Annotated in this window: 55 protein-coding genes (2 of these 55 only partly in view); 31 read left to right on the forward strand and 24 right to left on the reverse strand. The window is 71.5% G+C overall.

Features of this window, described 5'->3' with window-relative positions:
* The 6 genes from ACFYV1_RS17715 to ACFYV1_RS17740 all read right to left on the reverse strand — a co-directional run.
* Positions 1-377, reverse strand: partial view of a DUF3180 domain-containing protein gene (locus ACFYV1_RS17715; RefSeq protein ID WP_389396376.1) — the 5' portion only. The gene continues 112 nt to the left of window position 1, outside the view; only the first 377 of its 489 coding nucleotides appear in the window; its start codon is at positions 375-377; its stop codon lies beyond the left edge, outside the window.
* A gap of 90 nt (positions 378-467) precedes the next feature.
* Positions 468-1067, reverse strand: a complete 600-nt coding sequence (gene folK / locus ACFYV1_RS17720) for a 2-amino-4-hydroxy-6-hydroxymethyldihydropteridine diphosphokinase (protein WP_389396377.1) — start codon at positions 1065-1067, stop codon at positions 468-470.
* Positions 1064-1423 (reverse strand): dihydroneopterin aldolase, encoded by a 360-nt coding sequence (folB, locus tag ACFYV1_RS17725; RefSeq protein WP_389396378.1) that lies wholly within the window; start codon positions 1421-1423, stop codon positions 1064-1066. Before folB ends, folK begins: the two co-directional genes overlap by 4 nt.
* Positions 1424-1614: 191 nt before the next feature.
* Positions 1615-2061, reverse strand: coding sequence for a nuclear transport factor 2 family protein (locus ACFYV1_RS17730; protein ID WP_389396379.1), 447 nt, complete (start codon positions 2059-2061; stop codon positions 1615-1617).
* The gene (gene folP, locus ACFYV1_RS17735) at positions 2058-2915 is read right to left on the reverse strand and encodes a dihydropteroate synthase (protein ID WP_389396380.1); all 858 of its coding nucleotides are present in this window, start codon (positions 2913-2915) and stop codon (positions 2058-2060) included. The genes ACFYV1_RS17730 and folP overlap by 4 nt, the downstream gene beginning before the upstream one ends.
* A gap of 106 nt (positions 2916-3021) precedes the next feature.
* Positions 3022-4860 (reverse strand): phosphatidylglycerol lysyltransferase domain-containing protein, encoded by a 1839-nt coding sequence (locus tag ACFYV1_RS17740; protein ID WP_389396381.1) that lies wholly within the window; start codon positions 4858-4860, stop codon positions 3022-3024.
* A gap of 149 nt (positions 4861-5009) precedes the next feature.
* Here ACFYV1_RS17740 and ACFYV1_RS17745 point away from each other — a divergent pair, with 149 nt between their 5' ends.
* On the forward strand, positions 5010-6119 hold the full coding sequence (locus ACFYV1_RS17745) for an alpha/beta hydrolase (RefSeq protein WP_389396382.1): 1110 nt from the start codon (positions 5010-5012) through the stop codon (positions 6117-6119).
* Positions 6120-6129: 10 nt separating this feature from the next.
* Here the strand turns inward: ACFYV1_RS17745 and ACFYV1_RS17750 are convergent, their stop codons facing one another.
* Positions 6130-7302, reverse strand: coding sequence for an ABC transporter ATP-binding protein (locus ACFYV1_RS17750; RefSeq protein WP_389396383.1), 1173 nt, complete (start codon positions 7300-7302; stop codon positions 6130-6132).
* A 138-nt stretch (positions 7303-7440) separates the two neighbouring features.
* Between ACFYV1_RS17750 and ACFYV1_RS17755 the strand changes: the two genes are divergently transcribed.
* The 4 genes from ACFYV1_RS17755 (at position 7441) to ACFYV1_RS17770 (ending at position 11060) form a co-directional block, all read left to right on the forward strand.
* Positions 7441-8154 carry an ABC transporter permease gene (locus ACFYV1_RS17755; RefSeq protein WP_389396384.1) on the forward strand — a complete coding sequence of 238 codons (714 nt, stop codon included), beginning with the start codon at positions 7441-7443 and terminating at the stop codon, positions 8152-8154.
* The gene (locus tag ACFYV1_RS17760; RefSeq protein ID WP_389396385.1) at positions 8154-8834 is read left to right on the forward strand and encodes an ABC transporter permease; all 681 of its coding nucleotides are present in this window, start codon (positions 8154-8156) and stop codon (positions 8832-8834) included. The genes ACFYV1_RS17755 and ACFYV1_RS17760 overlap by 1 nt, the downstream gene beginning before the upstream one ends.
* Positions 8835-8888: 54 nt before the next feature.
* A complete protein-coding gene (locus ACFYV1_RS17765) occupies positions 8889-9866 on the forward strand; it encodes an ABC transporter substrate-binding protein (protein ID WP_389396386.1) in 978 nt (325 codons plus the stop codon).
* An 84-nt stretch (positions 9867-9950) separates the two neighbouring features.
* A complete protein-coding gene (locus ACFYV1_RS17770) occupies positions 9951-11060 on the forward strand; it encodes a hypothetical protein (protein WP_389396387.1) in 1110 nt (369 codons plus the stop codon).
* A gap of 172 nt (positions 11061-11232) precedes the next feature.
* Here ACFYV1_RS17770 and ACFYV1_RS17775 read toward each other — a convergent pair whose 3' ends face one another.
* Together ACFYV1_RS17775 and ACFYV1_RS17780 are read right to left on the reverse strand one after the other, a co-directional pair.
* Positions 11233-12375, reverse strand: coding sequence for an NADH-quinone oxidoreductase subunit D (locus ACFYV1_RS17775; RefSeq protein ID WP_389396388.1), 1143 nt, complete (start codon positions 12373-12375; stop codon positions 11233-11235).
* On the reverse strand, positions 12372-13352 hold the full coding sequence (locus ACFYV1_RS17780) for an SAM-dependent methyltransferase (RefSeq protein ID WP_389396455.1): 981 nt from the start codon (positions 13350-13352) through the stop codon (positions 12372-12374). The genes ACFYV1_RS17775 and ACFYV1_RS17780 overlap by 4 nt, the downstream gene beginning before the upstream one ends.
* Positions 13353-13448: 96 nt before the next feature.
* Between ACFYV1_RS17780 and ACFYV1_RS17785 the strand changes: the two genes are divergently transcribed.
* Together ACFYV1_RS17785 and ACFYV1_RS17790 are read left to right on the forward strand one after the other, a co-directional pair.
* Positions 13449-14645, forward strand: a complete 1197-nt coding sequence (locus ACFYV1_RS17785) for a sensor histidine kinase (RefSeq protein WP_389396389.1) — start codon at positions 13449-13451, stop codon at positions 14643-14645.
* A gap of 30 nt (positions 14646-14675) precedes the next feature.
* Complete coding sequence (locus tag ACFYV1_RS17790) at positions 14676-15350, forward strand: response regulator (RefSeq protein ID WP_389396390.1); 675 nt, start codon at positions 14676-14678, stop codon at positions 15348-15350.
* Positions 15351-15381: 31 nt separating this feature from the next.
* On the opposite strand, the gene ACFYV1_RS17795 is transcribed toward ACFYV1_RS17790, so the two are convergent.
* Positions 15382-16494, reverse strand: coding sequence for a DUF5937 family protein (locus ACFYV1_RS17795; protein ID WP_389396456.1), 1113 nt, complete (start codon positions 16492-16494; stop codon positions 15382-15384).
* A 104-nt stretch (positions 16495-16598) separates the two neighbouring features.
* Between ACFYV1_RS17795 and ACFYV1_RS17800 the strand changes: the two genes are divergently transcribed.
* Positions 16599-16802 (forward strand): hypothetical protein, encoded by a 204-nt coding sequence (locus ACFYV1_RS17800; protein WP_389396391.1) that lies wholly within the window; start codon positions 16599-16601, stop codon positions 16800-16802.
* Between the two features lie 14 nt (positions 16803-16816).
* Here the strand turns inward: ACFYV1_RS17800 and ACFYV1_RS17805 are convergent, their stop codons facing one another.
* Entirely contained in the window at positions 16817-17983 is a 1167-nt protein-coding gene (locus tag ACFYV1_RS17805; RefSeq protein ID WP_389396457.1) for a threonine aldolase family protein, read from the reverse strand.
* Between the two features lie 300 nt (positions 17984-18283).
* On the opposite strand from ACFYV1_RS17805, the gene ACFYV1_RS17810 reads away from it, so the two are divergent.
* The 10 genes from ACFYV1_RS17810 to ACFYV1_RS17855 all read left to right on the forward strand — a co-directional run bounded on the left by ACFYV1_RS17810 (position 18284) and on the right by ACFYV1_RS17855 (position 26490).
* On the forward strand, positions 18284-19204 hold the full coding sequence (locus tag ACFYV1_RS17810; RefSeq protein ID WP_389396392.1) for a Rossmann-like and DUF2520 domain-containing protein: 921 nt from the start codon (positions 18284-18286) through the stop codon (positions 19202-19204).
* Positions 19201-20274: a pantoate--beta-alanine ligase gene (panC, locus tag ACFYV1_RS17815; RefSeq protein ID WP_389396393.1), complete on the forward strand. Its 1074-nt coding sequence runs from the start codon at positions 19201-19203 to the stop codon at positions 20272-20274. Before ACFYV1_RS17810 ends, panC begins: the two co-directional genes overlap by 4 nt.
* Complete coding sequence (locus ACFYV1_RS17820; RefSeq protein WP_389396394.1) at positions 20271-21983, forward strand: L-aspartate oxidase; 1713 nt, start codon at positions 20271-20273, stop codon at positions 21981-21983. Before panC ends, ACFYV1_RS17820 begins: the two co-directional genes overlap by 4 nt.
* 2 nt (positions 21984-21985) lie before the next feature.
* Entirely contained in the window at positions 21986-22990 is a 1005-nt protein-coding gene (nadC, locus tag ACFYV1_RS17825; RefSeq protein ID WP_389396395.1) for a carboxylating nicotinate-nucleotide diphosphorylase, read from the forward strand.
* Positions 22990-23787 (forward strand): type III pantothenate kinase, encoded by a 798-nt coding sequence (locus tag ACFYV1_RS17830; RefSeq protein WP_389396396.1) that lies wholly within the window; start codon positions 22990-22992, stop codon positions 23785-23787. Before nadC ends, ACFYV1_RS17830 begins: the two co-directional genes overlap by 1 nt.
* A 231-nt stretch (positions 23788-24018) precedes the next feature.
* Positions 24019-24618 carry a hypothetical protein gene (locus ACFYV1_RS17835; RefSeq protein ID WP_389396458.1) on the forward strand — a complete coding sequence of 200 codons (600 nt, stop codon included), beginning with the start codon at positions 24019-24021 and terminating at the stop codon, positions 24616-24618.
* A gap of 178 nt (positions 24619-24796) precedes the next feature.
* Positions 24797-24970, forward strand: coding sequence for a hypothetical protein (locus ACFYV1_RS17840; protein ID WP_389396397.1), 174 nt, complete (start codon positions 24797-24799; stop codon positions 24968-24970).
* A gap of 106 nt (positions 24971-25076) precedes the next feature.
* Entirely contained in the window at positions 25077-25472 is a 396-nt protein-coding gene (locus ACFYV1_RS17845; protein WP_389396398.1) for a BlaI/MecI/CopY family transcriptional regulator, read from the forward strand.
* Positions 25473-25481: 9 nt separating this feature from the next.
* Positions 25482-26009 carry an amino-acid N-acetyltransferase gene (locus ACFYV1_RS17850; protein ID WP_389396399.1) on the forward strand — a complete coding sequence of 176 codons (528 nt, stop codon included), beginning with the start codon at positions 25482-25484 and terminating at the stop codon, positions 26007-26009.
* Positions 26010-26154: 145 nt separating this feature from the next.
* Positions 26155-26490, forward strand: coding sequence for an Lsr2 family protein (locus ACFYV1_RS17855; protein ID WP_389396400.1), 336 nt, complete (start codon positions 26155-26157; stop codon positions 26488-26490).
* Here ACFYV1_RS17855 and ACFYV1_RS17860 read toward each other — a convergent pair.
* On the reverse strand, positions 26469-27035 hold the full coding sequence (locus ACFYV1_RS17860; RefSeq protein ID WP_389396401.1) for an SCO3374 family protein: 567 nt from the start codon (positions 27033-27035) through the stop codon (positions 26469-26471). The genes ACFYV1_RS17855 and ACFYV1_RS17860 overlap by 22 nt on opposite strands.
* Positions 27036-27466: 431 nt before the next feature.
* Here ACFYV1_RS17860 and ACFYV1_RS17865 point away from each other — a divergent pair, with 431 nt between their 5' ends.
* Positions 27467-29992 carry an ATP-dependent Clp protease ATP-binding subunit gene (locus ACFYV1_RS17865; protein WP_389396402.1) on the forward strand — a complete coding sequence of 842 codons (2526 nt, stop codon included), beginning with the start codon at positions 27467-27469 and terminating at the stop codon, positions 29990-29992.
* 106 nt (positions 29993-30098) lie between these two features.
* Here ACFYV1_RS17865 and dacB read toward each other — a convergent pair whose 3' ends face one another.
* Positions 30099-31700, reverse strand: a complete 1602-nt coding sequence (gene dacB, locus ACFYV1_RS17870; protein ID WP_389396403.1) for a D-alanyl-D-alanine carboxypeptidase/D-alanyl-D-alanine-endopeptidase — start codon at positions 31698-31700, stop codon at positions 30099-30101.
* Positions 31701-32263: 563 nt separating this feature from the next.
* On the opposite strand from dacB, the gene ACFYV1_RS17875 reads away from it, so the two are divergent.
* Entirely contained in the window at positions 32264-32944 is a 681-nt protein-coding gene (locus ACFYV1_RS17875) for a M23 family metallopeptidase (RefSeq protein ID WP_389396404.1), read from the forward strand.
* Between the two features lie 56 nt (positions 32945-33000).
* On the opposite strand, the gene cseC is transcribed toward ACFYV1_RS17875, so the two are convergent.
* The 6 genes from cseC to ACFYV1_RS17905 all read right to left on the reverse strand — a co-directional run bounded on the left by cseC (position 33001) and on the right by ACFYV1_RS17905 (position 38548).
* Positions 33001-34365: a two-component system sensor histidine kinase CseC gene (gene cseC / locus ACFYV1_RS17880; RefSeq protein ID WP_389396405.1), complete on the reverse strand. Its 1365-nt coding sequence runs from the start codon at positions 34363-34365 to the stop codon at positions 33001-33003.
* 10 nt (positions 34366-34375) lie between these two features.
* On the reverse strand, positions 34376-35080 hold the full coding sequence (gene cseB, locus ACFYV1_RS17885; RefSeq protein ID WP_389396406.1) for a two-component system response regulator CseB: 705 nt from the start codon (positions 35078-35080) through the stop codon (positions 34376-34378).
* A 21-nt stretch (positions 35081-35101) separates the two neighbouring features.
* Complete coding sequence (locus ACFYV1_RS17890; RefSeq protein ID WP_389396407.1) at positions 35102-35770, reverse strand: hypothetical protein; 669 nt, start codon at positions 35768-35770, stop codon at positions 35102-35104.
* Positions 35758-36330 (reverse strand): SigE family RNA polymerase sigma factor, encoded by a 573-nt coding sequence (locus ACFYV1_RS17895; RefSeq protein ID WP_389396408.1) that lies wholly within the window; start codon positions 36328-36330, stop codon positions 35758-35760. The genes ACFYV1_RS17890 and ACFYV1_RS17895 overlap by 13 nt, the downstream gene beginning before the upstream one ends.
* 177 nt (positions 36331-36507) lie before the next feature.
* The gene (locus tag ACFYV1_RS17900) at positions 36508-37422 is read right to left on the reverse strand and encodes an A/G-specific adenine glycosylase (RefSeq protein WP_389396409.1); all 915 of its coding nucleotides are present in this window, start codon (positions 37420-37422) and stop codon (positions 36508-36510) included.
* A gap of 472 nt (positions 37423-37894) precedes the next feature.
* Positions 37895-38548: a phosphatase PAP2 family protein gene (locus ACFYV1_RS17905; RefSeq protein ID WP_389396410.1), complete on the reverse strand. Its 654-nt coding sequence runs from the start codon at positions 38546-38548 to the stop codon at positions 37895-37897.
* Between the two features lie 175 nt (positions 38549-38723).
* On the opposite strand from ACFYV1_RS17905, the gene ACFYV1_RS17910 reads away from it, so the two are divergent.
* Positions 38724-39557 (forward strand): hypothetical protein, encoded by an 834-nt coding sequence (locus ACFYV1_RS17910; RefSeq protein WP_389396411.1) that lies wholly within the window; start codon positions 38724-38726, stop codon positions 39555-39557.
* Between the two features lie 18 nt (positions 39558-39575).
* On the opposite strand, the gene disA is transcribed toward ACFYV1_RS17910, so the two are convergent.
* Complete coding sequence (gene disA / locus ACFYV1_RS17915) at positions 39576-40727, reverse strand: DNA integrity scanning diadenylate cyclase DisA (protein ID WP_389396412.1); 1152 nt, start codon at positions 40725-40727, stop codon at positions 39576-39578.
* A gap of 44 nt (positions 40728-40771) precedes the next feature.
* Complete coding sequence (gene radA / locus ACFYV1_RS17920; protein WP_389396413.1) at positions 40772-42214, reverse strand: DNA repair protein RadA; 1443 nt, start codon at positions 42212-42214, stop codon at positions 40772-40774.
* A 172-nt stretch (positions 42215-42386) separates the two neighbouring features.
* On the opposite strand from radA, the gene ACFYV1_RS17925 reads away from it, so the two are divergent.
* On the forward strand, positions 42387-44057 hold the full coding sequence (locus ACFYV1_RS17925) for a hypothetical protein (protein ID WP_389396414.1): 1671 nt from the start codon (positions 42387-42389) through the stop codon (positions 44055-44057).
* A 361-nt stretch (positions 44058-44418) separates the two neighbouring features.
* Here the strand turns inward: ACFYV1_RS17925 and ACFYV1_RS17930 are convergent, their stop codons facing one another.
* The gene (locus ACFYV1_RS17930) at positions 44419-45237 is read right to left on the reverse strand and encodes a hypothetical protein (RefSeq protein ID WP_389396415.1); all 819 of its coding nucleotides are present in this window, start codon (positions 45235-45237) and stop codon (positions 44419-44421) included.
* A gap of 40 nt (positions 45238-45277) precedes the next feature.
* Between ACFYV1_RS17930 and ACFYV1_RS17935 the strand changes: the two genes are divergently transcribed.
* From ACFYV1_RS17935 to ilvD, 4 genes are all read left to right on the forward strand, one after another.
* A complete protein-coding gene (locus ACFYV1_RS17935) occupies positions 45278-46210 on the forward strand; it encodes a Ppx/GppA family phosphatase (protein WP_389396416.1) in 933 nt (310 codons plus the stop codon).
* Between the two features lie 22 nt (positions 46211-46232).
* Positions 46233-47051 carry a sugar phosphate isomerase/epimerase family protein gene (locus tag ACFYV1_RS17940; RefSeq protein WP_389396417.1) on the forward strand — a complete coding sequence of 273 codons (819 nt, stop codon included), beginning with the start codon at positions 46233-46235 and terminating at the stop codon, positions 47049-47051.
* On the forward strand, positions 47048-47701 hold the full coding sequence (locus ACFYV1_RS17945; RefSeq protein WP_389396418.1) for a TetR family transcriptional regulator: 654 nt from the start codon (positions 47048-47050) through the stop codon (positions 47699-47701). The genes ACFYV1_RS17940 and ACFYV1_RS17945 overlap by 4 nt, the downstream gene beginning before the upstream one ends.
* Before the next feature lie 104 nt (positions 47702-47805).
* On the forward strand, positions 47806-49656 hold the full coding sequence (ilvD, locus tag ACFYV1_RS17950; RefSeq protein ID WP_389396419.1) for a dihydroxy-acid dehydratase: 1851 nt from the start codon (positions 47806-47808) through the stop codon (positions 49654-49656).
* Between the two features lie 30 nt (positions 49657-49686).
* Here the strand turns inward: ilvD and ACFYV1_RS17955 are convergent, their stop codons facing one another.
* Positions 49687-51855, reverse strand: coding sequence for a PQQ-binding-like beta-propeller repeat protein (locus ACFYV1_RS17955; RefSeq protein WP_389396459.1), 2169 nt, complete (start codon positions 51853-51855; stop codon positions 49687-49689).
* A 130-nt stretch (positions 51856-51985) separates the two neighbouring features.
* Between ACFYV1_RS17955 and ACFYV1_RS17960 the strand changes: the two genes are divergently transcribed.
* The 5 genes from ACFYV1_RS17960 (at position 51986) to proC (ending at position 55544) form a co-directional block, all read left to right on the forward strand.
* On the forward strand, positions 51986-52390 hold the full coding sequence (locus ACFYV1_RS17960) for a peptidase (protein ID WP_389396420.1): 405 nt from the start codon (positions 51986-51988) through the stop codon (positions 52388-52390).
* A gap of 32 nt (positions 52391-52422) precedes the next feature.
* Positions 52423-52992 carry a hypothetical protein gene (locus ACFYV1_RS17965; protein WP_389396421.1) on the forward strand — a complete coding sequence of 190 codons (570 nt, stop codon included), beginning with the start codon at positions 52423-52425 and terminating at the stop codon, positions 52990-52992.
* 113 nt (positions 52993-53105) lie between these two features.
* Complete coding sequence (locus ACFYV1_RS17970; protein ID WP_389396422.1) at positions 53106-53873, forward strand: ABC transporter ATP-binding protein; 768 nt, start codon at positions 53106-53108, stop codon at positions 53871-53873.
* On the forward strand, positions 53870-54607 hold the full coding sequence (locus ACFYV1_RS17975; protein ID WP_389396423.1) for an ABC transporter permease: 738 nt from the start codon (positions 53870-53872) through the stop codon (positions 54605-54607). The genes ACFYV1_RS17970 and ACFYV1_RS17975 overlap by 4 nt, the downstream gene beginning before the upstream one ends.
* Positions 54608-54734: 127 nt before the next feature.
* Entirely contained in the window at positions 54735-55544 is an 810-nt protein-coding gene (proC, locus tag ACFYV1_RS17980; RefSeq protein ID WP_389396424.1) for a pyrroline-5-carboxylate reductase, read from the forward strand.
* 37 nt (positions 55545-55581) lie between these two features.
* On the opposite strand, the gene ACFYV1_RS17985 is transcribed toward proC, so the two are convergent.
* Positions 55582-55948: the 3' portion of a cysteine hydrolase family protein gene (locus ACFYV1_RS17985; protein ID WP_389396425.1), read on the reverse strand. 221 nt of this gene lie beyond the right edge of the window; the window shows 367 of its 588 coding nt (coding positions 222-588); its start codon lies beyond the right edge, outside the window; its stop codon occupies positions 55582-55584.

The following is a 55948-nucleotide window of genomic DNA, read 5'->3' on the forward strand; positions in this document are numbered from 1 at the left end:
AAGCCCGCGTAGATCGCCTGGTCACGGCGAGCGGGGATGTCGAGGGAGCCGAGCAGGAACACGCCCGTGCCGCCGTACATGCCGCTGACCAGCGCCACCACCAGGGCGCTCGCCTGGCCGAAGACGACCGCACGGGCCGCCATCAGCGGCTCGACGCCCTTCGCGCCCGGACGCCGTTCGCGCTGGGCGCGCAGCCGGGCGCGGATCGAGAGCGCGGTCGCCGCGAGAACGGCCGCGATGGCCGCCAGCACGATCGGCGCGGCCAGCGGCACGCTCGGCAGCGTACCCAGTGAGTCCCACAGGCGGGCGCCGCCCCAGGACAGCACTCCTGCCGCGGCGAAGAGACCGGCCAGCACACCGAGCCGTAGTTGCTTCACCGAGAAAGCCGCCCTTCACCTGTCACTCTCGACCTCACTCCCGCTGTGGGAGATCGGCCCGCGCGAGATCGTCCCGTACGAGCCTAACGACTACTCGGGCAGGCGCAGTTCCAGGTCGTCCCTCGGCTGGACGCCGCCGACGCCCACACCGGCGAGCAGTTCGGCCACCGCGCCGCGGCCCGGCAGCTGTGCCTCCGGCTCGACGTCGTGCCACGGGGCGAGCACGAAGGCCCGCTGATGGGCGCGGGGGTGCGGCAGCGTGAGGGTGGGGTCGTCCGAAACGACGTCCGCGTAGGCCACGATGTCGACGTCGATGGTGCGCGGGCCCCAGCGCTCGTCGCGGACGCGGTCGAAGGCCTCCTCGATGGCCTGACCGCGCTCGAGGAGGGACGACGGCGGGAGTGTCGTCCTGATCACGACCACCGCGTTGAAGTACGAGGGCTGGCTGCCGGGGTCGACGCCCCACGGCTCGGTCTCGTACACCGGTGAGACGGCTTTCACGCGCAGGCCCGGCGTGTCCTCGAGGGCGTCGATGGCGCCCTGCAGGGTCTCCAGGCGGTTGCCGAGGTTGGAGCCGAGGGAGAGGACGGCGTCCTTGGGGTTGGACAGGGTGACGTCGGCGGCATCGACCTGCTCCGTGACGGAGGACGGCACCGGCTGCACGGTCGGGTCGCTTGCTGCCTGGTTCATACTCGGCTCCGGGTGATCGTGACGGTGACATCGTCGAAGGGCACCGTGATCGGGGCGTCCGGCTTGTGCACCACCACCTGGACCTCCTCCACGACGTCGTGCTTGAGGCATACCTGGGCGATCCGCTCCGCCAGCGTCTCGATCAGATCGACCGGGTCGCCCTCCACGACGGCGACGACCTCCTCCGCCACCACGCCGTAGTGGACGGTCTTCACCAGGTCGTCGTCGGCCGCCGCGGGGCGGGTGTCCAGACCGAGTACCAGGTCGACGATGAAGGTCTGGCCCTCGTCCCGCTCCTTGGGGAAGACGCCGTGGTGCCCACGGGCCTTGAGGCCGCGCAGCGCGACACGATCCACGCGAATCACTCCTGCTTCTGTAGGTCTGCGGGCACGCGGCCACGTGCGGATGGCTCGGTGCCCGCGTTCGAATCTACCTGCGGGCACCGACACAACCTGCCCACGGGGGCCGTGGACGGCTCACATGAGGCTGGTAGCCGCGTATACCCGCGGAAGGGTGCCACCGAACCCCTCATCGGGTTCGTACCCACTTACGAGGGGCTGTTCTCGTCCTCTTCACCGTCTGTTTCCGTCAGTACGGGCGAGCCGTGGTGCGACCAGATCTTCCAGCCCTCCGGTGTGCGACGGAACACATTGGTGGCGACGACGAGCTGTCCGACCAGCGGCCCGAGTTCGCCGCCGTCCTCTGCGGGGCCGCCGCTGAGGATGTTCTCCGTGCAGGTCACCAGCGCCGTGTCACCGGCCACGTCCACCTTCACGTCGGTGAGGAAGAACTGGATGTACTCGGTGTTGGCCATGATCAGCGCGTACGAGCGGAGCACCTCGCCGCGTCCCGTGAGGACCGGCCAGCCGGGGTGGATGCAGGAGACGCCGTCGTTCAGCCAGAGGTCGGACAGCTGGTCGAAGTCGCCCCGCTCCATCGTCTCGTAGAAGGCGGTGTTCGCCTGCTCCACGAGCTCGGTGTCGGTCAGGCTCACCGGGCGCCCGCTACGGCCCGCGCGACCCGTACGGCGTCGGCCGTGGCACGTACCTCGTGGACACGGACCGCCCAGGCGCCCTCATGGGCCGCGATGGCAGAGACGGCGGCGGTGGCGGCGTCCCTCTCACGGGCCGGCGGAGGGGCCCCTTCCTCGGCCAGTACACGGCCGAGGAAGCGCTTCCGGGAAGCGGCCACGAGTACGGGCCGGCCGAGCGCCCGCAGGTCCGCGAGGTGTGCGACGAGGGCGAGGTCGTGCTCGGCCTCCTTGGCGAAGCCGAGACCGGGGTCGATGACGATGCGCTCGGGCGGGATCCCGCCCTCGACGACGGCCTCCATACGGGCGCGCAGCTCCGCGACCACGTCGGCGACCACGTCGCCGTACACCGCACGGCTGTTCATGTCCTCGCTGAAGCCCCGCCAGTGCATGACGACGAACGGGGCCCCCGTCGCGGCCACGACCGGGACCATCCCGGGGTCGGCCAGGCCGCCGCTGACGTCGTTGACGAGCACCGCGCCCGCCGCGACCGCCTGCTCCGCCACGCAGGCGCGCATGGTGTCCACCGAGACGGTGACGCCTTCGGAGGCGAGGCCCCGCACGACGGGGACGACCCGGCGGAGCTCCTCGTCCTCGTCGACCCGGCTGGCGCCGGGCCGGGTGGACTCGCCGCCGACGTCGATGAGGTCGGCGCCCTGGTCGACCAGGCCGAGGCCGCGCTTGATCGCGGCCGTGGTGTCGAACCAGCGCCCCCCGTCGGAGAAGGAGTCCGGTGTCACATTGACGACTCCCATGACCGCACAGCGATCCCACTCCGGCAGGCCGTCGGCCGTGCCCCGTCCGCGCAACGTACTCATGGAACCCAGCCTAGGCCCGTACGGGCGGCGCCCATGACACTGCCGCACGAGCCCGGCTCGCGGCTCTGCCGGGCCGGGCCGCAGTCCCGCTCGACCCGCGGCCGCACTACGCGGCGCGGGCCTCGCGCGCTTCCGCCTGCGGGACCAGGTGCGCGCAGGGGCGGGGAGCGGGCGCGGGGCGGCTCCGGCCGAAGAGGCGGGGCAGCGCGAGGCTGACGAAGCCCTCGGCCTGCATCGCGGCGAAGCCGATGCGAGGCAGGTCGCGGGTGCTGGGGAAGACCACGAAACGGGGCTCCCAGCGGGGCCGGAACTTGGCGTTGAACTTGTACAGCGACTCGATCTGGAACCAGCGGGACAGGAAGACGAGCAGTCCCCGCCACATCCGCAGCACCGGGCCCGCGCCGATCTTCTCCCCCCGGGCCAGCGCGGAGCGGAACATGGCGAAATTGAGTGAGACCCGCTCGACCCCGAGGTCGGGCGCGGCCTGCAGGGCGGCGACGATCAGCAGTTCGTTCATGCCCGGGTCGGCGGACCGGTCCCGGCGCATCAGCTCCAGCGACATGCCGTCCCGGCCCCACGGGACGAAATGGATGACGGCCTTCAGGTCTCCGTGCGGGGACGTCCCGCTCTCGTCGCCGCGGTGTGCGGTCGCGATCACGGCATCACCGTCGGCCGGGTCGCCGATCCGGCCCAGCGCCATCGAGAATCCGCGCTCGGTGTCGGTGCCGCGCCAGTCGGCGGCGGCGCGGCGCAGTTGCTGGACCTCGTCCTCGGTGAGGTCACTGGCGCGGCGTACGCGGGTCGAGTAGCCACCCCTTTCGATGCGCTTCACCATTTGGCGCACGTTGCGCATCGCGCGCCCGGTGAGCGAGAAATCCGCGACGTCCACCACCGCCTCGTCGCCGAGTTCCAGTGCGTCGAGGCCGGTCTCGCGGGTCCAGACCTCGCCACCGGTCTCGGAGCAGCCGATCACGGCCGGCGTCCAGGAGTGTGCCTTCGCCTCGTCCATGAAGCGCTCGATGGCACCGGGCCATGCCTCGACGTCGCCGATGGGGTCGCCGCTGGCCAGCATCACGCCGGAGACGACGCGGTAGCAGACGGCGGCCTTGCCGCTGGGCGAGAAGACGACGGCCTTGTCGCGGCGGAGCGCGAAGTGGCCGAGCGAGTCGCGGCCGCCGTGGACGGTGAGCAGATCGCGCAGTCGGCGCTCGTCGTCCTGGGTGAGGCGGGCTGCGGGGTGTTCGGGCCGGAAGGCGAGGTAGATGGTGGTGACGGCGGTGAGCAGGCCGAGTGCGCCGAGGCAGTAACCGACGGTCCAGGAGACGCCGTCGGAGTAGGAGACGGGGCCTTCGAAGCCGAAGAGCCCGTAGATGACGTGTTCCAGGCGGTCGGTGAGACCGGGGCTGCCGACGGTCCTTCCCGGGTGGGCGCTGACGATCACCAGACCCAGACCCAGTGAACCGGCCCCCATGAGCACGAAGTTGGCGAGAGCGCGCCAGCGGCTGCGAGGGTCGGGAAGGGCGGCGAACTCGCCGCGGTGGCGCAGCAGCAGGGCCAGCAGTGCGAGGGAGAGCAGGACTCCGATGACGGAGTGCCGGTAGACGAACTGAGCGGCCGCCCCTGCGGGGAGCAGGACGACGGCGGCCCGCCAGGCCCGGCGCTTGTGGCGCTTGATGCCGTGCGCGAGCAGCAGCAGAAGCATGCCCGCGCTCAGCGACAGCGCCGCCGCGAAGGGTCCGGTGGCGCCGGGCAGCACCTCGGCGAGCGCGTGCATCCGGCTGTGCCGGAAGCGCGGGAAGATCCCGGCAGCGATGTCGAGCAGGCCGACGAACGTGCAGGCCGTGCCGACCATTGCCGGCACCGTCTCGGGCCGCGGTCCGCGCAGTACGCGGCGCACCCGATTCGGAACCGATCCTGATTTGTCCCCATCTACCGTTGCAGACATCGCTTCCCGCTGTTCCCGTGATTCCGGATGATCCGTGTCCAAGGCCTCAGGTCGGTCGGCCCGGACGATTCGCGCTCACTAGGACGGCACTTCGGTGGGGCGGGTTCATCGGCATCGGAAATTCGTGAACCGGAAGGCGTACCCGACTCATGGGTCTGACCAGCAACAAAGTTCTGGCCTTGGCCGTCCTCGTGGCGGTGCTGCTGTTCGCCGCCACCGTGTGGCTGTGGCCGAGGCTGGCCCGGCGCGGGCCGCGTGCGGTGGCCGGACGCGTGGGTCTGCTGCTCGCCACCCAGCTCTCGCTGTTCGCCGCGGTGGGTCTCGCGGCGAACAACTCCTTCCTGTTCTACGGCTCCTGGGCCGACCTCTTCGGGCAGGAGCAGGACATGGGCGTCGTCGTGGACCACTCGGCCGGAACCCATCTCAGGATCGTGGAGAAGCGCAGGCCGGATGTCCCCGGCGGCTCGCAGCCGACGAAGGCCGGCCAGATCCACAAGGTGGTCCTGTCGGGCGAGAAGTCGGGGATAGACAGCCCGGCCTATGTCTATCTGCCTCCGGAGTACTTCCGCGAGGAACACCGGAACCGCTCGTTTCCGGCCGCCGTCGTACTGACGGGATACCCGGGGACCGCGGAGAACCTGCTCAAGGGGCTGAAGTACCCGAGGACCGCTCTGGACCAGGTGACGAGCGGGCGGGCACAGCCGATGATCCTGGTGATGCTGCGGCCGACGGTCGCGCCGCCGCGGGACACGGAATGCGTGGACGTGCCCGGAGGGCCGCAGACGGAGACGTTCTTCGCACAGGACCTGCCGAAAGCTGTCGCCGGGACCTATCGGGTGGGTACGCACGCGCGCAACTGGGGCGTCATCGGCAACTCCACCGGGGGGTACTGCGCGCTGAAGATCGCGCTGCACCATCCTGAGCGGTACTCGGCGGGCATCGGTCTGTCCGCCTACTACAAGGCGGCGGAAGATCCGACGACCGGTGACCTCTTCCACGGCGACGACCGGAAGCGCAGGCGTGCCGACCTGCTGTGGAGCCTGGACCATCTGCCGCAGGGCAGGTCGTCGTTCCTCGTCACCACCTCCGAGCAGGGCGAGAACAACCTCAGGGCGACGCAGGCCTTCATCAGCAAGGTGAAGTCACCGGCGCGCGTTTCCTCGATCGTGCTCGACAGCGGCGGCCACAACTTCAACACCTGGCGGCGTGAGATCCCGCCCGCCCTGGAGTGGCTCGGCGGCCGGCTCAGCGCTTCCTGATCGGGCCGGCTCAGCGCTTCCTGACCGGGCCGGCCGGCGGGACCGTCCCGATGGACTCCAGGGCGACCTCCGCACGGGCGATGTCCTGGGCGTCCGCGTCGATCGAGCGGCGCAGCGCCTCGTGCAGACGGGCCGGCGTGAGGACCCCGAGGAACCGGCCGGTCTCCTCCTTGTCGATCACCGCTATCCAGCCCGCGTCGTGCTGGAGCATCGTGGAGAACGCCTGCTTGAGGGAGGCGCCCACCGGCAGCCAGGCCTCCATGCGGCGGGCGTGGTCGCGTACGACGCCGTGTCCGCGGGCCCGTTCGGCGGAGATCCAGCCGTGCAGGTTCTCCTCGCCGTCCAGGACGACGGCCCAGCGGGAGCCGAGGTCGCGGGGGAGCGGGTCGTCGAGGTGGACGACCGGCGGTTGTTCCAGGTCCTCCGGCTCGATGGGGGTGACGGACAGCCGCTTGAGCCCGCGGTCGGCGCCGACGAAGTCGGCCACGTACGGGGTGGCGGGAGCGCCGAGGACGGCGGCGGGCGCGTCGAACTGCTCGATCCTGCCCTGTCCGTAGACGGCGATGCGGTCCCCGAGACGCACCGCCTCCTCGATGTCATGGGTGACGAACAGCACCGTCTTGCGGACCTGCGACTGGAGCTTCAGGAACTCGTTCTGCAGATGCTCGCGTACGACCGGGTCGACCGCGCCGAACGGCTCGTCCATCAGCAGCACCGGCGGGTCGGCCGCCAGTGCCCGGGCCACTCCGACGCGCTGGCGCTGGCCGCCGGAGAGCTGCTCCGGGTACCGGTCGCCGTACACCGACGGGTCGAGGCCGACCAGGTGCAGCAGTTCGGCCGCCCGCTCACGGCTCTTGGCACGCTTGACCCCCAGGAGGTGGGGGACGGTGGCGGTGTTCTCCAGGACCGTCTTGTGCGGGAAGAGCCCGACCTGCTGGATCACGTAGCCGATACGGCGACGGAGTTCGACCGGGTCGGTCTCCGCGATGTCCCGTCCGTCCACGTGGATCCGGCCGCTGCTCGGTTCGATGAGCCGGTTGACCATCTTCATCGTGGTCGTCTTGCCGCAGCCGGACGGTCCGACGAGCGTGACCAGTTCACCCTCCGCGACCTCGAACGAGAGATCGTCCACAGCCGTGGTGCCGTCCGGGTACCGCTTGGTGACGTGCTCGAATCGGATCATGACTCCCCATTGTGACGCGTGCCGTGTGAAAGCCATGTTGCTGCAATGTGGCGGTCCTGGGGGATTGTCGGTGCCCGGGGATATGGTCGAAGGACGGTCACGGACATACGTTCCGCGTCACGGGGGAGGTGGGAGTGGATGATTACGGGGTGGGCGAGTACGGAGCGCGCGGCGCAGAGCTGCCTCGCGGCGAACGACTGGATCTGCGGCGAGTACCTCCGTACCCGCAGCCAGGAGCTGACCGAAGCGACCGTCCAGCATGTCTGGATCACCGTCGTGTCGGTGCTCATCGGGCTGGCGGTCGCCTTCCCGCTGGCGCTGCTGGCCCGCGCCAGGCCGCGGTTCGCCGGTCCGGTGCTGGGGCTCACCACGCTGCTCTACACGATCCCTTCGCTGGCCATGTTCTCGCTGCTGCTGCCGTTCTTCGGGCTGTCCGCGGCCCTTGTGGTGACCGGACTCGTGCTCTACTCCCTGACCATTCTCGTGCGCAACATCATGGCCGGGCTGGAGGCGGTGCCCGCGGAGGCGCGTGAGGCCGCCCGCGGCATGGGTTACGGCCCGGCGAGGATGCTGTGGGAGGTGGAACTGCCTCTCGCCCTGCCGGCCCTGATGGCCGGCATCCGGATCGCGACCGTGTCGACGGTCGCTCTGACGACAGTGGGCGCGCTCGTCGGCAAGGGCGGCCTGGGCAACCTCATCGACGACGGGGTGCAGACCACGTTCAAGGCGCAGGTGCTGACCGCGTCCGTGCTGTGCGTGCTGCTCGCGGCGGTCGCCGATCTGCTGCTTCTCGGCGCTCAGCGGCTGCTCACCCCCTGGACCCGGATACGTACGACGGAGGCGAAGGCCTGATGGGCGCGGTCACCGGCGCGTGGACCTGGCTCACCACCGGTTCCAACTGGGCCGGGGAGGGCGGTGCCTGGCACCGGCTCGGCGAGCATCTCTACGTCAGCGGGGTCTCCCTCGTGCTGGCCTGCGCGATCGCACTGCCGATCGCGCTGTGGCTCGGGCACATCGGCAGGGGCGGCGCCCTCGCGGTCAACATCTCCAACGCGGGGCGGGCCGTGCCCGTCTTCGCGGTCCTCGCTCTCTTCATGCTGACACCGCTGCGCAGCGCCGGTTACGTGCCGACGATCATCGCGTTGGTGCTGTTCGCCGTGCCGCCGCTGCTGACCAACGCCTACGTGGGCATGCGCGAGGTCGACCGGGCGGTGGTGGAGGCCGCGCGGGGGATGGGCATGTCGGGCGGCCAGGTCTTCGCACGGGTCGAGCTGCCCCTCGCGTATCCGCTGCTGATGACCGGACTCAGGTCGGCCGCCGTCCAGGTGGTGGCCACGGCCACGATCGCCTCGATGGTCGGGCAGGGCGGCCTCGGCCGCATCATCACCGCCGGGTTCAACACCTACAACACCCCGCAGGTGGTCGCGGGCGCACTGCTCGCGGCGCTGCTGGCGCTGCTCGTGGAAGGGGCGCTGGTGGCCGCGGACCGGCTGCTGAGTCCCTTGCGCAAGTCCGTGCCGTCGCCCGGCTGAGCTCACGTGCAACCCCTTATGTCGCTTTCCATGTCGCTGTGGACGGAGAACCTGATGAGCAAGACCTCGCGCATCGCGGGTGCGGTACTCGGTGTGGTGGCCCTGACGGGTTCCCTCGCCGCGTGCGGCGGTGAATCCCTGGAGAAGGAGAAGGCCGGCTCCGCGTCCGGCAGCGGATCCGGGAAGAAGGGCACGCTCGTCGTCGGTGCGGCCGCGTTCACGGAGTCCAAGGTGCTCGCCGAGCTCTACGCACAGCTGCTGGGCGACGCCGGGTACAAGACGTCGATCACCACGGTGAAGAACCGCGAGCTGTACGAACCGTCCCTGGAGAAGGGCGAGATCGACGTCGTGCCGGAATACGCGGCGACGCTCGCCGAATTCCTGAACGCGAAGGTGAACGGGCCGAAGGCACCCGAGGAGAAGCCCGTCGCGTCGGGTGATGTCGGCTCGACCGTGAAGGCGCTCACCGAGCTCGCGGAGCCGATCGGGCTCAAGGTGCTGCCCGGCGGAGAGGCCGTCGACCAGAACGCCTTCGCCGTCTCGAAGGAATTCGCCACGAAGAACAAGCTCAAGACGCTTTCCGATCTCGGCGCGTCGAAGCTGAAAGTGAAGATCGCCGCCGGTGACGAGTGCGAGGTTCGGCCGTTCTGCGCGCCGGGTCTGAAGAAGACCTACGGCATCGACGTGGCGGGCATCGACCCGAAGGGTGTGGGGACCCCGCAGGCCAAGCAGTCCGTCCAGGACGGCGCCAACCAGATGGTGCTCACCTCCACCACCGACGGCACGCTCGCGGGCTACGACCTGGTGGTCCTGGAGGACGACAAGAAGCTCCAGAACGCGGACAACATCCTTCCTGTCGTCAATGCGAAGGACGCCGGCAGTCAGGAGATCGCCGATGTCCTCGCGGCTCTCACCAAGGTGCTGACCACAGATGATCTTGCAGAGTTGAACCGCAAGGTGGACGCGGAACGGGCGAAGCCCGAGGATGTCGCGAAGGCATATCTGGAGTCCGAGGGACTGCTGCGGAAGTAGCCGCGGGACGGCCCGGCGTTCAAAGGGAAGAGATTTGCCGGGCCGAGACCCCATTCGCTGTCTACGCACGGTAAATTTCTGGCCATGCCACGAGGACGCCACCGTCATTCCCCACCCCTGCACAAGCTGCTGCCCCCCTCGGCGGTTGCCGGAGCGTCGGTTCTGTGTGCCTCCGGCGCGTGGTTCGTCGGCGATGCGGTGGTTCTGCGTGTGCTGGTCGCGGCCGCGGCGGCCGCCGCCGTCACCGGGGCCGTCCTGATGCGCAGTTGGGACCGCAGCGCCGGGCGCAGGGTCGCCGAGCTGACGCGCGGGCGCGCGAGCGACCAGTGGAAGGCCGAGGAGCGCACCGCCGAGCTGGAGGCGGACGTCGAGGAGTCACGCGAGCTGCGCCTCAAGCTCGACGCGAAGCTCCGTGCCAAGCGGGTCGAGCTCGCCGCCCTGCGGAACGAACACGCGGCGCTGCTGCGGCGGTACGCGACCGCGGAGACCGAGCGGGCCAGCGCCCTGGAAGGTCGCAGACAGCTCGCGATCGAGGCGGCCGCACCGGCGAAGGCGTTGCTGCCCGCCGGTTCCACGCCGACGCCCTCCACGTTCCTGCGTGCCGCCAAGGCACTGGAGGACCTGTCGCGCAACGGTGCGGCGCAGGAGGCCAGACGTACCGTCGAGGAGGCCCGCCGCCGGGACCTCGCGGAACGGGCACAGGAGGCTGACGAGCCGCAGGGGAAGCACGCGGCGGGCGCCGGGGCCGAGCAGCATGTGCGCCCGTCGTCCGCCCTCCCGGCCCGTCGCGCGGTCCCGGCCGCCGCGGCGATCGTTCCTTACGGCCGGCGCTCGCGGGTGAAGCGGCCGGAGGGTGGCTTCGACTTCTTCGGGACGGGCAACGGCGGCGCCGCGACAGGCGTCACGGCGGCCGGCGGCACCGGCGGCACTGGCGCGAACGGCGCCTCGGCCGGTTCCGGCGGGACGCCCCGGGCCGTGGAGGCACCCGGTGTCGTGAGGGCCATCGAGGCGCCCGGCACCCAGAAGGCGATCGAGGCCGTCCAGCACGAGGACCTCGCCGACGTGGTGGGTGAGGAGGCCCTCGCGGCGCAGCGCGTGAGCGGCCCCCGCGTGGTCGGCAAGGTCATCGACCTGACCGCACACGACGAGACGGAGCAACTGGACGTCGCGGGACTGCGCAACGCGGTTTCGTAGAGCGGCGGACGGCGGCGGCCACGGCCTCGTGCCGGCCGCTCAGTGCCGTCTGCTCTCCTGCGTGTCGCCCACCCGTGCGCGCGGTGCCGCCTGCCGAAGCCGCCTGCCCGCCGGTGTCGCCACCCGCGCGCGCGGTGCGCCGGCCGGGGCACGATCGCCGGCCGGCGTCCGCTCACTTGTCGATGTCGCCGACGACGAAGAACAGCGACCCGAGGATCGCGACCATGTCGGCGACCAGCGTCCCGGGCAGCAGCACCGTGAGCGCCTGGATGTTGTTGTACGACGCCGAGCGGAGCTTGAGCCGGTACGGGGTCTTCTCGCCCTTGGAGACCAGGTAGTAGCCGTTGATGCCGAGCGGGTTCTCGGTCCAGGCGTAGGTGTGGCCCTCCGGTGCCTTGAGGACCTTCGGCAGCCGCTGGTTGATCGGGCCGGGCGGCAGCTCCGCGATCCGGTCGAGGCAGGCGTCCGCCAGGTCCAGCGCGTTGTGCGTCTGGTCCAGCAGCACCTCGAACCGGGCCAGGCAGTCGCCCTCCTGCCGGGTCACCACCTTCAGAGCGTCCCGCAGTTCGGCGTACGCGAGGTAGGGCTCGTCGCGGCGCAGGTCGAAGTCGACGCCGGAGGCCCTGGCGATGGGGCCGCTGACGCCGTAGGCGTGGACGGCGTCGGCGGAGAGCACACCCACCCCGCGGGTCCGGCCGCGGAAGATCTCGTTGCCGAGGACGAGGCGGTCGTACACGTCCATCCGCGAGCGGACATCGGCGACGGCACGCCGCACACGGCCGAGCCAGCCGGCGGGCAGGTCCTCCTTCAGCCCTCCCACCCGGTTGAACATGTAGTGCATCCGGCCGCCGGAGATCTCCTCCATCACGGCCTGCAGCTCCTCGCGTTCACGGAACGCGTGGAAGACCGGGGTGATGCCGCCCAGTTCCAGGGGGTACGAGCCGAGGAACATCAGGTGGTTGAGGACCCGGTTCAGCTCGGCGAGGAGCGTACGGCACCACACGGCACGCTCCGGCACCTCCATACCGAGCATCCGCTCGACGGCCATGACGACGCCGAGCTCGTTCGAGAAGGCGGAGAGCCAGTCGTGCCGGTTCGCCAGCATCACGATCTGCCGGTAGTCGCGCGCCTCGAAGAGCTTCTCCGCGCCCCGGTGCATGTATCCGACGACCGGCTCGGCCTGTCGGATGCGCTCGCCGTCCAGCACCAGGCGGAGACGGAGCACGCCGTGCGTGGAGGGATGCTGCGGTCCGATGTTGAGCACCATGTCGGTGCTCTCCGCCGCGCCGCCGATGCCGACCGTCGTCTCCGTCATGCGAACCAGTCTCTCACTGGCGGTCCCACCCGCTGCATGAGCCAGGTGAAGTCCCCGAGCCCGCCCCGCGCGGTCAGCTCCGCCGCCTCACCGGCTCGCGCGAGGGCACGGACGTACCCCGCCGGGTCCGACGACGCCATGGTGAGCGGCGGGCGCTCGCCGGTGACGCCCAGCCGCCGCAGGGCCTCCCGCTGACCGACCAGTTCGGCGCCGGGCGCCGCGCACGCGTCGAGCGCCACATGGGCGGTGATGTCGCAGCTTCCGTCCGGGACGGGGCGCACCTCGCGGCCTTCGCGAAAGCCCGTCAGCGTGCCGAACGGCGGGCGGGTGCGGGACGTGTGCGCGTAGTCGGCGGCAACCGCGAGCCCCGCCGTCAGGCCGCTCACCGCGGTGGTCCACGCCTCGTCCCTGGGCCGGCCGATCTCCGCGCGGGTCCCCGGCTCCGTCAGCGGCCACCAGCGGGCGAGCCAGTCCGCGTCCGGTCCGGTGACCTCGTCCCCGAGGCGCTCCTCGCCGTCCTCCCGCACCAGCACTCTGCGGACCACCCCGTCCGCGTCGACCTCCGCGACGTCCACCGGGACGTTGTCGAGCCACTCGTTGGCGAACAGCAGCCCTCGCACCCCCCGCGGCACGTCCGCCAGCCACTCGATGCGCGGGTCCAGACCCCTGGGCCGCTGTGCGCGCTCGACACCGTACGCACGGACCCGGAAACCCGGCGGGAGCGCGGCGAGGACGCCGGTCAGCAGTTCGCCCCGGCCCGCGCCGACGTCGATCAGGGCCGGCTCCTCCAGCCCGTGCGCCTCGGCGGTGCCGGTCAGCAGCCGGGCGACCGCGGCCGCGAACAGCGGCGACGCGTGGACCGATGTACGGAAGTGGCCGGCCGGTCCCTCCGGCCGCAGGAAGAAGCCGCCGGGGCCGTAGAGCGCGGTTCCCGCGGCGGCCCGCCACCCGCGCCACCCCTCGGTGTCATACGTCACGGGCACCAGTCTCCACCTTGCGGAGTACGCCTCCGCTCACCGGATCGCCCCTCCGGTTGACCCATGCACCTATCCGCCTTCCCTACTCTGGGTTACGTGCAGCGCCTCTACGACTTCATCCGCAGACACCCGACGGGCGTCGACACCTTCTGGGCCGTCGCCTTCTTCGGCGTCGCCATTGTGTGGGTGAGTCAGATGCCGGGAAGCGGACGGCACACGGCCGCCGCCTCGGGCGTCGCCCTGGCACTGAGCCTGGTCGTCGCGCTGCGCCGCCGTATGCCGGAGAAGATGCTGATCGTCGCCGCCGTGACGGGCGTCGCGCAGCTGGCGTTCGACGTCCGCGTCAACCCGGCCGACTTCGCGATGCTGGTCATCATCTACACGGTCGCCGCGACGGGCACGCCGCGCTGGGCCTCCCGACTGGCGCTGATCGGCGGTGGCTGCGCGGCTTCGCTCGCTCAGATCCGCTGGCCGGAGCAGGCCAGGGTCTCCGAGCGGATCTTCCTCACCGTGGTACTGAGCCTGCCGTTCGTCCTGGCCTGGGTCCTCGGTGACTCGATACGCACCAGGCGCGCCTACTTCGACCAGCTCGAGGAGCGCGCCACCCGGCTGGAGAAGGAGCGCGAGGCGCAGGCCAAGGTCGCCGTGGCGGCGGAGCGCGCCAGGATCGCCCGCGAACTCCACGACGTGGTCGCGCACAACGTGTCGGTCATGGTCGTGCAGGCCGACGGCGCCGCCTATGTGCTGGACGCCGCCCCCGACCAGGCCAAGCAGGCACTGGAGACGATCTCCAGCACCGGCCGCCAGGCGCTCGCGGAGATGCGCCGGCTGCTCGGCGTGCTGCGCACGGGCGACGCCCCGGAGAGCGGCGAGTACGTCCCGCAGCCCGATGTGAAGCAGATCGAGGACCTGGTCGAGCATGTGCGCGGCGCCGGTCTGACCGTCGACTTCAAGATCGAGGGGACACCCCGGCCGCTGCCCAGCGGTGTCGAGCTCACCGCCTACCGCATCGTGCAGGAAGCGCTCACCAACACCCGCAAGCACGGAGGCCCGGAGGCCGGGGCCAGCGTGCGTCTCGTCTACTTCGACGACGGGCTCGGACTGCTCGTGGAGGACGACGGCCGAGGCTCCTCGCACGAGCTGTACGAGGACGGCGGCGCCGACGGCCACGGCCACGGACTCATCGGCATGCGTGAACGCGTCGGTATGGTCGGCGGCACGCTGGACGCCGGACCGCGACCGGGCGGAGGCTTCCGCATCAGCGCGCTGCTGCCCCTCAAGCCCGCCCACTAGAACCACTTCGGACCAAGGGACGGAACAGACATGTCCATCCGCGTGATGCTCGTCGACGACCAGGTGCTGCTGCGCACCGGCTTCCGCATGGTGCTCGCCGCCCAGCCGGACATGGAGGTCGTCGCGGAGGCGGGCGACGGTGCGGAGGCGATCGAGAACCTGCGCGCCACCGCCGTGGACGTGGTCCTGATGGACGTCCGTATGCCGCGGCTCGACGGGGTGGAGGCGACGCGGCGCATCTGCGCGGAGCCGGGCGCGCCGAAGGTGCTGATCCTGACCACGTTCGACCTCGACGAGTACGCCTTCTCCGGTCTGAAGGCCGGTGCCAGCGGTTTCATGCTCAAGGACGTACCGCCCGGTGACCTGCTCGCCGCGATCCGCTCCGTGCACAGCGGCGACGCGGTCGTGGCACCGTCGACCACCCGTCGGCTGCTGGACCGCTTCTCCCCGATGCTGCCCAGCGCGGGTCCGGAGCCCCGTCAGAAGGAGCTGGAGAAGCTCACCGAGCGCGAACGCGAGGTGATGCTGCTCGTCGCCCAGGGGCTGTCCAACGGCGAGATCGCCGGCCGCCTGGTGCTCTCGGAGGCCACCGTGAAGACCCACGTCGGCCGCATCCTCACCAAGCTGGGGCTGCGCGACCGTGTGCAGGTGGTCGTGCTGGCCTACGAGACCGGGCTGGTGCGGGCGGGCGGCGGGGCCGGCTGAACCGTCCGGCCGTTGCCGCCGGCCCGGTCCGTCAGCGCAGCACCGTCTCGAGGAAGTCGCTCCCGAGCCGCGCGACGACGGCCACGTCCAGCTGGTGGAGCACGTAACGGCCGCGTCTGCGGGTGGAGATCAGCTTCGCCTTCTTCAGCACGGCGAGATGACGGGAGACCTCCGGCGCGGTGATGCCGAGGGAGTCCGAGAGCTCGCTGGTCGTGTACGCGGCCCGGCCGAGGTTGCGGCAGACCCGCATCCGCATCGGGTGGGCGAGGGCTTCCATACGCAGCTTCAGCAGTTCCACGGACGCGGCGCCCGGCAGCTCAGGCGCGCCGATCGGGTACTGGATCACCGGCTGCCAGCCCGGGGCGTGCAGCACCATCAGATGCGGCCAGCCGAAGCTCGAGGGCAGCAGGGTGAGTCCGGCGCCGACGGCGGGGTCGGTGGCGGTCGTCCGCCCGTCCGCCAGTTTGTCGGCACTGATCGTGGAGCCGTTGTCGTCGAGCGTCAGGGCCGGTGAGACGGCTCGCAGCGCCTCCGCGAGCCCTTTGTGGCGCAGCAGTTCGCCCTTGTGGCGGGCGTCGGCGGCGAGCTGTGTCGAGACGCGTCCCCAGGTGTCGCCGAAGAACGCGTCCTCGCAGTCCTCGAAAAGCCGTCGCAGCCAGGCGCGTACGGAGGCGGGGTCGGCCATCAGCCGCCGGGTGAAGTCCAGTTGCCTGGGGCCGCGGTTGGCCGCGAGGTCGAGGGCGTGCGCCCGCCTGACAGGGTCGACGAGAGGGGAGGGCGCGCCCGTCGAGTACGAGGTGGCGCAGGTGAACTCCAGTGCCGAGGACACGAACCGCTCGTCGTCCAGCCGGTCGAGAAGGTCCAGTTCCTCCTTGAGGCTCGCGCCGATGCGGCCGGGGCGCGGCGGCAGTCCGGCGAACGGCATGAAGATGTCCGAGAACGTCGACCGCCACAGGAAGTCCGCCTCGTGCAGCCGGTCGGCGAGGTCCGGCTTGAGCCCGGCGGCCGTCGCCGTGGCCCAGGCGTGCAGCCCCGGATGGTGCCCGGGCTCGTGGAGGGCGTGGAGGGCCACGCCCAGCTCGGCGAGTGGGGAGATGTCGAAGACGATGCGCTCGGGGGGCAGGCCCGCGATGTCGATGGTCACGCTCACGACTCCATGGTGCGTGGTGCGGGGGCCCGCACCACGACGTTTGACGTCCGCCGTCAATCGACGCGACGCGAGCGGCCCCGGGGACGCAGCGTGAAGCCATGAACGCGATGCAGCAGCACATGATCGACGTGTACCGGGCCGCCCAGAGGGGCGACACGCCTCCGCCGCTTCCCGGCGGCCACGACACTCGGGTGCTCGGCGAGGCCCGGACCGATCGCCGCGTCCGTGCGGTGCTCGCGGGCCGCTCGCTCCGGACCGCACGGGGCGCCCGCGCCGCCGCCGGTGACCGGCGGTCCTGCTGAGACGTCCGTCCGGGTCAGGGCCGTCCGAACGGGGCCGCGGGTGGTGCGACCGCGGTGGCGGCGAGGTCGAGGCGGCGTACGAACTCCGAGACGGCGGCCTCCACGTCCCGCGCGGTCCACTCCAGACCCTCCGCCGCCACGGTCACCTCGGTGACGGAGACGCCCGGCGGGCAGTCCTCGGAGAACCAGCGGCGGAACAGCGTCACACCCGTGTCCTCCGACTGGGTGAGCGCCGCCTCGTTCAGCACGTTGGCCCCGTACGGGAGCCACACCTGGAACTGGTGCGTGTGCGGAACCGCCGGGTTGACGCGGGACCAGGGGACGGCCGAGGCGCGGAGCGCGTCCGTGAGCGCGGCGGCGACGACCTTCGCGTGGGCCACGTACGAGGGCAGCCGGGGCAGCTCCCGCTCGAGGCCGACCATGGCCGACAGGGCGGCCGGGTACTGCTGGAACAGCTGGCCCCCGTACCGGTGCCGCCAGGCCCGCGCCTCCTCCGTCAGCTGGACGGGACCGGCGAGCACCGCGCCCGACATGCCGTCCAGGGACTTGTAGAACGAGACGTAGACGCTGTCCGCCAGGGACGCGATCTCGTCGAGCGGGCGGCCGAAGTGGGGGGCGCACTCCCACAGCCGCGCGCCGTCGAAGTGCACCACCGCGTCACGTTCCCGGGCCGCCTCGACGACCGCCACGAGTTCCTCCCAGGCCGGCAGCACGAAGCCCGCCTCCCGCAGCGGAAGCTCCAGCATCAGCGTGCCGAAGGGCTCGTCGCAGTCGCGCACCTCGTCGGCCGTGGGCAGCCGCGGCCCGGTCGTCGGATGGACCGTGCGCAGCCCGCTCACCACGGAGAGGGCGGAGCGTTCGTGCACCTCAGGATGGGACCGCGGATGCAGCGCCACCGTCGGGTTCCCGGTGCGGGCCGCCCAGCAGCGCAGGGCCACCTGCTGTGCCATCGTCCCGGTCGGGAAGAACACCGCGGACGGCAGGCCGAGCAGGGTGGCCGTACGTCGTTCCAGCTCCTCGACGACGCCGTCGCCGTAGACGTCGGTCCAGTCGTCCAGGTCGTACACCTCGCCGGCGGCGCCGGCGAGCGCAGCCAGACGTTCCCCGAGCCGCCGGTCGGCGGAGGCGCGGGACAGAACACGGTCCGACGCGCGCCACGCGGCGAGACGCCGCTTCCTCAGATCGTGCCCGGTCCCGTCGTGGCCGGTCCCGTCGTGCCCGGTCTCGGCCCCTCCCGTCCCGACCTGCCCGGTCGCCACCTCTCCGGTCTCCTCCTGCCGGATCCCGGTCGACCGGTTCTCGTCCTGCGGCTTCTCGTCCTGCGGCTTCTCGTCCTGCTCGTTCACAGCGCTCGTGTCCGTCACGGTCCGATCATCGCCCACAGCCTGTGGACAACGGCGGGGGCGCTGGAAACGCTGGCGTAGCATCGTGACGAGTAATCGTCCGGTACCCCCGCGGACTGGAACGGAAGGCACCGCCGCGTGAATGCCACAGCACCACAGGAACCGCTCGACCCGCGGGACCGCCCCGCCCGCCTGACCGTCGGGGTCGTCGGAGCGGGCCGGGTCGGGCCCGCCCTGGCCGCCTCCCTGCAGCTCGCCGGCCACCGGCCGGTCGCCGCGTCCGGCGTTTCCGACGCGTCCGTCCGCCGTGCCGCCGCCCTGCTGCCCGACGTCCCGCTGGTCCCGCCCGCGGACGTGCTCGCGCGCGCCGAGCTCGTCCTGCTGACCGTCCCGGACGATGCCCTGCCCGGCCTCGTCGAAGGCCTCGTGGACACCGGCTCCGTACGGCCGGGACAACTGCTGGTGCACACCTCCGGCAGGTACGGCACCAAGGTCCTCGAGCCCGCCATGCGCGCCGGGGCGCTGCCGCTCGCCCTGCACCCCGCCATGACCTTCACCGGCACGGCGGTCGACGTGCAGCGGCTGGCCGGCTGCTCGTTCGGCGTGACCGCGCCCGAGGAGCTGCGGCTGGCCGCGGAGGCCCTGGTCATCGAGATGGGCGGAGAGCCCGAGTGGATCGAGGAGGGCAACCGCCCGCTCTACCACGCGGCCCTCGCCCTCGGCGCCAACCACCTCGTCACCCTGGTCGCCCAGTCCATGGAGCTGCTGCGAACCGCCGGTGTCGCCGCCCCCGACCGGATGCTCGGCCCCCTGCTCGGCGCGGCGCTGGACAACGCCCTGCGTTCCGGTGACGCCGCCCTGACCGGGCCGGTCGCCCGCGGCGACGCGGGCACCGTGGCCGCGCACGTCTCCGAGCTCCGCAAGCACGCCCCCGCCGCTGTCGCCGGCTACCTGGCGATGGCGCGTACGACCGCAGACCGCGCCCTCGCGCACGGTCTGCTCAAGCCGGAGCTCGCGGAGGATCTGCTCGGCGTACTGGCCGAGGGGGACCTGCGATGAGCCGCCACTTCGAACTCGTACCGACGCGTGAGGGCCTGGCCCAGGTCGTGGCGCAGCGCGCCGTGCCCGGCCGCACCGCCGTCGTCATGACCATGGGAGCACTGCACCAGGGGCACGCCGCGCTGGTCCGGGCCGCCCGCGAGCGGGTGGGCGACAACGGCTTCGTGATCGTCACCGTCTTCGTCAACCCGCTGCAGTTCGGCGTCGGCGAGGACCTCGACCGCTACCCCCGCACGCTCGACGCCGACCTCGGTACGGCACAGGAGGCGGGCGCGGACGTCGTGTTCGCGCCGTCCGTCGACGAGGTCTACCCGGCCGGCCGGGTAGAGGTCCGCATCACTGCGGGCCCCATGGGCGAGCGGCTCGAAGGCAGGACGCGCCCCGGCCACTTCGACGGCATGCTCACCGTCGTCGCCAAGCTGCTGCACCTCACCGGCCCCGACGTGGCGCTGTTCGGGCAGAAGGACGCCCAGCAGCTCGCCCTGATCCGCCGGATGGTCCACGACCTGAACTTCCCGGTCGAGATCGTGGGCGTGCCCACCGTCCGCGAAGAGGACGGCCTCGCGCTCTCCAGCCGCAACCGCTACCTCTCCGTGCCCGAGCGGCGCACCGCACTGGCGCTGTCCCATGCCCTGTTCGCGGCCGGTGACCGCCTCGCGGCACAGCAGGCACTCCACGCCCGCGCGGAGGCCGTGCCCGCCGCCCCGAGTCGTGCCGCCGCGCTCTCCAAGCTCGGCGAGGCCCGTGCCGCCGCCGACGCGCACGCGGTCGCCCAGGCATGGCCGCCCGTCGGCGCCGACGCCGTCCGCGCCGCCGCACGGGCGGTGCTGGACGACGCCGCCAAGTCCGAACCGCCACTGGCCCTGGACTATGTGGCCCTCGTCGACCCGGCCACCTTCGAGGAGGTCGCCGACGACCACACAGGCGCGGCGGTCCTCGCCGTCGCCGCGAAGGTCGGCTCGACCCGCCTCATCGACAACATCCCCCTGGATTTCGGGACCGCGTCCACCGTGTCCACCGCGTCCACCGCGTCCTCCGGGACCGCCCTGACCGACGGAGCCGCCTCGTGACCGGAATACGGCTGACCGCCCCCGCACCGGGCTGGGCCATCGCGGCGGACGTCGTCGTGGTCGGCTCGGGCGTCGCCGGCCTGACGGCGGCGCTGCGCTGCGCCGCGGCCGGCCTGGACACGGTCGTCGTCACCAAGGCCCGCCTCGACGACGGCTCCACCCGCTGGGCGCAGGGCGGCATCGCCGCGGCGCTCGGCGAGGGCGACACCCCCGAGCAGCACCTCGACGACACCCTGGTCGCGGGCGCGGGCATGTGCGACGAGACCGCGGTGCGGGCCCTGGTCACGGAGGGCCCCGACGCCGTGCGCCGGCTCATCGCGACCGGCGCGCACTTCGACACCGACCCCGCCTCCGGCGAGATCGAGCTGACCCGCGAGGGCGGCCACCACCGGCGTCGCATCGCGCACGCCGGCGGCGACGCGACCGGCGCGGAGATCTCCCGCGCCCTCGTGGACGCGGTCCGTGACCAGGGACTGCGCGCCATCGAGAACGCCCTGGTCCTCGACCTGCTCACCGACGCGGACGGCCGCACGGCGGGCATCACCCTGCACGTCATGGGCGAGGGCCAGCACGACGGTGTCGGGGCGGTCCACGCGCCCACGGTTGTGCTCGCCACCGGCGGCATGGGGCAGGTCTTCTCCGCGACCACCAACCCGGCGGTCTCCACCGGTGACGGCGTCGCTCTGGCGCTCCGCGCCGGCGCGGAGGTCTCCGACATCGAGTTCGTGCAGTTCCACCCCACGGTGCTCTTCCTGGGGGCGGACAGCGAGGGCCAGCAGCCGCTGGTCTCCGAGGCGGTACGCGGCGAGGGCGCCCATCTCGTCGACGGCGACGGCGTCCGCTTCATGGTCGGGCAGCACGAACTGGCCGAGCTCGCCCCCCGCGACATCGTCGCCAAGGGCATCATGCGCCGCATGCGGGAACAGGGCGCCGCCCACATGTTCCTGGACGCACGGCACTTCGGCGCCGAGATGTGGGAGCACCGCTTCCCCACGATCCTGGCCGCCTGCCGGGCCCACGGCTTCGACCCGGTGACGGAACCGATCCCCGTCGCGCCCGCCGCCCACTACGCCTCCGGCGGCGTCCGCACCGACCTGCACGGCCGCACCACCGTCCCCGGCCTGTACGCGTGCGGCGAGGTCGCCTGCACAGGCGTCCACGGCGCCAACCGGCTGGCGTCCAACTCACTGCTCGAAGGACTCGTCTTCGCGGAGCGCATTGCCGCCGACATCGCCGACCGGCGGCCCTGGCCCGTGGTCGCCGCGGTAGCGCCCCGGCAGCCGTCCCTGCTGCCGCTCATCGCCCCCGAGGAGCGCGCGGGAATCCAGCGGACCATGTCGCACGGCGCCGGCGTTCTGCGCTCCGCCGAGTCGCTGGCATCCGCCGCTGCCGCTCTCGAAGCGGTGTACGCGAACGCCGTGCAGGACCGGGAGGGGTCCGGCAAGACCGCCGAGCCCGGCGTCGAGTCGTGGGAGACCTCGAACCTGCTCTGTGTCGCCCGTGTGCTGACCGCTGCCGCGCTCGAGCGCGAGGAGACCCGCGGCTGCCACTGGCGCGAGGACCGCCCGGAGCGCGACGACACCGAGTGGCGCCGCCATCTCGTCGTACGGATCGAGCCGGACCGCCGGCTCGTCGTCGGCCGCACCGGCTCGACGGCCTTCCCGCCCACCGATACCTTGTCCGTCCCCGACGCCCCCAGGGAGCCGTAACCGTGAGCACGCCCGATGAACGTCCGAGCCCCGTGGACGTACCGCTGATCCAGATCGGCGCCCCGGCCGGCGACAGCTGCGGGGACGACTGCGGCTGCGCCGAAGAGGCGTACGAGTGCGGGCTCGACCCCGCCCTCGCCACGCTCCTTGCCGAGGCCGGTCTCGACCCGGTCCAGGTCGAGGACATCGCGCACCTGGCCATCGAGGAGGACCTCGACGGCGGCGTCGACGTGACCAGTGTGGCGACCGTCCCCCAGGACGCCGTCGCCACCGGCGACTTCACCGCCCGTGAGGCCGGGACGGTCGCCGGGCTGCGGGTCGCGGAGGCGATCCTGTCGATCGTGTGCACGAACGAGTTCGAGGTGGAGCGGCACGTCGAGGACGGCGACCGGGTCGAGGCCGGCCAGAAACTGCTCTCCGTCACCGCGGGCACGCGCGACCTGCTGACCGGCGAACGCAGCGCCCTCAACATCCTCTGCCGGCTCTCCGGCATCGCGACGGCCACCCGCGCCTGGGCCGACGTCCTCGAGGGCACCAAGGCGAAGGTCCGCGACACCCGCAAGACCACGCCCGGCCTGCGCGCCCTGGAGAAGTACGCGGTCCGCTGCGGCGGGGGCGTGAACCACCGCATGTCGCTGTCCGACGCAGCGCTCGTCAAGGACAACCACGTGATCGCCGCGGGTGGCGTCGCCGAAGCCTTCAAGGCCGTCCGGGACCGCTTCCCCGACCTTCCGATCGAGGTGGAGGTCGACACCCTCGACCAGGTCCGCGAAGTGCTGGACGCGGGCGCCGACCTGATCCTGCTCGACAACTTCACCCCTGCCCGGACCGCGGAGGCCGTGGCGCTCGTCGCCGGCCGCGCGATGCTGGAGTCCTCCGGCCGCCTCGTGCTCGACAACGCCCGCGCGTACGCGCAGACGGGCGTCGACTACCTCGCGGTGGGCGGGCTGACCCACTCCTCCCCGATCCTCGACATCGGCCTCGACCTCCGCGAGGTCGAGCGCTGATGCTGCTCACCATCGACGTCGGCAACACCCACACCGTCCTCGGACTCTTCGACGGCGAGGAGATCGTCGAGCACTGGCGCATCTCCACCGACTCGCGCCGCACCGCCGACGAGCTCGCCGTGCTGCTGCAGGGCCTGATGGGCATGCATCCGCTGCTCGGTGACGAACTCGGCGACGGCATCGAGGGCATCGCGATCTGCTCCACGGTCCCCTCCGTGCTGCACGAGCTCCGGGAGGTGACCCGCCGCTACTACGGCGACGTCCCCGCCGTCCTCGTCGAGCCCGGCATCAAGACCGGTGTGCCGATCCTGATGGACAACCCCAAGGAGGTCGGCGCGGACCGCATCATCAACGCGGTCGCCGCGGTCGACCTGTACGGGGGCCCGGCGATCGTCGTCGACTTCGGTACGGCCACGACGTTCGACGCGGTCAGCGCGCGGGGGGAGTACGCGGGCGGCGTGATCGCGCCCGGCATCGAGATCTCCGTCGACGCGCTCGGCGTCAAGGGGGCGCAACTGCGCAAGATCGAGCTCGCCCGCCCGCGGAGCGTGATCGGCAAGAACACCGTGGAGGCGATGCAGTCCGGCATCGTCTACGGCTTCGCGGGTCAGGTGGACGGCGTCGTCCAGCGTATGAAGCGCGAGCTGGCAGAGGACCCGGAGGACGTGACGGTGATCGCGACGGGCGGCCTCGCGCCGATGGTCCTGGGCGAGGCGGCGGTGATCGACGAGCACGAGCCGTGGCTGACGCTGATCGGGCTGCGGCTGGTGTACGAGCGCAACGTCTCCCGCATGTGACACCGCTCGGTCGGGTCCCGGCGCGTGTCCGTGACGCTCCGCCCTCCCGGCCGGACGGGCCCGGCCGCGCCCCGGGGCGCGGCGCCTTCTGTGCACTGCCTCGGCGCGGTCCGGTCCGGGACTCGGGCCGCGTCGTGCCGCGCCGCGCCCACGGGTGGAGCGTTAAGCGGATTTTGGGCAATTAGGACGTAGCGTCGGGACATGCCCACGCCATACGGATCCCGTGGCGGCATGGCGTTCGGTGCGGACGAGCTGCGTGTGCTCCGACGCGCCCTCGCCGTCGCCCTTCACCCCGTCCCCCTGGCCGACGACGACGTCCAGGAGTGTCTGCGCCTGGCCGACTCCGTGGACGAGGCCGTCCGCGAGGCAGGCCGGCTGCACGCGTTCCTCCTCTCCGACCTCGCCCGCTACCGCGACGCCCTGCCCGGCACGGCCACCGGCTATCTGGAACGCCTCCAGGACGCCCTGGCGGCCGGCTACGAACCCCGTCCGGACGATCTGGCCGCCCTGCGGGGTCTGCGTGGCAACCCGGCCGCCGCGGCCGTCCTGCGTCGCTGCCGGGCGCTGACCGAGCAGACGGTGCGCGGCCGGATCGCCGGCCGCGTGGTCACCGTCCCGGCGCCCGCCGAGGCGCCCCGCCGCGTACGCCTCACGGCGCTCCCCGGTGGCCGCGCCGCCGACGCGCCCAAGCCCAAGCCGCAGCCTCAGCCGGAACCGCGGCCGCAGCCCAAGCCGCCCGCGCCGGACGACCGGCCCGTGCCCAAGCCCTCCGAGGTGTTTCCGCCACGCCGGAAGCCCGTGCCGCCGCCGGAGCAGTGGGCCGTCGGCTGAGGGCTGTCCCGTAATCCGCCGTGGATCGGCGCGCGGCGTCAGATGCGGTGCATCGCGAGGCGGAGGGTCGACCTCGTGCTGGATGTACCCGGGCGTTTCGACAACGCGGCGAGGTGCCGTGGCTGTCGTCGTGCGCCCAGCGGGGATTGCGGGACAGTCCTTGGTTACCCTGGACGGCATGGACTACGTTTCCGCGCTCGTGCCCCCCGTGGTGATGGCCGCCTTCTTCATCGGCCTGGTCGTGACGATCGTCAAGAGTCAGGGTGGCCCGAACAAGGCCAAGGAGGACGCGGTCGTGGACGCCGCCCTGGCCCGTGCGGATTCCGGCCCGCAGGCCGGACGCGACAACTGAGAGCCGTCCCGGGGACGGCGGTGGACGTACGGCGGAATCTCCGCCGTGCGTCCTTTTTGTTACGTCAATAGTCGGTTGATCACAGATCTCCCACTATGGTGGCAATGTGCCCCGCCAATTGGGAGAGCTCGAAGACGCCGTCATGACACGGATCTGGCAATGGAACCGGCCGGTGACGGTCAGGGAAGTGCTCGAGGACCTGCAGCAGGAACGGTCCATCGCCTACACCACCGTCATGACGGTAATGGACAATCTTCATCAGAAGGGCTGGGTCCGCAGGGAAGTCGAGGGCCGGGCCTATCGATATACGGCGGTCTCCACCCGCGCCGCCTACTCGGCCGCACTGATGAACGAAGCCTGGTCCAAGAGTGACAACCCCGCGGCGGCTCTTGTCGCCTTCTTCGGCATGATGTCGGCCGAGCAGCGCGAGGCGCTGCAAGCCGCTGTACGTCTCGTTCAGGGGACCGAGCCCGCCGAGGACCCCCGACCGCCGGGGCGATAGCGTCGGGTCATGTCTTATGCCGCAGCAAATGCCTTCACCGTCCGGAGGGCGAGGACCGGTGATGTGCGTGACGTGCGCCGACTCGTGGATCCCTACGTCGGTGAAGGCATCCTGCTCGACAAAGCGACGGTCACCCTTTACGAAGCGATCCAGGAGTTCTGGGTCGCCGAACGCGACGAGGACGGACTCGTTGTCGGTTGCGGCGCTCTCCATGTGATGTGGGAGGACCTCGCCGAAGTTCGTACTCTCGCCGTCGACCCCGCCTTCAAGGGTCACGGCATCGGCCACCGGGTTCTCGAGAAGCTGGTGGCAACGGCGGGCAGGCTGGGAGTGCGCAAGGTTTTCTGCCTCACCTTCGAAGTGGACTTCTTCGGTAAGCACGGCTTCGTCGAGATCGGTGAGACTCAGACGCCGGTGGACACCGATGTGTACGCCGAGCTCCTGCGTTCCTATGACGAGGGTGTCGCCGAGTTCCTCGGGCTCGAACGAGTGAAGCCGAACACCTTGGGCAACAGCCGGATGCTTCTGCACCTGTGATCGGTGCCGGATGCCCGGATCCCTATGTCCGAATCGCGCACGTTTCCCGCGTTCTCGCGGTTGTGAACCTCTGTCAAGGGTTTGTGTTTTCCAGAGAAAAGCGGTTTCCTTTCCGCGTACTGCATTTTCGATGAAAGGAAATCCGGTGGCACAGAAGGTTCAGGTCCTTCTTGTCGATGACCTCGACGGTGGCGAGGCGGACGAGACGGTGACGTTCGCTCTGGACGGCAAGACCTACGAGATCGACCTCACCACCGCCAATGCGGACAAGCTCCGGAGTCTGCTCGAGCCGTACGCGAAGAGTGGCCGGCGCACCGGTGGCCGCGCCGCGACCGGTCGCGGCAAGGGTCGCGCGGCGGCCGGCGGCAACAAGGACACCGCCGAGATCCGCGCCTGGGCGAAGGCGAACGGCTTTGAAGTCAACGACCGCGGCCGAGTTCCCGCGACGGTTCGTGAGGCCTATGAAAAGGCCAACGGCTGATCGGTGGTCCGACGCGCATTCGTGCGTGCCGTACGCAGCAGCCGGACGCGGTGGCACTCTGTCGCCGCCGTGTCCACCAGCCGTACGAGATCGGGGGCACCTCCACTGCCCCCGAGTCCGGTGAGAGCCGGAAGCGGTTCCTCGCGCCCCGGTACCGGGGGGCGCAGCCACACGGCGGCTCCCTGAGCGCCAGGACGCCCGGGCGGCGGCGGAGCGGTGATCGCTCCGCCCGCGCCGAGGGCGGTCAGATCGAGATCCACTCCGCGCCATTCCAGCCAGTCGAGCAGCCCCGGCAGCTCCTCTGCGCTTCCCGCGGCCACCAGCAGCCGCATTCTCCGCCCCATGAGGGCGACGGGGCCGGTGCGGGCCACCCGGCGCAGCACGGCGGCTCCGGCGTCCACGGGCAGATCGAGGACGTCGAACCGCAGCCCGGTCGCCAGGCGGACGGGGCTGCCGTCCGTCGCCGCCCAGCCGAGCTCGCGGCGGTACCACCGCGCGGCACTGCCGTCGAAGGGAGTGCGGGGTGGCGGGACCGTCAATGGCATGTCCCGGGAACTTGGAACCCGTCCCGGAAGTTACGGAGGGTGTGACATCCGTTGCGGTTCGTCGCGGAAACGGGGACGCCGAAGCGCGTGGAACGGCGCAAGGTTGTTCGCCCGTAGCTGAGGGACGGGGTGCGTGCCGCATGGAGTGTCAGTGACGGCGGGTAAGACATTCCTAGTGGGGAGGGGCGACACGCTCGCAGGGCAGTCTCACGTTCGCCATCGGCGTAGTGATGGTGGGGGTAACTGCCTGGCCTGCGGGAACATCGTCTCGCACCATCGGGTTGGAGCAGTTGTCGGCGTTCAGGGGTCAGGAGGCCACAGACGGGTGTCGGCAGTTGGAATGAGCGGTCCCCGCTTGCGGGACTAAGCTGCGGAAGGACAGGGAGGGGACCGACCCCTTACTGCCTGACCGCTCTGAGGAGCGATTAACGATGTTCGAGAGGTTCACCGACCGCGCGCGGCGGGTTGTCGTCCTGGCTCAGGAAGAAGCCCGGATGCTCAACCACAACTACATCGGCACCGAGCACATCCTCCTGGGCCTTATCCACGAGGGTGAGGGTGTCGCCGCTAAGGCCCTGGAGAGCCTCGGGATTTCGCTCGAGGCGGTCCGCCAGCAGGTGGAGGAGATCATCGGTCAGGGCCAGCAGGCCCCGTCCGGCCACATCCCCTTCACGCCCCGTGCCAAGAAGGTCCTGGAGCTTTCGCTCCGCGAGGCTCTTCAGCTGGGCCACAACTACATCGGCACCGAGCACATCCTGCTCGGCCTGATCCGCGAGGGCGAGGGCGTCGCCGCCCAGGTCCTCGTGAAGCTGGGCGCCGATCTCAACCGGGTGCGGCAGCAGGTCATCCAGCTGCTCTCCGGGTACCAGGGCAAGGAAGCCGCCACGGCAGGCGGCCCGGCCGAGGGCACTCCCTCGACCTCCCTCGTCCTCGACCAGTTCGGCCGGAACCTCACCCAGGCCGCTCGTGAGTCCAAGCTCGACCCGGTCATCGGGCGCGAGAAGGAGATCGAGCGGGTCATGCAGGTGCTGTCCCGCCGTACCAAGAACAACCCGGTCCTCATCGGCGAGCCCGGCGTCGGAAAGACGGCGGTCGTCGAGGGCCTGGCGCAGGCCATCGTCAAGGGCGAGGTGCCCGAGACCCTCAAGGACAAGCACCTCTACACCCTCGACCTGGGCGCGCTGGTCGCCGGCTCCCGCTACCGCGGTGACTTCGAGGAGCGCCTGAAGAAGGTCCTCAAGGAGATCCGCACCCGCGGCGACATCATCCTGTTCATCGACGAGCTCCACACCCTGGTGGGTGCGGGCGCCGCCGAGGGCGCGATCGACGCCGCGAGCATCCTCAAGCCGATGCTGGCGCGAGGCGAGCTGCAGACCATCGGCGCCACCACGCTGGACGAGTACCGCAAGCACCTGGAGAAGGACGCCGCGCTCGAGCGCCGCTTCCAGCCCATCCAGGTCGCGGAGCCGTCGCTGCCGCACACCATCGAGATCCTCAAGGGCCTCCGCGACCGTTACGAGGCGCACCACCGGGTCTCCATCACGGACGAGGCGCTGGTCCAGGCCGCCACGCTGGCCGACCGGTACATCTCGGACCGCTTCCTGCCGGACAAGGCGATCGACCTGATCGACGAGGCCGGCTCCCGGATGCGTATCCGCCGGATGACCGCGCCGCCGGACCTGCGCGAGTTCGACGAGAAGATCGCCGGTGTCCGTCGTGACAAGGAGTCCGCGATCGACTCCCAGGACTTCGAGAAGGCAGCCTCGCTCCGCGACAAGGAGAAGCAGCTGCTGGCGGCGAAGGCCAAGCGGGAGAAGGAGTGGAAGGCCGGCGACATGGACGTCGTCGCGGAGGTCGACGGCGAGCTGATCGCCGAGGTCCTCGCGACCGCCACCGGCATCCCGGTCTTCAAGCTGACCGAGGAGGAGTCCTCGCGTCTGCTGCGCATGGAGGACGAGCTCCACAAGCGCGTCATCGGCCAGAAGGACGCCATCAAGGCCCTTTCGCAGGCCATCCGCCGTACGCGAGCCGGTCTGAAGGACCCGAAGCGCCCCGGTGGCTCGTTCATCTTCGCCGGCCCGTCCGGTGTCGGTAAGACCGAGCTCTCCAAGACGCTCGCCGAATTCCTCTTCGGCGACGAGGACGCGCTGATCTCCCTCGACATGTCGGAGTTCAGCGAGAAGCACACGGTTTCCCGTCTCTTCGGTTCGCCCCCCGGATACGTGGGCTACGAAGAGGGCGGCCAGCTCACCGAGAAGGTGCGCCGGAAGCCGTTCTCCGTCGTTCTCTTCGACGAGGTGGAGAAGGCCCACCCCGATATCTTCAATTCCCTTCTGCAGATCCTGGAGGACGGTCGTCTGACCGACTCCCAGGGCCGCGTCGTGGACTTCAAGAACACGGTCATCATCATGACGACCAACCTCGGGACGCGGGACATCTCCAAGGGCTTCAACCTGGGCTTCGCCGCACAGGGCGACGTCAAGTCGAACTACGAGCGGATGAAGGTCAAGGTCAACGAAGAGCTGAAGCAGCACTTCCGGCCCGAGTTCCTCAACCGCGTCGACGACACGGTCGTCTTCCACCAGCTGACCGAGGAAGACATCATCCAGATCGTCGACCTCATGATCGCCAAGGTGGACGAGCGTCTGAAGGACCGCGACATGGGCATCGAGCTCAGCGCCACGGCCAAGTCGCTCCTCGCCAAGAAGGGCTACGACCCCGTCCTGGGCGCCCGGCCGCTGCGCCGGACGATCCAGCGCGAGATCGAGGACATCCTGTCGGAGAAGATCCTCTTCGGCGAGCTGCGCCCCGGTCACATCGTGGTCGTGGACAGCGAGGGCGAGGGTGAGGAGAAGAAGTTCACCTTCCGCGGCGAGGAGAAGTCGGCTCTGCCGGACGTCCCGCCGATCGAGCAGGCGGCCGGTGGCACCGGTCCGAACCTCTCGAAGGACGCGTGACGCCCTCGCGGCCCGCGTGATGTGACGGTGGCCGGGCCCCGGACCCCATTGGGTCCGGGGCCCGGCCCCTTTTTTCGCCGATGCGGCGCTCAGCCGCCCACGCGGGTCAGCAGGACGCCGGTTTCCGCCAGGAGCATTCGAGGCCGGCCTCGGGTTCCGCGGTCCGGGTCCCGGGGGACACCCGGGCGATGGCGTCGCCCTCGGCCGCCGTGTCGGAGGAGGCCAGCGTGACGACGACCGCGTCCTCGATGCTCTTCACCGAGGAGGCGAGGTAATTGTTGAGGACCACGCTGTAGACGAGCTCGCGGCCGCCCGCGTCGGTGACGTAGCCCGACAGTGCGGACGCGCCTGTGAGGGAGCCGGTCTTGCCGACGGCATTGAGCGCGGCGGGGGTGCCGCACATGCGGGACCGCAGGGTGCCGCCGACCTCCCGGTCGGGAGCGCAGGCCACCGGGAGGGACGCGTACCAGTCCGCGAACCAGGGGGCGTCCCGGACCGACAGCAGCAGGGTCGCCAGTTCTTCCGCCGGGAACAGGTTCATCCGGGACAGGCCGGAGCCGTCCGCCTGCCGGAGCGTGGACGTGGAGACGTCCTCCTCGGCCAGCTGGGCGCCGATCGCCGCGAGGCCGGCCTCCCATGTGCCCCGGCCGGACGTGTGGTGGCCCATGGTCTTGGTCAGCGCCTCCGCGTGCATGTTGTTGGAGAGCTTCATGAAGGGGTGCATCAGCTCCTTGAGCGGCATGGAGCGGTGGGAGGCGAGCAGCCGCGCCCCGGGTGGGGTCGGACGGCCGAGGCGGGTGCTGCCGTGGACCCGTACGCCGTGTTCGGCCAGCGCGTCCGCGAACACGGCGGCCGCGTAGCCGGTCGGTTCCCAGACCGCGATCCACTCTTTGGAAGTGGCCGCGCCGACGGGGACGGCGCCGTCGACCGTGATCGTGTTGGTGCCGTGCTCCCGCGAGACGGCCAGGGTGTCCGGCCTGCCCTTCTCGACCGTGGTGGCGCCGATCTCCACACGTACGTAGTCGGTCGGAGGGGTCAGCCTCACCGCCGGGCGGTCGCCCGGCCGCTTGCCGGGTGTGACCTCGACGACGACCGTGCCGGCGTCGTAGTCGGTGTCCGGGGCGAGAGTGAGCGCGGAGATCTGTGCGGAGTAGTAGGCGGACTCGTCGTCTGCGGCCCAGGAACGTCCGAGGCGCTGGTCGTCGAAGCGGGTGTCGTCGGCGACGAGACGCCCGGTGACGCTTTCGACGCCTGACGCGGCGATGTCGGCGGCGAGCCGCCCGTAGTCAGCGGCGAGCAGCGTCGGGTCACCGCTGCCGCGCAGGTACAGGTCGCCGAAGAGGGTCGGGCCCCGGCGGTGGCCGGTGGCCAGCACGTCGGTGCTGTAGCGGTGCTCGGGGCCCAGGACGGCCATGGCGGCGGCCGAGGTGGCGAGCTTCGTGTTGGAGGCGGGCATCAGACGGTCGTCGCCGTCGCGCTGATAGAGGCGCTCGCCGGTGGTGGCGTCCGCGATGACGACGCTCACCGCCCCGCCGTCCATTCGCGGGTCGGCGAGGACCTTGTCCAGCGCGCCCTTGAGACCGGTGTCGGAGGGGCCGGCCCCGGCCGGCGAGCTCCAGGTGAGTGTGCAGGCGAGGCCGACGGCCAGGGGCCAGATCCATGCGCGGTGCGGCGCGCGGCGACGTACACGAACCAGGGGTCTGCTCATGACGGGAGGATCCCGGAAGGCGGGGTCCTCGGGAAGGACGCGCGGCGGGTCTTCCGGGCGCTGATTTCCGCCGGTTCATGTGGCCCCGGTCACCGGATCGGCCCTTTTCCACGCGAATCCACCCGCCTTCACGAGTGCCGTTTCAGGTGGCCTGGCTCACGATTCCGGGGGTCTCGCGGGGACCCCGCAGTGACAAGGCGCACAGGCCGTTCCGAGCCTACTACGCGGCTTAGTGACCCGTATATCCGTTTTGACCCACGGGGTGGAGGTGATGGGCCCGGGACCTTCGGCCTCCCGGGCCTCCGGGCGGGAAGGGGGAGCGCCGTTCCCGCAGCCCCATGGGCCGGAAGTGGGCTTAAACCGTCTCGACCGGGGCATAAGTGGTTCCATTTTCAAGCGGCCGGGAGGGGCTGGGGAGGGAGTCAAGGGCCGTATTTCCGGAGCTGTTCCTACGACGTCATGTCGTAGATGGGGGGTTTGAGGCGACTTGGGGGCTCGGGTTACCAATGTGGAGCCAGCCCGGTGAGCGTGCCGGGTCCATTCATGCCTGGAGGTTCTCCCGTATGTCGAAGCGCACCATGATCCAGCTCCGCCCGTCCTCGTCCGTGCTCCGTACCCGTGGTGCCGTCGTGGCCGCCGGACTGAGCGCCGCGATGGTCGTCGGAGCCGGTGCGGGTGTCGCCTCCGCCGATGCGGGTAAGGCGGGCAAGCCGGCCGTCGTCGACGCCGCCTCCGCCGTTGCCGCCCAGGCCGACGCCCAGGCGAGCGCCGCCAAGGCGAAGGCCGCCAAGAAGCCGGCGAAGGCGAAGGCCGCCAAGAAGGCCCCCGCGTGGGTCAAGCCCGTCAGCAAGTACACGCTGACCGCGAGCTTCGCGCAGGGTGGCGCCATGTGGTCCGCCAAGCACTCCGGCCAGGACTTCGCCGTGCCGATCGGCACCCAGGTCAAGGCCGCCGGTGCCGGCACCGTCGTCAAGGCGGGCCCGAACGGCGGCGGCGACGGCCCCGCGTACGGCAACGCCGTCGTGATCAAGCACAGCAACGGCAAGTACTCCCAGTACGCCCACCTGTCGAAGATCAACGTCTCCGTGGGCTCGAAGGTCAAGACTGGTCAGAACATCGCCAAGTCCGGCAACACCGGCAACTCGTCCGGCCCGCACCTGCACTTCGAGATCCGCACGACCGCCAACTACGGCTCGGCGCTCAACCCGATGTCGTTCCTGCGCTCCGCCGGCGTCAACCTGTGACGCACGCCTGAGCCGCACCACCAGGCCTGATGGCCCCGCCCCTCCCGGGCGGGGCCTCAGCCTTTGGTCCGCGACCGCTTCCGGCCGCCGGCCCCACGGTCCCGCTCCTTCTGCGGCAGCACCGGGAAGCTCCCGGTGTTCGTCGGCGCGTGCTCCGGCAGCCAGAGCACCGCGATCGCCCCGCCGGAGTCCCCGACCGGCGTCGCGCCCTCGGGCGCCGCGTTGCGGAAGGTCAGCCGGGCGCCGAGCACCCTGGCCTGCCCCGCCGCGATCGTCAGCCCCAGACCGTGCCCCGTGCCTGCCCGGTCGCTCGCACCCGTACGGAACCGGCTCGGCCCCTCCCGAAGCAGCGCCTCCGGAAAACCGGGCCCGTGGTCCCTTACCCGCATCACCCGGCCCTCCACGGTGACCTCGATCGGGCCCCGGCCGTATTTCGCGGCGTTGGTGAGGAGATTGCCCAGGATGCGCTCCAGCCGCCTCGGGTCGGTGTTGACCCAGGAACTGTGCACGATCCGGACCTCCGCGTCGGGATGGAAAACGGCGACCCGGCGGCCGACGAACTCGCCCAGCTCGATCTCCTGCAGCTCGGCCCGCTCGGAAGCGCTGTCCAGCCTCGCCACCTCCAGCACGTCCTCGACCAGCGTCCGCATGGCCTGAGCCCGGTCCCGCACCAGCTCGGTGGGACGGCCGGGGGGCAGCAGCTCGGCCGCCGTGAGCAGTCCGGTGACAGGGGTGCGCAGCTCGTGCGCGATGTCCGCGGTGACCCTCCGCTCGGCCTCGATGCGCTCGTTCAGCGCGTCCGTCAGCGCGTCGACGGCGCGGGCCAGGTCGTCGGTCTCGTCGCGCACCACTCCGCCGATGGCGTCCCGCACCCGCACGTCGTGGATTCCCTGCGCGACGTTCCCCGCCGCCGCGGCGGCCTTGCGCAGACGGCGCGAGAGCTGGCCGCCGATCAGCACACCGAGCGCCGAGCCGGCGAGGACGACGGACAGGGAGCCGATGATCAGGGCCCGGTCCAGGGCCTGCATGACGGCGGCGCTGCGCCCGGCGAACTCGGTGTGCAGCGAGAGCACGTCGCCGTCCGCGAGGGGTACCGCGGCCCAGATCTCCGGCGTCCCATCGTGACCCTCGTCGACGTACGAGCCCCGCCGGTTCTCGCGCATCAACCGCTGGAGCTCAGCGGGGAGCGCCGGATCGTTGATCTTGCTGTTGAAGCGCGGATCCTTGTTCTTGGACGTCTCGTACCAGCGCTGGGCGAGCAGCACCCGGTCCATCTGCACATCGCGGGCGTTGTCGAGCATGGAGACCCGGGCCGCGTTGTGCACGACCAGGCTGAGCGCCATGGCGATCAGCGCACCGACCGCCGCGATGGCGATGCTGATCTTCCAGCGGACGCCGGTACGCAGGACGAGACGCTTCATACGGCCGGCCTCACGCCTTGAGCTTGTAGCCGAAGCCGCGGACCGTCTCGATCCTGTCCTGGCCGATCTTGGTGCGCAGTCGCTGCACATGGACGTCCACGACCCGCGTGTCGCCGCCCCAGCCGTAGTCCCAGACCCGCGCCAGCAGCTTGTCGCGGGAGAGCACGGTGCCGGGGGCGGCGGAGAACTCCAGCAGGAGCCGCATCTCGGTCGGCGTCAGCGACACGGGCAGGCCCGCCTTCAGCACCTCCATGCCCTCGGTGTCGATCGCCAGGTCACCGAAGGTCAACGCCCCGCCCTGTTCCTCCTCCGCCGCCCGGCCCGCGTCCCCCGCCGCGCCGCTCGCGTGCCCGAAGCGGCGCAGCACGGCGCGGATACGGGCGACCAGCACGGCACCGTCGAAGGGCTTGGTGACGTAGTCGTCCGCACCGGCCTCCAGGCCGAGCACCACGTCGATCGAGTCGGCGCGTGCCGAAAGCATGATCACCGGGACGGTCGACTCGTCGCGGATGCGGCGGCACAGACTCACCCCGTCCAGCCCCGGCACCATGACGTCCAGCAGGGCGATGTCCGGCCGGTTCGCGCGGAAGGCCTCCAGGCCCAGCAGCCCGTCGGGCACCGCGGTGACCGTGAATCCGTCCCGTTCCAGCGCGAGCTGGGTGGCCTCGCGGATGACATCGTCGTCCTCGACGAAAAGGACATGGGTCTCGGCCATCCGGCTGCTCTCCCCGTTCTCTCAGTTCTCGCTGGGCGCGGGCGCCTCCGTGGCGACCACCTCGCCCTCGCCGACAGCCCGGCTGAATTCGTTGCGCACCCAGAACTGCCGGGTGAACTTGTCCTGTGACCAGCGGTAGGTGCTCACCTCCTCGCCGGACGGCTCGGCCACCGGGTCGTTCTTCGTGTACACCTGCTTGGTCACCACCAGGTCGCCGCGATCGACCGCCGCGTAGACCGCCGGCTCCTCCACGGCGAACACGTTCTCGTACGACTCGCCCTTCTCCCGGTACACATACGTGCCCATGCCGACCGCGTCCCCGCAGGTCAGCACGTTGACGATGACGTCCGGCGAGTCGTTGCCCGTGAGCTGCGCGTACGAGGTGTCGACGGGATACGAATCCTTCGCACAGGGCCGCAGATCGGCCTTCACCCGGGGGCTGACCTTGGGATCGGCCATCAGCAGCCCGACGGCGTCGACCGAGCCGGTGAACTGCTCCGCGGCGCCGGAAGGCGCCGGTGAGGGAGCGGCCTTGCTCGCGGCCTCCGAGGGCGCCGCGCCCTCGTCCTGCACCCCCGTGCCCCCCGTGGAGCAACCGGTCGCGAGCAGGACCGCGGCGACGAGCCCGGCCGTCGCCGTACCGCTCGCCGCCATGGTCCTGCTGCTGCACTTGCCTCTCAGGCCGCGCACCGCTCCTGCTCCCGTCCGTCACGCCGATCGGCCCGCCGCGTCTCCCGGCGCTCCAGGGCGCGGGCGTCCAGGTCCCGTGCCTCGAGCTCCTGACGGAGCCGGGCGAGCGCCCGGTGCAGCGTGCTCTTCACCGTACCGGCCGACATCCCGAGCGCGGCGGCGGTCTCCTCGGTGCTCATCTGCTCCCAGTGCCGCAGCACGACGACGCTGCGCTGCTTGGGCGCCAGCACCTTGAGCACGTCCATCAGCAGGGCGCGGTCCGCGCGCTGCTCGGTGCCGTCCTCGACGCACGCGTCGGGCAGCTGCTCGGTCGGGACCTCCTCGAGCTTGCGGGCCCGCCACCACTCGGTACGCGTATTGATCATCACGCGGCGAAGGTACGCGTCGGCGAGTGACTTGTCCGCGATCCCGTCCCAGCGGCCGTAGGTGCGCACGAGCGCGGTCTGGAGCAGGTCCTGCGCGTCGACCGGGTCGGGGACGAGGCGCCGGGCACTGCGCAGCAGCGCCTCCTGCCTGGTGCGTACGTACTCCTCGAATTCGAGCACCTCGCCGTGCGCCATTCCAACCGCCTCCGTCCCCGTGAACCCCGTGTGTGCCTGCGTTCCTCGCGTCACAAGAAATTACGGAGCGGTTGTCACGGCGCTGTGCGGAGCAGCCCTCGGACGGCGCACGGCCATCCATCGGTTGTGTAACAGCGGATGTTTCAGCTGGGGTGGAAGGTGGGTACAGGGGGCGGATCAGCCCTGGGGAAGGCGGTAGCGACCGTTCTCCAGCGGCTCGACCAGTCCGTCGGCGACCAGCCCGTCCAGGGCCCTGGCCCGCTGCACCGGCTCGTGCCACACCGCGTCCAGCGCCGCCTGCGGCACGGGATTGAGGGCCTCACGAAGCACGGCGAGCAGCTTGCCGCGGACCTGGCGGTCCGTGCCGGCGTACGTCTGGCCGCGGCGCGCCGGGCCCTCGTGAGCCGGCTTGCCCGCCAGCCGCCAGGCACACCGCTCGGAGATCGGGCAGCGCGCGCAGTCCTCGTTCTTCGCGGTGCACACCAGAGCGCCGAGCTCCATCGAGGCAGCTGCCCAGCGGGCCGCGGTCCGCTCCTCCTCCGGGAGCAGCAGGCGCGCCAGCCTGCGCTCTGCGGCGGTCGTCGCGTTCGGCGGGTACTGGATGCCGGTCGCGGCGCGGGCGAACACCCGGCGGACGTTGGTGTCCAGGACCGCGTGCCGCTGCCCGTAGGCGAACGACGCCACGGCCGCCGCCGTGTACTCGCCGATGCCCGGCAGCGCGAGAAGCTGCGCGTGCTCGGTCGGGACCTCGCCGCCGTGTCGCTCCGTTATCGCCTGCGCGGCACCGTGCAGACGAAGGGCCCGCCGGGGGTAGCCGAGCCGGCCCCAGGCGCGGACTGCCTCGCCGGGAGCCTCCCGCGCGAGGTCGGCGGGGCGCGGCCAGCGGGCCAGCCACTGCTCGTACACGGGCAGGACCCGGTTCACCGGGGTCTGCTGAAGCATGAACTCGCTGACCATCACGCCCCAGGCGCCTGCTTCGGGGCGACGCCAGGGCAGGTCGCGGGCGTGCTTGTCGAACCAGGCGATCACGGGGGTGTGGAGCGAGGCGGGGTCGACGGTGTCGGACGTCTGGGTTACGTGAGTGACAGTCATGGCACACCGATCCTGGCACGTCCGCGGGTGGGTGTGCGGCAACCGCGTCCGCCGGGCACGCCCGGGGGCGTGTCCGGGGGCGTGGAGGTCCGCCCCGCCCGCCCCTCGGTGGGGCGGCAGCCGGGCCGGGGCGGTGTCCCGGCCGGGCCCGGTACGCCGCTGGGCGGGAACCCGGCCTTCCGGGCGGCGCGTCTGCCTGTGGCAGCCGGGGCAAAGAGCCGAGGAGCGGCCGGGGCAAGGAGCTGCGGAACGTCGTCCTCTGCCTGGTGACGGGCCGGGTGCCGCTCCGACGGTGCCGGCCCCGCTCCGGGCCACTCGAGGCAGCCGGTCCGGCGGGGCGGCCCGCTGGACGCCAGGACGTCTGTACGCCGGTTGTGGAGGCGAAGTCCCCGGAACCCGCGCGGCGGCGGGTCCGGGGCCCTGAGCCTCGGCTCCGGAAAAGGGCGGAAGAGGGCGGGGGAGAACCCCCGGATCAGGCGCGGGGCTCGTACGCGTCGCGTTCCGCGGCCACCACGGGCGCCACGCCCGGGCCGGCGAACCACGCCATCAGCGGTGCCCGGCTCGACCGCATGGTGTTCAGCAGTACACCCGCCGGGCGGAGCAGAAGCAGGACGAACACGGTCGCGACGGCCGCGCCGGCCACCAGCCCCGTCAGTACGTCGTGCGGATAGTGGACGCCCACGAAGACCCGGGAGAACGCCATCAGCAGCGCCATCGGCACGGTGAGCAGGGCGATACGCGGCCACGCGAGCGCCAGCGCGATCGCCGCCGCACCGGCGATCGCCGCGTGGTTGCTGGGGAAGGACCAGTCGCCGGGCGGCGGGCACGGCACGAGCGACGCCGCCGCGTCGGCGACCGTGCGGCAGGGACGTTCCTCGTCCACGACCGACTTGAGCGACTCGCTGACCACATAGCCGAAGGCCGTCGCGAGCGGAGCGAGCACCGCGTGGGCGATCGCGCGGGTGTCGCCGGTCCGCGCCCGCCACCAGGCGACGAGGAACAGCACGCCGAAGAGCAACAGCCCCGCCTCCGTCCAGAGTTCGGCGAGGTGCTGCACCCAGGACGGAGTCGTGTGGGCGAAGTCGAGGATGTCCCGGTAGAGATCGCGGGTGATGCTGCTGTCCATGGTCACGGACCGTACCTGCTCGGCCGGGACTGTCACCCCCGGCTATCGTCCACAGCCGCCCCTGACGAAAGTAACGGCCTTGTGAGCCGCGGTCCGTGATGATGATCAGCAGAGTTTGGAAGCAGGGCGGCGGGTGGGGCGGGAGTTGGGCCGGATCTCTCGTAGAGTTTGGGCCGTGGGATCTCTGCGCAATCCGATCGGGCCGCTCCCCTCCTCCATCTACTGGCGACGGAGGGCAGTCGCGGCGTCGCTGGTCGCGCTCCTCGCCGTGCTGATCGTCTGGACCGTCAGTACCACCGGAGACGGTGGTGGCGCGGACGGCAAGGGCGCAGGCGGCACGAGTCCCGCTCCCACGATCACGCCCGGGCCCGACCAGTCGGGGCCCGCGATCAGTGAACAGCCGGGCGGGCGCGACGAATCGGGCGGGGACGAGGGGGGCGACGGCGGCAACGGCTCCGGCGGCTCCGGCGGTTCGGGCGGCAGCACGGACGGCACGACGGGCGGTGCTTCGAGCGGTGCCACCGACGGCGGGGCGAGCGGTGGCAGCGGCACGGCGGGTGCCACAGCCGGTGGCGGCACCGCAGGACGGCCCGTGCCGGCGGGTCCCTCGCTCCCCGACTGCGCGCCCGGATCGCTGAAGCTGACGCTGCGCAGCGCCAAGGTCGCCTACGAGCCCGGCGAGAAGCCCCAGTTCCGGCTGGTCGTCTCCAACTCCTCTGCCACGACCTGCAAGGCCGACTTCGGCCCCACGGCGGCCGTGTTCACCGTCACCGACGCGGAGGGCGACAGCGTGTGGTCCACCAAGGACTGCCCGCGCCCCGCCGGGAGCCGTCTGCTCCAGGTGCCGGCGAAGTCCTCGATCACGCACACCGTGCAGTGGGACCGCGGACGGAGCGCCCCGCAGTGCGCGACGCCTCCCGCCGCCCCCGTTGGGCCGGGCACCTACCTCGTGGAGGCCAGGTTCCAGGGCGCCACCGTGCCGGCCTCGTTCCGCCTCGAGAAGGGCTGAGCCGAACGGGAGCGGCCGCTACACGTACCGCTCGAGGATCGAGGACTCGGCGAGCCGTGACAGGCCCTCCCGCACGCTGCGGGCCCGCGCCTCACCGACGCCGTCCACCGCCTGCAGGTCGTCGACACTGGCGGCGAGCAGCTTCTGCAACCCGCCGAAGTGCTCGACGAGCCGTTCGATGATCGCGCCGGGCAGCCGGGGAACCTTCGCCAGCAGACGGTAACCGCGCGGCGAGACCGCGGAGTCGAGCGTCTCCGGGGAGCCGCTGTAGCCCAGGGCCCTCGCCACGGTGGGCAGTTCCAGCAGCTCCGCGTGGCTGAGGGCGTCGAGCTCGGCGAGCGCCTCCTCGACGGTGCGGGAGCGCTGGGGGCCCCTCCCGGGCGCGGCCCGGGGGGACGTGGGCTCCGGCACGTAGTCGCGCACGACCAGTTCGCGCTCGGGCTCCACGCCCGCGATCAACTCGTCGAGCTGCAGGGCCAGCAGCCTGCCGTCGGTGCCCAGCTCGACCACGTACTCGGCGATCTCGGTCGCGATCCTGCGCACCATCTCCAGTCGCTGCGCGACCGCCGTGACGTCCCGGACCGTGACGAGGTCCTCGATCTCGAGGGCCGAGAGCGTGCCCGCGACCTCGTCGAGGCGGAGCTTGTACCGCTCGAGGGTGGCGAGGGCCTGGTTGGCACGGGAGAGGATCGCCGCCGACTCCTCCAGGACCCGGCGCTCACCGTCCACGTACAGCGCGATCAGACGCATCGACTGCGACACGGACACGACCGGGAAGCCGCACTGCCGGGACACCCGGTCCGCGGTGCGGTGACGGGTGCCCGTCTCCTCGGTGGGGATGGACGCGTCGGGGACCAGCTGCACGCCGGCCCGGAGGATCTTGGAGATGTCCTTGTCGAGGATGAGCGCGCCGTCCAGTTTGCACAGCTCGCGCAGACGGGTGGCGGTGAACTCCACGTCCAGCACGAAACCGCCGGTGCACATCGACTCGACGGTCTTGTCCATGCCGAGAACGATCAGGCCTCCGGTGTTGCCGCGGAGGATGCGCTCCAGGCCGTCGCGCAGCGCGGTGCCGGGGGCGACGGCGCTCAGGGCGGCGCGGATCAGCGCTTCGTTGCCGGAGCCTCCGCCGGACTTTCCGGGTGCTGATGCCCCGTCCTTGGCTGCCACTGCACTCCTCCGGCTCGTACGGGTGGGCGAGACCAGGGCAAAGTCTACCGGCGCGCCTCGTCCTCCCGTGGGGCGTCCGCCCGCTCTTTGCGCGAGGCGCCGCCGGAGCCCTGCTGACGGCCCCTCGGGAGCACCCTCAGAGCATCGCCCATGTCGGCGACCTCGGTCACCTTCATACCGGGCGGGATCTTCCCCGGATCGGAGGGGACAAGCGCATGGGTGAAGCCCAGGCGGTGCGCCTCGGCCAGCCTCCGCTGCACCCCCGTCACCCTCCTGACCTCGCCCGCCAGGCCGACCTCGCCGATCGCGACCAGGTTCTTCGGCAGCGGTGTGTCGCTGGCGGCCGACGCGAGGGCGAGCGCGATCGCCAGGTCCGCGGCCGGCTCGGAGAGCTTCACTCCGCCGACCGTGGCGCTGTAGATGTCGCGTTTGCCCAGGGCGCTGATCCGGCCTCGCTGCTCGAGCACGGCCAGCATCATCGAGACCCGCGAGGTCTCCAGACCGGAGGTGGTGCGGCGCGGGGAGGGGATCTGGGAGTCCACGGTCAGGGCCTGCACCTCGGCGACCAGCGGGCGGCGTCCCTCGAGGGTCACCGTCAGACAGGTGCCGGGAACCGGCTCGTCGCGGCGGGTCAGGAAGAGGCCGGAGGGGTCCGCGAGTCCGATGATGCCCTCGTCGTGCAGCTCGAAGCAGCCGACCTCGTCGGTCGCCCCGTAGCGGTTCTTCACACCGCGGACCAGGCGAAGCCGGGCGTGGCGGTCGCCTTCGAAGGAGAGCACCACGTCCACCAGGTGCTCCAGCAGCCGCGGTCCGGCGATGGCGCCGTCCTTGGTGACGTGGCCGACGAGCAGCGTCGACATGCCGCGCTCCTTGGAGGCGCGGATGAGCGCGCCCGCGACCTCCCGGACCTGTGCCATGCCGCCGGGGGCGCCGTCGATCTCGGGGGACGCGACGGTCTGCACCGAGTCGAGGATCAGCAGCGAGGGTTTGACCGCGTCGAGGTGGCCCAGCACCGCGGAGAGGTCGGTCTCCGCCGCGAGATAGAGGTGGTCGTGGAGCGCCTTGATCCGGTCGGCGCGCAGCCGGACCTGGCTCGCGGACTCCTCGCCCGTCACATACAGCGTGCGGTGCTCGTCGCTCGCGGCCTTCGCCGCGACGTCGAGCAGCAGCGTCGACTTGCCGACGCCCGGCTCTCCGGCGAGCAGCACGACGGCGCCGGGGACCAGGCCGCCGCCGAGCACCCGGTCGAGCTCGGCCACGCCGGTGGACCGGGCGGTCGCCTGGCGGCCGTCGACCTGCCCGATGGGCAGTGCGGCGGTGGAGACCCGGCCTGCGGCGGTGGTGCGGACGGCGGGCGCGCCGTACTCCTCGACGGTGCCCCAGGCCTGGCATTCGGGGCAGCGGCCGAGCCACTTGACGGTCGTCCAGCCGCACTCGGTGCAGCGGTAGGACGGCCGGTCCTTCGCGGATTTCGTACGGGCAGCCATGCGCAAACCGTAGCCGGGACCACTGACAGCGCAGTCCCTGCACCGAAAGGGGGACGGCATTCGGGCCGGAATTCGCCATTCCTGTCCCCCTTCGAGGGAACTGTTCACCCGTTGGGATTAAAAGTGCTCAAGGGGTACGAACAGGCTGTGCTCCTGCCCCTACGGTCACGGAGTGACGAGCAGCAGGCTGGAACCCCCTCCCCACACCACCGGAGCACACCGGACGCACCGACGCGCCCCCCGGATGTCGCACGGGCAGCCGCCCGCACGTTACGAGCCGTACCTGGACGGCCTGTTCACCTACTGCCTGTCCGTGCTGTGCGATCACGACGCGGCCACGGCGGTGCTCGGTGACGTCCTCGCCATCGCCGAACGCCAGCACGGGCGCTGTCCGTCCGGCACGGCAGAGCGGAAGGCCTGGATGTACGCGCTCGCACGGTGGGCCTGCCTCCGCCGGCTGACCGAACAGCGGCGCAGGCGGCAGGGCGCGCACACCGGGCGGCCCACGGCCCCGGAAGAACCCGCGCCGCGCGTGCCGCCGAATACCGCGCAGCGCAGACGTGCCGAACTGGCCCTGCTGGCCTGGCCCGAGGCCGCCGGCACCACGCCGGAGCAGCGTGAGGCGCTGGAACTCGCCGTGCGGCACGGCCTCGGCGCCGCCCAGATCGCCTGCGTCCTCGGGAGGGAGCGGGTCGCCACGCGTGAGCTCCTCGCCGCCGCCGCCTGCGAGGTCGAACGCACCCGTGCCGCGCTCGCGGTCGTGGAGCGGGGCAACTGCCCGGCCGTCGGCCGGCTCACCGGGGACAACCGGGTGCTGCTCTCCGCCGCACTGCGCCAGGAGCTCGTACGGCACGTCGACGACTGTCCGCGGTGCCGCCGCGCGGCCGAGCGCGCCGGAGCCGGCGGGCCGTGGCCGGGGTCGGCCGTCACACCGGCCACGCTCCCGCTCGTCGAGGCGCCGCGGACCGCCGCGTACGCGGCGATGCTCCATGTACCGAGGGCACGGGCGGGGGGCCCGCGGTTCGGGCCCGGCGGCTTCCCCCTTGACCCCAAGGACCATGCCGCCCGGCGCGACCGGATCCGTGCGAGGGCGGTGACGACGACGGTCGTGGCGACGGTCGTGGCGGCTCCCGTGCTCGCGTTGTGGGCGGCGTACCGGGGGGCGCCGCTGACGGGCGAGGCGCGCGGTCCCGCTGCCAGCGCGGACGAGCGGGCGGACGGCGGGGCCGCGGCCGACCCGTACGACCACTACGAGAACGCGGGCAACGCGAGCGCGACACCGGACCCGCGGTTCACGGCGAACCGGCGTTCGCCGGACGTCTCGGTCGAGGTGATCAGCGCGGACCTGCCCGCGTCGCCTTCCACTCCCGGCCTGCCGGGCCCCGGAAGGATCACGGTCGAGGCGGAACCGGCCGGCGACAGCACCCGCATCACGCTCACGGCGTCCGGTGGATCACCCGTGCGGTGGTCGGCGTGGACCAGCGCTTCCTGGCTGTTCACGAGCCTGTCCTCGGGCACGCTGAACCCCGGCGAAACGATCACCCTGTACGTGCTCGTCGACCAGGCGCGGGAGCCGGCGGGGCCGTGGGTGGCGCGAGTGGGCATCGATCCGTCGGGGGCGGTCGTCTCGATCCGCGGCCACGGCGCGGGGACCTCGGCGCCTCCGTCGTCGTCGGATCCGGATCCGACGCCGCCGTCGAGTCCTCCGTCGACCCCGCCGCCGTCATCCCCGGACCCCGACCCGACCCCGCCGTCCTCCAGCCCGCCGCCGTCGTCGCCTGACCCCGACCCGACCTCGGATCCGACCCCGTCGGAAGACCCGCCGGTCACGCCTACGGGCTGAGGGCACGGGGGCCTGCTTCCCCCGCCCGTCCTCCTCCCACTGACCCGGCGGCCAGGAGAGGGTCCCGTCCCGAAACGGGGGCAGGCCCCGGTCCGGGGTGGCGTGCTGCGCACGGGCTTGGGGCTCTGCGCTTCGATCGTCGGCGGGGCTGGATCTGCCCCGACCGGGGTGCTGATTTCGCGGGGCGAGGCCCGAGCTCGGGCAGGGATCGCCCGGCGGCGGCGTGGGACGTGCTTCCACTCGCGGCCGCCAGGTCGTAGGGGAAGCGCTCGAGGCCATCGCGCGAAGCGCGGTGCCCCGCCCGCGCGGAGCCGCGCACCGACGTGCGGGGCGGGGGACCGGCTCCGCCCCGCAGCGAGTGTCAGCGGGGCGCCGGATCGGCGGGGTGGGGTGCCAGCAGGGGCAGCGTCGACGCCAGACGGGCCTCGCACAGGCCGGCGAGGACGTCGTAGGCCGCCTTGCCCATCAGCTCCGTCAGCTCCGGGCGGTACGTCACGTACAGCGGATCGCCGGCCCCGTGCGCCGAGGTCGCCGAGGTGCACCACCAGTGGAGGTCGTGGCCGCCGGGGCCCCATCCGCGACGGTCGTACTCGCCGATGGAGATCTGGAGGACGCGCGTGTCGTCGGGCCGGTCGATCCAGTCGTACGTGCGCCGCACCGGCAGCTGCCAGCACACGTCCGGCTTGGTCTCCAGCGGCTCGCGGCCCTCGCTCAGCGCCAGGATGTGCAGCGCGCAGCCCGCGCCCCCCGCGAATCCGGGACGGTTCTGGAAGATGCACGAGCCCTCCCAGCGCCGGGTCTGGCGCTCGCCGTCGTCCTCGTCCTCCTGCACCCAGCCCGTGCTCGTACCGACGTCGTGGAACTGCCACACCTCGGGCGTGAGGCGGGCCACATGCTCGGAGACGCGCTGCTCGTCGTCCTCGTCGGAGAAGTGCGCCCCCAGCGTGCAGCAGCCGTCGGACGCGCGCCCTGCCTGGATGCCCTGGCAACCGCTGCCGAAGATGCAGGTCCAGCGCGAGGTCAGCCAGGTCAGGTCGCAGCGGAAGACCTGCTCGTCGTCCGCCGGGTCGGGGAACTCCACCCAGGCACGGGCGAAGTCCAGGCCCTTCTCGTCTGCTTCGGCTCGGATCGTCGTCAACGGGTTGGCTTTGCCCGGCTTCGCCTTTTTCGTCTTTGGCACGGGTCCAGCGTATGCGTGCGGCAGCAGTAGCGTTCCGCCCATGAGACTCGGAGTCCTCGACGTCGGATCGAACACGGTTCACCTGCTGGCGGTGGATGCCCACCCCGGCGCGCGGCCTTTGCCCGCCCACTCCCACAAGGCCGAACTGCGCCTCGCGGAACTGCTCGACGCCGACGGGGCCATCGGCCCCGCCGGGATCGACCGCCTCGTCGACACGATCGCCGACGCCCTTCAGGCCGCCGAGGACAAGGGCTGCGAGGAGGTCCTCGCCTTCGCCACCTCCGCCGTGCGCGAGGCCACCAACGCGGACGCGGTGCTGGCGAGGGTCAAGGACGAGACCGGGGTCGTGCTGACGGTGCTCAGCGGCGAGGAGGAGGCGCGGCTGACCTTCCTCGCCGCCCGTCGCTGGTACGGCTGGTCGGCCGGGAAACTGCTCGTCCTGGACATCGGCGGCGGCTCCCTGGAGATCGCGTACGGAATGGACGAGGAGCCCGACAAGGCGGTGTCCCTGCCGCTCGGCGCGGGGCGTCTCACCGCGGGCATGCTGCCGGGCGACCCGCCCGACATACGGGACGTGAGGGCGCTGCGCCGCCATGTGCGGGCCGAGATCGCCCGTACGGTCGGGGAGTTCAGCCGCCTGGGCAGGCCCGACCACATCGTGGCGACGTCGAAGACCTTCAAGCAGCTGGCCCGTATCGCCGGCGCGGCCCGTTCCGCCGAGGGGCTTTACGTGCAGCGTGATCTGAGTCGCAGTTCGCTGGAGGAATGGGTGCCGAAGCTGGCCGCCATGACCGTCGAGCAGCGTGCCGGTCTGCCCGGCGTGTCCGAGGGCCGGGCCCGCCAGATACTCGCGGGAGCCCTGGTCGCGGAGGGTGCGATGGACCTCTTCGGCGTGGAGGAACTGGAGATCTGCCCGTGGGCGCTGCGCGAGGGACTCATTCTGCGCCGCCTCGATCACCTCACTACCGGCTAGTTCTGCCCCGTACCCTGTCCCCGTGGAAGAACCAGTCGTGCGTATCCCGGATGCGAAGGTTGTCCTGTCGACGGCTTCCGTCTATCCGGAGTCGACGGCGACAGCCTTCGAGATCGCCGCGCGCCTCGGCTACGACGGCGTCGAGGTCATGGTGTGGACCGACCCGGTGAGCCAGGACATCGAGGCGCTGCGCCGGCTCTCGGACTATCACCGGATGCCCGTCCACGCGATCCACGCGCCGTGCCTGCTGATCACGCAGCGGGTGTGGTCCACCGATCCGTGGGTCAAGCTCCAGCGGGCACGGGCCGCGGCCGAGAAGCTCGGGGCGTCGACGGTCGTGGTGCATCCGCCGTTCCGCTGGCAGCGCCAGTACTCCCGTGACTTCGTCAGCGGGATCTGGCGGATGGCGAACGAGACGGACGTGCGCTTCGCCGTGGAGAACATGTACCCGTGGCGGTACCGGGACCGCGAGATGCTCGCCTACGCCCCGGACTGGGACGTCACAAAGGACGACTACCGCCACTTCACGATCGACCTCTCGCACACGGCGACGTCCCGTACCGACACCATGGCGATGGTCGACCGCATGGGCGACCGGCTGGGACATGTGCACCTGGCCGACGGCCGGGGATCCGCGAAGGACGAGCACCTGGTGCCGGGCCGCGGCGACCAGCCGTGCGCGGAACTGCTGGAGCGGCTCGCCCGCACCGGTTTCGACGGCCATGTCGTCATCGAGGTCAACACCAGGCGCGCCATGTCCGCCGCCGAACGCGAGGCCGATCTCGCGGAGGCGCTGGCCTTCACCCGGCTGCATCTGGCCTCGGCCAGCCGCATCTCATGACGCAGGAGCGCAGGGGGCGCGGGCGCCCGGCCCGCAAGGCGGCCGAGGAGGGACCGGGCGCCAGGGAGCGCATCCTGCAGGCGGCCCGTGACGAGTTCGCGGAGCGGGGCTACGACAAGACGACCATGCGCGGCATCGCCAGGGCGGCGGGAGTGGACGCGGCCCTCGTCCACCACTACTTCGGCACCAAGGACGAGGTCTTCGCGGCGGCCATCGAGGTCTCCTTCGAGCCCGCGATGATCGTTCCGCAGATCCTGGGTCAGGGCGCGGAGGGCATCGGCGAGCGCCTGGCGCGCTTCTTCATCGGTGTCTGGGAGAACCCGGCGACCCGTGCTCCGCTGCTGGCGGTCATCCGGTCCGCGCTGACGCACGAGGCGGCGGCCACGGTGCTGCGGGGTTTCGTGCTGCGGCGCCTGCTGGAGCGGGTGGCCGGCGGGCTCGACGTACCCGATCCGCAGTTCCGGGCGGAGCTCGCCGCCTCGCACATGGTGGGCATCGCGATCCTTCGGTACGTGATCCGGGTGGAGCCGTTGGCCTCCGCGGAGCCGGAGGAGATCATCCGTATCGTGGCACCCACGCTGCAGCGGTATCTCACCGAGCAGGACCCGGCAGGGCCCGCCGCGCCCGGCGGGACGGCGACCGGAGGCTGAGCCGGGCGTCCCGTATCCCGGACATGCTGTCCAGATCTTGGAGCGGCGGCGTACGCTCGTGAACAGACCCATCTGCCTGAAGGACACCTGAGGAGCGAGCGACGATGCCCGAGCTGAGGTCCCGCACTGTCACCCACGGCCGCAACATGGCGGGCGCCCGCGCCCTTATGCGGGCGTCGGGCGTAGCGAGCGAGGACATCGGCAAGCCGATCATCGCCGTCGCCAACTCGTTCACCGAGTTCGTGCCCGGTCACACCCACCTCCAGCCGGTCGGCCGGATCGTCTCCGAGGCGATCAAGGCCGCGGGCGCGGTGCCCCGCGAGTTCAACACGATCGCCGTGGACGACGGCATCGCGATGGGCCACGGCGGGATGCTCTACTCGCTGCCGTCGCGCGACCTGATCGCCGACTCCGTCGAGTACATGGTCGAGGCGCACTGTGCGGACGCGCTGATCTGCATCTCCAACTGCGACAAGATCACTCCGGGCATGCTGATGGCCGCGCTGCGCCTGAACATCCCGACCGTCTTCGTCTCCGGCGGCCCCATGGAGTCCGGCCGGGCGACGCTCGTCGACGGCACGGTCCGCACGCTCGACCTGGTCGACGCGATCTCGGACGCCGTCAACGACAAGATCTCGGACGAGGACATCCTCCGCATCGAGGAGAACGCCTGCCCGACCTGCGGCTCCTGTTCCGGCATGTTCACCGCCAACTCGATGAACTGCCTGACCGAGGCCATCGGCCTCTCGCTGCCCGGAAACGGCTCGGTCCTCGCCACCCACACCGCCCGCAAGGCGCTCTACGAGAACGCCGGCACGACGGTCGTCGACATCACCCGGCGGTACTACGAGCAGGGTGACGAGTCCGTCCTGCCGCGCAACGTCGCCACCTTCGAGGCCTTCGAGAACGCCATGGCCCTCGACATCGCCATGGGCGGCTCGACGAACACGATCCTGCACCTGCTGGCCGCCGCCCAGGAGGCGGGAGTCGAGTTCGGCCTCGACGCGATCGACGCCGTCTCACGCCGGGTGCCCTGCCTGGCGAAGGTCGCGCCGAACGTCGGGAAGAACCGCACGTACTACATGGAGGACGTCCACCGCGCCGGCGGCATCCCCGCCCTCCTGGGGGAGCTGCACCGCGCAGGACTGCTCAACGAGGCAGTGCACTCCGTGCACAGTCCGTCGCTCGCCGACTGGCTCAAGACCTGGGACGTGCGCGGCGGTTCTCCGTCCGCCGAGGCCGTCGAGCTCTGGCACGCGGCGCCCGGCTGCGTGCGCTCCGCCACCGCCTTCTCCCAGTCCGAGCGCTGGGACGCCCTGGACGAGGACGCCGAGGAGGGCTGCATCCGTTCCGCGGAGCACGCCTACTCCAAGGACGGCGGGCTCGCGGTCCTGCGTGGCAACCTCGCCGTGGACGGCTGTGTCGTGAAGACCGCCGGCGTCGACGAGTCCATCTGGACCTTCGAGGGCCCCGCCGTGGTCTGCGAGTCGCAGGACGAGGCCGTCGACAAGATCCTCCGCAAGGAGATCACCCACGGCGACGTCGTGGTCATCCGCTACGAGGGTCCCAGGGGCGGCCCCGGCATGCAGGAGATGCTCTACCCCACGTCCTTCCTCAAGGGCCGCGGCCTGGGCAAGACCTGCGCCCTGGTCACCGACGGCCGCTTCTCCGGCGGCACGTCCGGTCTCTCCATCGGCCACGCCTCCCCGGAGGCAGCCTCGGGCGGCACGATCGCGCTCGTCGAGGACGGCGACCGGATCCGCATCGACATTCCGGGCCGCACGATCGAACTCCTCGTCGACGAGGAGACCCTGGCCTCGCGCCGTGACGCGCTCGGCGGCGTCTACGCGCCCAAGGGCCGGGAGCGCAAGGTGTCCGCCGCCCTGCGCGCGTACGCCGCGATGGCGACGAGCGCCGACAGGGGCGCGGTCAGGGACGTGTCACAGCTGGGCTGACCGGCCAGGCTCACGAAGGACCCGGCACGCTCACCAGCGTGCCGGGTCCTTCGCGTCCACGGCGAAGACGGAGCCGTCCGGGGCGGTGGCGTACACCGTGCCGGCGGCGGTGACCGGCGCGGGCAGCAGGGACGCGAAGGTGGAACCGTCGTCGGCCATCCGCAGGCCCGTCTGCCCTGTGATCCTGCCCAGCCGGGCGTCGACCGCGAGCAGACGCCCGTCGGCGGCGGACAGGTAGACCGCGCCCTCACCGGCGGCCGGTCGTGAGAGATGGGCGACCCCTGTTTCCAGGCGCCACAGCTCGGCGTCCTTCGCACCGGCGCCGGGCCGGGCCGTGTCGACAGCGGTGAGCGAGCCGCCGGCACCGGCGATGTAGACGACCTGTCCCGCCACTGTTGCCTGGGCCTGGTCGACCGGCACGGTCAAAGGGGTGCGGCGCACGTCGTGACCACCGGTCGCGGTGTCGAGCGTCACGACCGCGCGCGTGAAACCGTCGGTGCCGACGGAGAGCAGATGCAGTGACGTGTCCGAGAGCTGTACCGGTGTCAGCGAGCCGGACAGACGTTTCGTCCAGAGGAGCTCACCGTCCATCGGGTCCACGGCACTGATCAAGGTCGACGTCCCGTCGGGGGAGGGGGCGGCGGCGAGCGCCGGACCCTCGCCGGCGGGGTCGAAGGCCCACTCGGCACCCGGGCGGCCGTGCTGCTTCTGCCAGCGTTCCTCGCCCGTCGCCGCGTCGACGGCGCGCACCAGACCGCTGTCGGTCACCAGCAGGACCGTGTTCCCGACGGGGTGGACCGTCGAGTAGGAGGAGATGTCCAGGTGCCAGCGGAGCTCGCCCGTCGCGGGGTCCAGCGCCTCGTAGCGGCCCCCGCCCGGCGTCACCACATGCAGCAGCCCTGCGGCAGGCCGGGGCACCAGGCTCTCGTCGCTCTGCCCGGCGGCGTTCCGGGGCGACTTGTTGTCGGCGGCGGACCAGACACGACTGCCGTCGGCCGGGTCCAGGCGGGTGGCCTTCGTACCGGGGCCGGCGCAGTAGAGGGCGTCGCCGTCGGCGGAGCACACGGGGGCGGCGTCCGCCGCGTCGTCCCGCAGGGTGATGCTCCAGGGGCGGAAACGCCGGTCGTCGACGGGTGCCACGGGGGCGCCGTCGTCCATGACCGCGCCGATGACGACGGCGCCGGCGGATGCCAGGACGGTGAACGCGGCGGCGGCGAGGGCCCAGCGGGTGCGGCGGCGCCTGAGGGGAGCCGCCTTCTCCGCCTTCGCAGCTTTCGGCGTGGGAGCGGGAGCGGCCGCCGGTTCGGAGTTCTCGACGGGGTCGGGCTCGCGCTGTGCCGGTATGTACGCCTGGGTGTCGTACGCGGAGGACGGCGAGGACGCCCGCAGCGCGACCATCAGTTCGTAAGGCGTCGGCCGCTCCCGGGGGTCCTTCGCGAGACAGCGCGCCAGCAGCGGTACGAGGTCCTCCGGGACGCCCGCCAGGTCGGGCTCGTTGTGGACCACCTGGTACGCCACGATGTACGGGCTGTCGGAGTCGAACGGGCCACGCCCGGTCGCCGCGTGGACCAGCACCGCGCCCAGCGCGAAGACGTCCGCCTCCGGTCCCACCTCCCGCGGGCGCTGGAACTGCTCGGGCGCCATGAACGGCGGCGTGCCGATCAACTTGCCGGTCTCCGTGCGCAGATCGCTGTCGACGGGACGCGAGATGCCGAAGTCGATGACTTTCGGCCCGTCTGCGGCCAGAAGCACGTTGCTGGGTTTGAGATCGCGGTGCACCACCCCGGCGCGATGGATGTCGCGCAGCGCCTCCGCGAGACCGGCGCCCGCCCTGCGGAGCTCGGCCGGAGTCAGCGGGCCGTTCCGTTTCACCCGGTCCGCGAGCGTCGGGCCGTCGATGAACAGGGTGGCCATCCAGGGCCGGTCGGCGTCCGGGTCGGCATCGACCACCGGCGCGGTGAACGCGCCGCTGACCCGGCGGGCCGCGGCCACCTCCTGCCGGAACCGTGCCCTGAACTCGGGGTCCTGGGCGTGCTCGGCATGGATGACCTTGACCGCGAGCCGCAGACCGGAGGCGGAGGTGGCCAGATGGACGACACCCATGCCTCCGTTGCCCAGGCATGCCTCGAGGCTGTACTGGCCCGCATATTCCGGATGCTCCGCTTCCGGGAACGGCCCGGTGCTGCGCAGCGGTGGCATCTCCCACCCCCGTCTGATGGTGCGCACGCGCGACGCTCGGAGCCTAGTCGATGATGCGTGCGATCCAGCCATGGCTTGCTAGCCTGCGCGCGGCGCAACGCCACTCATTCACGTAGGCGGGGGAAGACCAATGGCTCTTGAAGAGACGCACGACGCAGAGGTCCCGAACGCGGAGGTCCTGAACGCGGAGGTCCGGGACGCGGGGGCTTCGGACGCGGACACCTCGAACGCGGCGGCCGGTGCCGACGCGTCCGAGGCGGACACCGAATCGATCGGGACCATGACGGCCAAGCGCTACCCGGTCGCACCCGGGGTCCGCCTCAACGTCCGTTCCGGCCCCGGCACCAACTACCGGCTGGTCAAGATCCTTCCGTACGGCGCCACTGTGCCGATCAACTGTCAGAAGGCCGGCGAGACCATCACCGGCCCGTACGGCACCACGAACCTCTGGGACAACATCGCCAACGGGCAGTTCGTCTCGGACGCGTACGTGTACACCGGCAGCGACGGCTACGTCGCGCCGCGCTGCTCCTGACCCCTGCCCGGCGCAGCGGGGATAATCGACCCGTGAGCGAGCACAGCGAGCACAGCAGGAGCGCCGGGACCGGCGGGAGCACGGCGAACACCGAGGGCACCGCGAGCACGACGAGCGGCGGCGGTCCGGAGCCCGAACCCATCCGTTTCTTCGGCACGACCTGGGTCGGCCACGACGGGGGGTACGGGCTGCGCCGGGCCGGCGTCGCCGTCGGCTCGCTGATCACCGCCTTCGCTGCCGCCCTCGTGCTGCGCTTCGCCTATCAGGGTCTCGCGATCGCCGAGGTCGGCAGTTTCGTGAACGTCCTCGTCATCGTGATGTTCGCCGTGTGCAGCGCCATCGCGTTCCGCAAGACCTGGGAAGGCTTCTCGCGCCGCCCAGACGGCTCCCGGGCAGAGGACTCGCTCCGCAGTCTCAAGACGATCGGCTTCATCGGGTCGCTGATCGCCTACTCCCTGCGCTGCCTCCTCGAGGCTCCCGGCGAGAAGCTGCGCCGCACCGAGTACGAGGCTGCGGTCAAGCAGTACGAGAAGCGCCGTGGCTCCCGCTCCGGCAACCCTGCCGCCCGCAGGCGGAAGGGCGGCAGCCCCGGGCGCAGATGATCGCGCCCGTAGTCCCGCACCGTTCGCGGCCCGCGCCCGGCCACGCCCCACAGGGGGTGTGGCCGGGCGCGGGTGCTTGACGGCCCGGCAGCACCCGGCGCATTATTCATCACATGATGAATTCCTCCGGGGTCGCCGTGCTCGCCCGCGGTCTCACCGTCGTACGGGGAGACCGCACCGTCCTGCGCGATCTCGACTTCACCGTCCTCCCCGGCCGGATCACCGGTCTCCTCGGACCTTCCGGATGCGGCAAGTCCACGCTGATGCGCGCCGTCGTCGGCACTCAGGCGAAGGTCACCGGCACCCTGGAGATCCTCGGCATGCCGGCTGGAGCCGCCGAACTCCGCTCCCGGATCGGCTACGTCACCCAGGCGCCGTCCGTCTACGACGACCTCACCGTCCGTCAGAACCTCGAATACTTCGCGTCCGTCCTCCTGCCGGGCCGCCGCAGCCGCGACGCCCGCCGCGAGTACGTCGCCCGGGCCATCGAGGACGTCGATCTCGCCTCGCACGCGAACTCCCTCGCGGGCCGGCTCTCCGGCGGACAGCGCAGCCGCGTCTCCCTGGCCGTCGCCCTGCTCGGCACCCCCGAGGTGCTCGTCCTCGACGAACCGACCGTCGGCCTCGACCCCGTCCTCCGCCGCGACCTGTGGGACCTCTTTCACCGCCTCGCCGACCAGCGCGGCGCGACGATCCTCGTCTCCTCCCACGTCATGGACGAGGCCGAACGCTGCCACCGCCTCATCCTGATGCGCGACGGCACGGTCCTCGCCGAGGACGCCCCCGACGACCTGCGCGTACGCACCCGCTCGGAAACCGTCGAACAGGCCTTCCTCCACCTCGTCGACCAGGCCAAGGCCCCTCAGGAGAACGCCCGATGACTCCCGCCCGCACCTTCGCCACCGCCGCCCGCGTCCTGCGGCAGCTCCGCCACGACCCGCGGTCCATCGCCCTGATGATCCTCGTGCCGTGCGTGATGCTCTTCCTGCTGCGCTTCGTGTTCGACGGCAGTCCGCAGACCTTCGACTCCATCGGCGCCTCGCTGCTCGGCATCTTCCCGCTGATCACGATGTTCCTGGTGACCTCCATCGCGACCCTGCGCGAACGCACCTCCGGCACGCTCGAACGACTCCTCGCCATGCCGCTCGGCAAGGCGGACCTGATCGCCGGGTACGCGCTGGCCTTCGGACTCGTCGCCGTCGTCCAGTCCCTGCTCGCCACCGGCCTCGCGCTGTGGGGCCTGGGCCTCGACATCACCGGCTCCCCCTGGCTGCTGCTGCTCGTCGCACTCCTCGACGCACTGCTCGGCACGGCGCTCGGGCTGTTCGTCTCCGCCTTCGCCGCCTCCGAGTTCCAGGCGGTCCAGTTCATGCCGGCCGTGATCTTCCCGCAGCTGCTGCTGTGCGGCCTGTTCACGCCCCGCGACAAGATGCAGCCCGTCCTCGAGGCGATCTCCGACGTGCTGCCCATGTCTTACGCCGTCGACGCCATGAACGAGGTCCTGCGTCACTCCGACGTCACCGGCGACTTCGTCAGGGACGTCCTGGTCGTCGCCGCGTGCGCCCTGTTCGTACTGGCTCTGGGCTCGGCCACCCTGCGCCGCCGCACCGCCTGAGCGGATCCGCCCGCGCCGGCCCGGGCCGCGGCCGGGGTCCGTACCGACCCTTGGACCACCACGGCACCGCCCCGCCCCCGGTGACAGGATGTCCGCAGTTGTCCCCAGCGGCGAGGTGAACAGAGCAATGACCCAGACAGTCGCAGTCCTCGGTACGGGCAAGATCGGTGAAGCCCTGCTCAGTGGCATGATCCGCGCAGGCTGGCAGCCCGCCGATCTGCTGGTCACCACCCGCCGCACGGACCGCGCGGACGAACTGCGCAGCCGCTACGGCGTCGAACCCGTCACCAACGCCGAGGCCGCCAAGCGCGCCGACACCCTGATCCTCGCGGTCAAGCCGCAGGACATGGGCAAACTCCTCGACGAACTCGGCCCGCACATCACCGCGGACCGTCTTGTCATCAGCGCCGCGGCCGGGATCACCACGTCCTTCATCGAGGAGCGCCTCGCCGCGGGTACCCCGGTCGTCCGCGTCATGCCGAACACCCCCGTGCTGGTGGACGAAGGCATGTCGGTGATCTCCGGGGGCAGCCACGCCACCACCGAGCACGTCGTGCACGCCGAGGAGATCTTCGGCGGCGTCGGCAAGACCCTCCGCGTCCCCGAGTCCCAGCAGGACGCCGCCACCGCTCTCTCCGGGTCCGGCCCGGCGTACTTCTACTTCCTCGTCGAGGCCATGACCGACGCGGGCATCCTCCTCGGCATCCCGCGCGCCCAGGCCCACGACCTGATCGTCCAGGCCGCCATCGGCGCCGCCGTGATGCTCAGGGACAGCGGGGAGCACCCGGTGAAGCTGCGTGAAGCAGTCACGTCCCCCGCCGGCACCACGATCAGCGCCATCCGCGAACTCGAGAACCACGGAGTACGGGCCGCCCTGATCGCGGCGCTCGAAGCGGCCCGCGACCGCAGCCGCGAACTCGCCTCCGGCAACGGCTGATCCCCCGGTCACGGCTGATCCCCCCGGTCACGGCCGGTCAGCCCACCGCGGCCGACACCAGCTCCTCGGTGGACACCACCTTCGCGAACCCACCGCCGTGCAGCGACACGGCGGTGGCCCGCGCCAGCTCCTCCGCGCCCAGCGTCCATCCCCACGGCCCCGTCAGGCCGAAGGTGTACGTCGCGTCCAGGGCGAAGAGCACCTCGTAGCCGAGGTTCCCGCCCATCCGTGCCGTCGTCTCCGCGCACATGTTGGTCTGGATGCCGGCCACCACGACCTGGTTCACCCCTGCCGCCCGGAGCCACGAGTCCAGATCCGGCGATCCGTAGAACGCCGAGTTGACGCTCTTCGTCACCAGCAGCTCCGCACCCGTTCCCCGGCCGCGCCTCTCTTCCACGTACGCC

It is taken from the genome of Streptomyces sp. NPDC003023 (assembly GCF_042888225.1).
In the GTDB taxonomy this organism is placed as follows: Bacteria; Actinomycetota; Actinomycetes; order Streptomycetales; family Streptomycetaceae; genus Streptomyces.

What these genes read in the sequence shown, in the direction of transcription:
- ACFYV1_RS17860 (WP_389396401.1), bottom strand. Translation starts at nt 27,035, where the DNA reads ATGCCATTGACGGTCCCGCCACCCCGCACTCCCTTCGACGGCAGTGCC.
- ACFYV1_RS17765 (WP_389396386.1), top strand. Translation starts at nt 8,889, where the DNA reads ATGAGCAAGACCTCGCGCATCGCGGGTGCGGTACTCGGTGTGGTGGCC.
- folK (WP_389396377.1), bottom strand. Translation starts at nt 1,067, where the DNA reads ATGAACCAGGCAGCAAGCGACCCGACCGTGCAGCCGGTGCCGTCCTCC.
- ACFYV1_RS17790 (WP_389396390.1), top strand. Translation starts at nt 14,676, where the DNA reads ATGTCCATCCGCGTGATGCTCGTCGACGACCAGGTGCTGCTGCGCACC.
- ACFYV1_RS17775 (WP_389396388.1), bottom strand. Translation starts at nt 12,375, where the DNA reads ATGACGGAGACGACGGTCGGCATCGGCGGCGCGGCGGAGAGCACCGAC.
- ACFYV1_RS17945 (WP_389396418.1), top strand. Translation starts at nt 47,048, where the DNA reads ATGACGCAGGAGCGCAGGGGGCGCGGGCGCCCGGCCCGCAAGGCGGCC.
- ACFYV1_RS17800 (WP_389396391.1), top strand. Translation starts at nt 16,599, where the DNA reads ATGAACGCGATGCAGCAGCACATGATCGACGTGTACCGGGCCGCCCAG.
- ACFYV1_RS17960 (WP_389396420.1), top strand. Translation starts at nt 51,986, where the DNA reads ATGGCTCTTGAAGAGACGCACGACGCAGAGGTCCCGAACGCGGAGGTC.
- cseC (WP_389396405.1), bottom strand. Translation starts at nt 34,365, where the DNA reads ATGAAGCGTCTCGTCCTGCGTACCGGCGTCCGCTGGAAGATCAGCATC.
- ACFYV1_RS17770 (WP_389396387.1), top strand. Translation starts at nt 9,951, where the DNA reads ATGCCACGAGGACGCCACCGTCATTCCCCACCCCTGCACAAGCTGCTG.
- ACFYV1_RS17755 (WP_389396384.1), top strand. Translation starts at nt 7,441, where the DNA reads ATGATTACGGGGTGGGCGAGTACGGAGCGCGCGGCGCAGAGCTGCCTC.
- proC (WP_389396424.1), top strand. Translation starts at nt 54,735, where the DNA reads ATGACCCAGACAGTCGCAGTCCTCGGTACGGGCAAGATCGGTGAAGCC.
- ACFYV1_RS17850 (WP_389396399.1), top strand. Translation starts at nt 25,482, where the DNA reads ATGTCTTATGCCGCAGCAAATGCCTTCACCGTCCGGAGGGCGAGGACC.
- ACFYV1_RS17895 (WP_389396408.1), bottom strand. Translation starts at nt 36,330, where the DNA reads ATGGCGCACGGCGAGGTGCTCGAATTCGAGGAGTACGTACGCACCAGG.
- ACFYV1_RS17830 (WP_389396396.1), top strand. Translation starts at nt 22,990, where the DNA reads ATGCTGCTCACCATCGACGTCGGCAACACCCACACCGTCCTCGGACTC.
- ACFYV1_RS17840 (WP_389396397.1), top strand. Translation starts at nt 24,797, where the DNA reads ATGGACTACGTTTCCGCGCTCGTGCCCCCCGTGGTGATGGCCGCCTTC.
- ACFYV1_RS17750 (WP_389396383.1), bottom strand. Translation starts at nt 7,302, where the DNA reads ATGATCCGATTCGAGCACGTCACCAAGCGGTACCCGGACGGCACCACG.
- folP (WP_389396380.1), bottom strand. Translation starts at nt 2,915, where the DNA reads ATGAGTACGTTGCGCGGACGGGGCACGGCCGACGGCCTGCCGGAGTGG.
- ilvD (WP_389396419.1), top strand. Translation starts at nt 47,806, where the DNA reads ATGCCCGAGCTGAGGTCCCGCACTGTCACCCACGGCCGCAACATGGCG.
- panC (WP_389396393.1), top strand. Translation starts at nt 19,201, where the DNA reads ATGAGCCGCCACTTCGAACTCGTACCGACGCGTGAGGGCCTGGCCCAG.
- ACFYV1_RS17875 (WP_389396404.1), top strand. Translation starts at nt 32,264, where the DNA reads ATGTCGAAGCGCACCATGATCCAGCTCCGCCCGTCCTCGTCCGTGCTC.
- ACFYV1_RS17935 (WP_389396416.1), top strand. Translation starts at nt 45,278, where the DNA reads ATGAGACTCGGAGTCCTCGACGTCGGATCGAACACGGTTCACCTGCTG.
- ACFYV1_RS17970 (WP_389396422.1), top strand. Translation starts at nt 53,106, where the DNA reads ATGATGAATTCCTCCGGGGTCGCCGTGCTCGCCCGCGGTCTCACCGTC.
- dacB (WP_389396403.1), bottom strand. Translation starts at nt 31,700, where the DNA reads ATGAGCAGACCCCTGGTTCGTGTACGTCGCCGCGCGCCGCACCGCGCA.
- ACFYV1_RS17975 (WP_389396423.1), top strand. Translation starts at nt 53,870, where the DNA reads ATGACTCCCGCCCGCACCTTCGCCACCGCCGCCCGCGTCCTGCGGCAG.
- radA (WP_389396413.1), bottom strand. Translation starts at nt 42,214, where the DNA reads ATGGCTGCCCGTACGAAATCCGCGAAGGACCGGCCGTCCTACCGCTGC.
- ACFYV1_RS17865 (WP_389396402.1), top strand. Translation starts at nt 27,467, where the DNA reads ATGTTCGAGAGGTTCACCGACCGCGCGCGGCGGGTTGTCGTCCTGGCT.
- ACFYV1_RS17835 (WP_389396458.1), top strand. Translation starts at nt 24,019, where the DNA reads ATGGCGTTCGGTGCGGACGAGCTGCGTGTGCTCCGACGCGCCCTCGCC.
- ACFYV1_RS17740 (WP_389396381.1), bottom strand. Translation starts at nt 4,860, where the DNA reads ATGTCTGCAACGGTAGATGGGGACAAATCAGGATCGGTTCCGAATCGG.
- ACFYV1_RS17745 (WP_389396382.1), top strand. Translation starts at nt 5,010, where the DNA reads ATGGGTCTGACCAGCAACAAAGTTCTGGCCTTGGCCGTCCTCGTGGCG.
- cseB (WP_389396406.1), bottom strand. Translation starts at nt 35,080, where the DNA reads ATGGCCGAGACCCATGTCCTTTTCGTCGAGGACGACGATGTCATCCGC.
- ACFYV1_RS17955 (WP_389396459.1), bottom strand. Translation starts at nt 51,855, where the DNA reads ATGCCACCGCTGCGCAGCACCGGGCCGTTCCCGGAAGCGGAGCATCCG.
- ACFYV1_RS17760 (WP_389396385.1), top strand. Translation starts at nt 8,154, where the DNA reads ATGGGCGCGGTCACCGGCGCGTGGACCTGGCTCACCACCGGTTCCAAC.
- ACFYV1_RS17900 (WP_389396409.1), bottom strand. Translation starts at nt 37,422, where the DNA reads ATGACTGTCACTCACGTAACCCAGACGTCCGACACCGTCGACCCCGCC.
- ACFYV1_RS17905 (WP_389396410.1), bottom strand. Translation starts at nt 38,548, where the DNA reads ATGGACAGCAGCATCACCCGCGATCTCTACCGGGACATCCTCGACTTC.